The organism is Hansschlegelia plantiphila (assembly GCF_027922265.1).
Classification (GTDB): domain Bacteria; phylum Pseudomonadota; class Alphaproteobacteria; order Rhizobiales; family Methylopilaceae; genus Methylopila; species Methylopila plantiphila.
The window spans coordinates 309,655-362,586 of the sequence record NZ_BSFI01000008.1 but is presented as its reverse complement, the minus strand read 5'-3'; the positions used below and the strand labels follow the sequence as shown (position 1 = coordinate 362,586).

Genomic DNA, 52,932 nt, shown 5'->3' with positions numbered 1-52,932 from the left:
ATCCGGACATGGAAATAGGCGTCGTGGCTGGGGGGCAGTTGATCCAAGGTGACGCCTTACGCTCCGAGTCGCTTCCCCCGATCTTGCCAATCCGCCGCCGTCCGGTCAAAACCCGCGCGTCTCATTCGCTTCCGCATGATCGACGAGGACACCATGGCGACGAACAAGCTCCTTCTCCTGCCCGGCGACGGAATCGGCGTCGAGGTTCTGGCCGAGGTGCGTCGCCTGCTCGCGCTGATCGAGCAGAAGGGCATCCTTTCCTTCGAGATCGACGAGGATCTCGTCGGCGGCGCCGCCTATGACGCCCACGGCGTTGCGATCACGGACGCGGCGATGGCGAAGGCGAAGGCGGCCGACGCCATCCTGTTCGGGGCGGTCGGCGGTCCGAAGTGGGACGGCGTCGCTTACGACGCGCGCCCCGAGGCCGGGCTGCTTCGTCTCCGCAAGGACCTTGAGCTGTTCGCGAACCTGCGGCCCGCGATCTGCTATCCGGCGCTCGCCGACGCCTCTGCGCTCAAGCGCGAACTGGTCGACGGACTCGACATCGTCATCGTCCGCGAGCTCACCGGCGGCGTCTATTTCGGTTCGCCGAAGGAGATCACGGACCTTGGAAACGGCCAGAAGCGCGCCGTCGACACGCAGGTCTACGAAACCTACGAGATCGAGCGGATCGCCAAGGTCGCCTTCGAACTGGCTCGCGTCCGCTCGGGCCGCGTGACCTCCGCCGAGAAGCGCAACGTGATGAAGTCGGGCCTGCTGTGGAACCAGGTCGTCACCGCGACCCACAAGCAGGGCTACGAGGACGTCAAGCTCGACCACATGCTGGCCGACGCGCTCGGCATGCAGCTGGTGCGCGCGCCGAAGCAGTTCGACGTCATCGTCACGGACAATTTGTTCGGCGACATCCTGTCAGACGTCGCCTCGATGCTGACAGGCTCGCTCGGCATGCTGCCGTCGGCCTCGCTCGGCGCCGAGGATGCCGCGACGGGCAAGCGGAAGGCGCTCTACGAGCCCGTCCATGGCTCGGCGCCGGATATCGCCGGCAAGGGCCTCGCGAACCCGATCGCGATGATCGCAAGCCTTGCGATGGCGCTGAAATATTCGTTCGGGAAGCCCGAAGTCGCAGCCGTGCTGGACAGGGCGATCGCCGCGGTGCTGGACGACGGCCTGCGCACCGGCGACATCTGGACCGATGGCATGACCCGGGTCGGCACGTCCGAGATGGGCGACGCGGTGCTGAAGAAGTTCGAAGGGCTGCTTGCGGCCTGAGACGGCGGACCAGAGGCGTCTTGAACGTCCGGCAGGACGTTCCTGCGTTTGGCCTCAGAAGCCCGGCACCTCGAAGTTGCCGGGCAGCCCGCCGCGATAGAAGCTGATCGAGTTCGGCTGCTGCTGGAACGGCTGGTAGATCGCCGAAGTGCGGTAGCTCGCCTGGGTGGTCGGGCCGAGCGGCGTGGCGCGGGTGTTGAGATAGCTCGGCTGCTTGGTGATCGTGATCGAGACGCCGTCGTTGCGGGCCCGGGGGTCGAAGGGCTCGGCCAACGCCGGAAGCGCGACGGACGCCGACACGGCGAGCGCCGCCGCGAGCGCGAAAGAACGGGACACGGACACGGTCATCGAGAAGCCTCCGGGCGCCTGATCGCCATATTCGGTCAAACGTGCGGCAAGTCGAAACGGTTGCATAGCGGCCAACACGCCGCGGGCGTTGAAATCGCCTCGGTTTCAGGTCATTGGAACGGCGCGGCCGCATGCCGCAGATCTTGACGAGGCCGGCGGGAAGACCACGCCGGCCGATGGAGTTTGAAATGGGCTATCGGATCGCAGTCGTCGGCGCCACGGGCAATGTTGGCCGCGAGATGCTGACCATCCTCGAGGAGCGGGAGTTCCCGGTCGACGAGATCGTCGCGCTCGCCTCGCGCCGCAGCCAGGGAACGGAAGTCTCCTTCGGCGACCGCGTGCTGAAGTGCCAGACGCTCGAGATGTTCGACTTCTCGAAGACCGATATCTGCCTGATGTCGGCCGGCGGCTCGGTGTCCAAGGAGTGGTCGCCGAAGATCGCGGCCCAGGGCGCGATCGTGATCGACAACTCCTCGGTCTGGCGGATGGACCCCGACGTTCCCCTGGTGGTGCCGGAGGTGAACGCCGACGCGGTCGCCGGTTACGCCAAGAAGGGCATCATCGCGAACCCCAACTGCTCGACCGCGCAGCTCGTGGTGGCGCTGAAGCCGCTCCATGACGCCGCGAAGATCACGCGCGTCGTCGTGTCGACCTACCAGTCGGTCTCCGGCGCCGGCAAGGACGCTATGGACGAGCTCTGGAACCAGACGAAGGGCATCTACGTCAATCAGGCCCCGGAGGGCGACGACAACCGCAAGTTCCCGAAGCAGATCGCGTTCAACGTCATTCCTCAGATCGACGTCTTCATGGAGGACGGCTACACGAAGGAGGAATGGAAGATGGTCGCGGAGACCAAGAAGATCCTCGACCCGAAGATCAAGCTGACGGCGACCGCGGTGCGCGTGCCGGTGTTCGTCGGCCATTCGGAGGCCGTGAACATCGAGTTCGAGCGTCCGCTCTCGGCCGACGAGGCGCGCGACATCCTGCGCGAGGCGCCGGGGATCCTCGTCGTCGACAAGCGCGAGCCCGGCGGCTACGTGACGCCGGTCGAATGCGTCGGCGATTTCGCGACCTTCGTCAGCCGCATCCGCGAGGATCCGACGGTCGACAGCGGCCTTGCGATGTGGATCGTCTCCGACAACCTGCGCAAGGGCGCTGCGCTGAACGCGGTCCAGATCGCCGAGTGCCTCGTCAACCGCGGACTGCTCAAGCAGGCGGCGTGAGACGATGAAGCTCTATCGCTTCCTCACCGGGCCTGACGACGCGGCGTTCTGCAAGCGCGTCTCGGCCGCGCTGAACGCGGGCTGGGCGCTGCACGGACAGCCGTCGCTGACCTTCGATTCCGCCAAGGGCACCGTGATCTGCGGGCAGGCGGTCGTGAAAGAGGTCGCCGGCGCGGAATGGTCGGACGAGATCAAGCTGTCCGACTGGTGACCAGCGAAAGCTGAGGCGCGCGCGGCGCCGTGGTGGGCCCCGCCGCTGCGCCGCCTTCGATCGCGACGAGCTTCGGTCGCGACCGTTTCGCCGGCGGCCCGCGCAGGACGGCCTCGACGCGCATCAGCAACTCCCGCGCCTCGTCCTCGGCGCCGACGGCGTCGAGCGTCGTCGCGAGCCGCAGGCAGCTCTGGGCGAGTTCTCCTGCGAGCGAGGCGAGCGAGGGCGCCGTCAGCGCGACGAGATCGAACGCCACGGTGGCCGCGGCGCCCGCCGCGGACACCTGCCGCGGGTCGCCCGTCACGGGAGGCGCCTCTCCCGCCTCCAGCGCATCGCGCGCCGCGCGCGTCCAGCCCTCGCCGAACGCCCTCAGGATGCAGCGTTGCTCGCAGGCGCGGGCGATCAGCAGCAGCCGCGCGACGTCGTCGGCGCTCCCCGCGACGTCGATGGTGAGAATCGCGACGCCGCGCACCAGCGCCTCCTCGGCTTCGCGCAGCGAGCCTTCGCAGCCGTCGGCGGTCCAGCCGAACGCGAAGCGCAGATAGCTCGCGGCGAGCGGCGCGTTCCAGTCGGAGCGCGACGGATGGGCCGCGCGCAGCTCCTCCCACGCCGTCCAGGCTTCGCGGAAGCGGCCGGCCCGTTCGTGCGCGAGCGCCCGCCTTGCGGCGTCCGCCACAAGAGCGCCCCCGGACGCCGTCTCCAGTGCCAGTTCCGCTGCGTCGCCGAGCGCCATGTGAATTCCCCATTCTCTGCCGCGGCAGGGTGACCAGCCGCGACCGGACACTGGCATGCCGCGTTTGAAGGTCGGGTGAAGCCAGAACGCGGCAATCGTCCGATCCTCTTCACCTTCCGGAAAGGCAGTCCGGCGACGAACGTCGAGGTCGCCGCGCGCGTCGCGCCATGCAAAATACGGCGCCGCACAAAAGGCGAAGGAGCGTGGGAATGGCGGGAGCCGGGCGGTTTTTCGAGGATTTCGTCGTCGGCGACGTGATCAGGCACGCGACGCCGCGTACGGTGACGGTCGGTGACCTCGCGCTCAACCAGGCGCTCTACGGCAACCGCTTCGTCGTGCAGTCCTCCGACGCCTTCGCGCGGCGCATCGGCTACCCGGCGAGCCCGGTCGACGACCTCGTCACCTTCCATGTGGTGTTCGGCAAGACGGTGCCGGACGTCTCGCTCAACGCCTTCGCCAATCTCGGCTATGCGGATGGCCGCTTCCTCAGGGCGGTCTATCCCGGCGACACGCTGGTTTCGACCTCGGAAGTCATCGGCGTGCGGCCGACCTCGAAGGGCGACGCGGGCGTGGTCTGGGTCCGCACCCGCGGCGTCCGGTCCGACGGCGCGCCGGTGCTCGAATATGTCCGCTGGGTGCTGGTCCGCGTGCAGGGCGGAAGGCCGGTTCCGGACGCTGTCGTGCCGGAGCTTCCGTCGGCCGTGGATCCCTCGCAGCTGGGCGCGGCCTGTCCGCGGATCCAACCCTCAGCCTGGGACGACGCCGAGGCTGGCGGCGCGCGGCGCTTCGACGACTACGCGGTCGGCGAGAAGATCGACCACGTCGACGGCATGACGGTTGAGGAGGCCGAGCATCAGCTCGCCACCCGGCTCTGGCAGAACACCGCGCGCGTCCATTTCGACGGCTATGCGCAGAAGTCGAGCAAGATCGGACGCCGGCTGGTCTATGGCGGCCACGTCATCAGCCTCGCCCGCGGCCTCACCTTCAATGGGCTGGAGAACGCGTTCCACATCGCCGGCATCAACGCCGGCCGGCATGTCGCGCCGATTTTCGCCGGAGACACGCTCTATGCATGGTCCGAGATCGTGGACAAACAGGCGTTGCCAGGTCGCGACGACGTCGGCGCGCTGCGCGTCCGGATCACCGGGCTGAAGGATTTTTCGGCTGCGGACTTCCCGCGCCTCGGAGAGGACGGCAAGGATCATCCGGCGGTCGTGCTGGATCTTGATCTCTGGCTGCTGGTCCCGCGCTAGGTTACGCGCATTCGGCGAAGATCAGGCGGCGGCTTCCTGGACCTCGCCGGCGAAGGCGATCCGACCGGCGCTCGCCTGCCCGGCGTGCAGTCGCCTCAGCACCGCGCGGATTCCCGCGTCGTAGGTTTCCGCGACCTGCGCGATGTCGTCGGCGTCGTCCAGCGTACGGGGGGTATGGAAAATGTATTCGCGGACGCGGATCGTGACCATGGCGTGGTGCAGGGCGAGCATCAGCGTGCGTTCGCCTTCCATCAGAGGTTTGCCGGCGAGGGGCGGCAGGCCCTCTTCGCAGCGCCAGTTCTCAAGCATCGCCGTCCAGACCGGCCAGTTGCGCATCGAGCCGTGGTAGATCGGCTCGGAATAGGAATCGAGGCCGGCGCGGAAGAACAACCGCGTCGCCGTGCAGCTCATTTGCGGCAACATCCGCGCATACACGGAGGCGACGCGCTCGGCCATCGGCTCGCCGGCGGAAGCCCGAAACCCTTCAAGCGCCCCGACGCTCCAATGATTGCGGAAGACCTCGGCGAACACCGCTTCGATGAGCGCGGTCTTGCTGTCGAAATAGCGATAGAGCAGCGCCTGGGTCACGCCGATCGAGGCGGCGAGGTCGCGCGTCGGGCCGCTGAAACCGTTGTCGGCGAAGAAGCGACAAGCCGCCTGAACGATCTGCTGGCGGCGGGCGTCGCCTGCGAGGCGCGGCGCCCTCCGGCGAGCCGCCACGTCAATCGGCTCAACGATCGATGGCATGGCGCCTGTTCTCCCCAAGGGTCCCGCGCCAAGAAGGTGAACAGGACAGGGCACGATCGCAGCAAACCCGAACGACGGAACAGTTAGGGAGGATGCGTAGCGACGAAATGTCGCATATGCGGTCCGCCGACCGCGCGCTGTCCGAATGGACGATCGTCTCCATGCAGCCGGACGCGTTCGAAGCTGCTACCAAAGACGGGCGGCGGCTCTGCGGCCCGCGGCGTTGCGCGGCGCCGCACCATCCGCTAGTTCCTGTCGCGAACTTCGAAAAGGTCCAAACCATGGACTCCCCGAAAGCCGCCTCGTCAGCCCGGCCGCTCTCTCCTCATCTGCAGATCTACCGGCCGATGCTGTCGATGATGATGTCGATCGTGCATCGCATCACGGGGGCTGGGCTCTATTTCGGCACGGCGCTGGTCGCCATCTGGCTCGTCGCCGCCGCCTCGGGCCCTTCGGCGTTCGCCTCGGCGCAGGCGGTCTACGGCTCGCTCATCGGTCAGGTCGTGCTGTTCCTCTACACCTGGACGCTGATCCACCATGCCCTCGGAGGGGTGCGCCACCTGATGTGGGACACCGGTCGGGGTTTCGAGCCCCGCGAGCGCGAGCTCCTCTATCGGGCGACGCTCGGCGGATCGGTCGTGCTGACCGTGCTGGTCTGGATCGTCGGCTATCTGCTGCGCGGCGCGGCCTGAGGGAGAGAACAAGCGATGCGGACCCCTCTCGGCCAGGTGCGCGGACTGGGCGCGGCGAAGGCCGGCACCGAACATTTCTGGCTTCAGCGCATGACGGCGGTCGCGAACCTGCCGCTGACGATCTTCTTCGTCGGCGTGGTCGCGGCGCTGGCGGGCTCGAGCCACGCCGGCGCGACCGCCATGCTCGGCGCGCCGTGGATCGCGATCCCGATGCTGCTGCTGACGGTTTCGGTCGTCGTCCACATGCGGATCGGCATGCAGGTCATCATCGAAGACTATGTCCATGACGAACTGCTGAAGCTGCTCGCGCTGATGGCGAACACCTTCTTCGCGGTCGTGGTCGGCCTGTCCTGCGCCTTCGCGCTCCTCAAGATCAGCTTCGGAGTCTGAACGGCATGCCACCGGCCGCAAAGCCCAATGGCGGCGCAGGTCCGGCCGTGAACGGCCGGGCCTATCCGTTCGAGGACCACACCTTCGACGTCGTCGTGGTCGGCGCAGGCGGCGCCGGCCTGCGCGCCGTCGTCGGCTGCTCGGAGGCGGGCCTCAAGACCGCCTGCATCACCAAGGTGTTCCCGACACGCTCGCACACCGTCGCGGCGCAGGGCGGGATATCGGCCGCGCTCGGCAACATGGGCGAGGACGACTGGCGCTTCCATATGTACGACACCGTCAAGGGCTCCGACTGGCTCGGCGACCAGGACGCGATCGAGTACCTCGTGCGCAACGCGCCGGCCGCGGTTTACGAGCTCGAGCACTGGGGCGTGCCTTTCTCCCGCACCGAGGAAGGAAAAATCTACCAGCGCCCCTTCGGCGGCATGACGACCCATTACGGCAAGGGCACCGCCCAGCGCACCTGCGCGGCGGCCGACCGCACGGGTCACGCGATCCTGCACACGCTCTACGGCGCGGCCCTGAAGGCCAAGGCGCAGTTCTTCATCGAGTATTTCGCGATCGACCTGATGATGGACGAGGAGGGCGCCTGCGTCGGCGTCATCGCCCTCAAGATGGACGACGGCACGCTGCACCGCTTCCGCAGCCACAAGACCATCCTCGCCACCGGCGGCTACGGCCGGGCCTATTTCTCCGCGACCTCCGCCCACACCTGCACCGGCGACGGCAACGCGATGGTTCTCCGGGCCGGCCTGCCGCTGCAGGACATGGAGTTCGTGCAGTTCCACCCGACGGGGATCTATGGCGCGGGTTGCCTGATCACCGAGGGCGCGCGCGGCGAGGGCGGCTACCTCACCAATTCCGAGGGCGAGCGCTTCATGGAGCGCTATGCGCCGTCGGCGAAGGACCTCGCCTCACGCGACGTCGTCTCTCGCTCCATGACGGTCGAGATCCGCGAAGGCCGCGGCGTCGGCAAGAACAAGGACCACATCTACCTGCACCTCGATCATCTGGACCCGAAGATCCTGCATGAGCGCCTGCCGGGCATCTCCGAGAGCGCGCACATCTTCGCGGGCGTCGACCTGACCAAGGAGCCGATCCCGGTGCTGCCGACCGTGCACTACAACATGGGCGGCATACCCACGAACTTTCACGGCGAGGTTCTGACCAAGATCGACGGCGATCCAGACGCGGTCGTGCGGGGTCTGATGGCGCTGGGCGAAGCGGCCTGCGTCTCGGTCCACGGCGCGAACCGGCTGGGCTCGAACTCGCTGATCGACCTCGTGGTGTTCGGCCGCGCGGCCGCCGACCGCTGCGCCGCGACGATGGAGCCGAACGCCAGCCACCGCGAGCTGCCGAAGGGCGCGGCCGATCTGGCGATCGGCCGTCTCGACCACTTCCGCAACGCCGCCGGAGCCACGCCGACAGCGGAGCTCCGGCTCTCCATGCAGAAGGTGATGCAGTCGAACTGCGCGGTGTTCCGCACCGGCGAGGTGCTGGACGAGGGCAAGGGCCTGATCCACGAGGTCTGGTCCGGCTCGGACGATGTCGGCATCAGCGACCGCTCGCTGGTCTGGAACTCCGACCTGATCGAGACGATGGAGTTCGACAACCTGATCTCACAGGCCGTCGTCACCATGGAGAGCGCGGTCAACCGCCAGGAAAGCCGCGGCGCCCACGCCCGCGAAGACTTCCCGGACCGCAACGACAGGGAGTGGATGAAGCACACCCTCTCCTGGGCCGACACCGACAACCGCCGGGTCTCTATCGATTACCGCCCGGTGCACGCCTACACGTTGACCAACGACATCCAGTATATCGAGCCTAAGGCGCGGGTGTATTGAGGGTATCATGGCCGACGAACCCGACAGCCTCGTTCTCCGCTTTCTCCGCCAGATCGACCAGAAGATCGACCGGCTGGACGATCGCGTGTCGGATCTTACCGCGCGGGTCGCCTCGCTGGAAGATCAGATGATCGGAACGCGAAGTGAAAACGCCGGCCTCAGGGCGGACATCGTCCGGCTCGAGCACAAGCTCGACCGTTTCGACGCTCGCCTGCAACGCATCGAGAAGCGCCTCGATCTGATCGAGGCCTGAGGGTCATGGTCCAGCTCACGCTCCCCAAAAATTCGCGGCTCGTCGAGGGCAAGACCTGGCCGAAGCCGCAGGCCAAAAACGTCACGCCGTTCAAGGTCTATCGCTGGAACCCGGACGACGGGATCAACCCGCGCGTCGACACCTTCTATGTCGACCGCGACGATTGCGGGCCGATGGTCCTCGACGGCCTGATCTGGATCAAGTCGAAGGTCGATTCCACGCTGACCTTCCGCCGCTCCTGCCGAGAGGGCATCTGCGGCTCCTGCGCGATGAACATCGACGGGACGAACACGCTGGCCTGCACCAAGGGCATGGACGCCTGCGCGTCGGGCGGCACGGTGAAGATCTACCCGCTGCCCCACATGCCGGTGATCAAGGACCTCGTCCCCGACCTCACGCAGTTCTACGCCCAGCACGCCTCGGTCGAGCCCTGGCTCAAGACCGACACGCGCGCGCCGGGGACGGAGTGGAAGCAGAGCCGCGACGACCGCGAGAAGCTCGACGGGCTCTACGAGTGCATCCTGTGCGCCTGCTGCTCGACCTCGTGTCCGAGCTACTGGTGGAACGGCGACCGCTATCTCGGCCCGGCCGCCCTGCTGCAGGCCTATCGCTGGCTGATCGACAGCCGCGACGAGGCGACGGGCCACAGGCTCGACGAGCTCGAAGATCCCTTCAAGCTCTATCGATGTCACACCATCATGAATTGCGCCAAGGCCTGCCCGAAGGGGCTGAACCCGGCGAAGGCGATCGCCGAGATCAAGGCGATGATGGTCGCACGCCAGTTCTGATGAGCGGAGGCTGCCGCCAATTTGGGCGTGCCTAACGCTCGACGGCGCAGCCGGCCGGTCCCAACTTCCCTGACGGTCACCAGATCGAGGGAGATCGACCCCAATGAACGAGACCGTCGAACCGGACCGGCCTTGGGCGCTCGAAACCGTCCAGGAGCTCAAGGAGCTCGCCCGCGAAAAAGCGCCGGCCAGCCTGATCGCCCTCAGGCTTCGCCGCTCGCAAGCGGACGTCCGCGCCAAGGCGTCCGAACTTGGGCTGTCGCTCGCGGCCGAATAAGTCTCAGGCGGGCGGTCCGCCCGCCCAGAGCGACGAGGTGAAGATCGCGACGCAGACGAGAAACCCGATCGACCAGATCGTCGAGCGGAGCGTCGGTCTGTTCGCGACATAGGCCCAGAGATAAGCGAGCCGCACGACGACGAAGACGATGGCGAGGCGGTCGATCCATTCCTGGGGGCCGCCCTGCGTCCACGCGACCAGCACGGCCGCGGCGAAGAACGGGAAGGCTTCGAAGGCGTTCTGCTGTGCGGCGACGGCGCGCTTGCGCCAGTCCTCGGCGGTCTGCGCCCATTCGCGCGGCTTGCTATTGTCGAAGCTCCGGTCGCCGCGCTTGGCGAGGCCGGAGGTGAGGATCGGAAGCACGCCGGCGAACAGCACGCACCACATCGAGATCGGCATTCAGGCGTCCTTGGTTGCGACCGCGGCGAGCACGCGCTGGTAGATCCGCGTCAGCGTTTCGAGGTCGGCGACCGAAACCCGCTCGTCGACCTGATGCATCGTACGTCCGACCAGGCCGAACTCGACCACCGGGCAATAGGATTTGATGAAGCGGGCGTCCGAGGTGCCGCCGCCTGTCGTGAGCGCGGGACGGCGGCCGGTCTCGGCCTCGATCGCTGCGGCGACCAGATCGACGAAGGGGCCGGGCGGCGTGAGGAAGGCGTCGCCGGTGTTCTGCTCGAAGGCGAGTTCGTAGGTCCCGGCGCCGAGCGCGGCGTCGAGCCGGCCGCGGATCAGGGCCTCCAGGCCGCGCGCGTCGTGGCGATCGTTGTAGCGCACGTTGAAACGCGCCGTCGCGTCGCCGGGAATGACGTTGAACGCGCCGGCCCCGCTCTCGACGCCGACCACTTCGAGGTTCGACGGCTGAAAATGCTCCGTCCCCTGATCGAGCGGCTCGTCCATCAGCGCCGCGAGCGCCGGACCGAGCCTTCGGATCGGATTGTCCGCGCGGTCGGGATAGGCGACATGGCCCTGGACGCCGCGGATGACGAGCGTGCCGGAATGGCTGCCCCGGCGGCCAACCTTGATCTCGTCGCCAAGCGCGTCGGGATTGGTCGGCTCGCCCAGCAGACAGGCCGAAAAGCGCTCGCCGCGCTTGCTCGCCCAGTCCAGCAGCTTCGCCGTGCCGTTGACCGCCGGGCCCTCTTCATCGCCTGTGATCAGAAACGCCACCGGCGTTTCGGCGTCGCTTCGGGCGACTCCCGCGATCATGCAGGCGATTGCGCCCTTCATATCGACCGCGCCGCGGCCGAACACCTGGCCGTCGACCACCGCGCCGGAGAACGGACCCTGCGTCCAGCGCGCGACGTCGCCGACCGGCACGACGTCCGTGTGGCCGGCGAACACGAAAGCCGCGCCAGAGCCCCGGCGCGCGTACAGATTTTCGACGTCCGGCGTGCCCTCCGCGGAGAAAACCGGACGGTCGACGACGAAGCCGAGCGGCGTCAGAAGCGCCTCGATCAGCGCCAGAGCGCCGCCCTCGGCGGGCGTGACGCTCTCGCAGGCGATCAGGCCTTGCGCGACGGCGACGGGATCGCGGGGGTCGATGGTCATCGCCGCCGTCTCCGCGTCAGTCCCGCAGGAGTTCGTTGATGCCTGTCTTGGACCGCGTCTGCTCGTCGACGCGCTTCACGATCACGGCGCAGGCGAGCGACGGGCCGGGCGCGCCGTTCGGCAGCGGCTTGCCGGGTGTCGCGCCGGGCACGACGACCGAATATTCCGGCACCTCGCCGATGAAGACCTCGCCGGTCGCCCGGTCGACGATCTTGGTCGAGGCGCCGAGGAACACGCCCATCGAGAGCACCGCGCCCTTGCGGACGATCACCCCTTCGGCGACTTCCGAGCGCGCGCCGATGAAGCAGTTGTCCTCGATGATCACCGGGCCGGCCTGCAGCGGCTCCAGCACGCCGCCGATGCCGACGCCGCCGGAGATGTGGCAGTCCTTGCCGATCTGCGCGCAGGAGCCGATCGTCACCCAGGTGTCGACCATCGTGCCGCTGTCGACATAGGCGCCGACGTTCACGAAGGACGGCATCAGCACCACGTTCGGCGCGATGTAGGCCGAGCGCCGGACGATGGCGCCGGGCACGGCGCGGAAGCCCGCCTGCTTGAAGCGCGCGTCGTCCCAGCCGTCGAACTTCGAGGCGACCTTGTCCCACCATGAGGCGCCGCCCGGCGCGCCGGGAATACGCTCCATGTCGTTCAGCCGGAACGACAGCAGAACCGCCTTCTTGACCCACTGGTAGACGGTCCAGTTTCCGCCCTCGGGCACGGCGATGCGCAGCTCGCCCTTGTCCATCGCAGCCAACGCGTTCTCGACCGCCTCACGCACCGGCCCTGTCGTCGACGGTCCGATCTCGGCGCGACGCTCCCAGGCGTCGTCGATCACGGCGGCGATGTCGGCATGGCTCATTGCGAAGGACTCCGGCGGAGATTTAAGCGCGCGACGTTTGCGGCCGATGCGGAGGGGTTGTCAATTCCGGGCGACGACCGGACGCTCTCATTTCAGAACAAACCTCGTCGTCCTCCGGCTCGACCGCAGGACCTATGTTCGAGCGTAGCTCGACGCCAGAGGCAGGTGGTCCGGTCAAGCCGGACCACGACGGGCTTTGGCGTATTTGCGATCTACAGGATGAACCGGCTCAGATCCGCGTTCTTCGCAAGATCGCCGACGAACCTGCGGACATAGTCGCCGTCGACCGTCACCGTTTGGCCGCCCATGTCGGCGGCGGTGAAGCTGACCTCGTCGAGCACGCGCTCCATAACCGTCTGCAGCCGCCGCGCGCCGATGTTTTCGACGGTGGAGTTGACCTCGACGGCGATGTCGGCGAGCGCGGCGATCCCATCCTCGGTGATCTCGAGCGTCACGCCCTCGGTCGCCATCAGCGCCACGTACTGCTTCACGAGGCTCGCCTCGGTGTCGGTCAGGATGCGGACGAAGTCCTCGCGGGTGAGCGCGGAGAGCTCGACGCGGATCGGCAGGCGGCCCTGAAGCTCCGGCAGCAGGTCGGAGGGCTTCGCGACATGGAAGGCGCCGGAGGCGATGAACAGGATGTGGTCGGTCTTGACCGGCCCATGCTTGGTCGCGACCGTGGTGCCCTCGATCAGCGGCAGCAGGTCGCGCTGCACGCCTTCGCGGCTGACGTCGCCGGAGCGGCCGTCGCGGGCGCAGATCTTGTCGATCTCGTCGAGGAACACGATGCCGGCGTTCTCGACCACGTGGATCGCCTCCGCCGTCAGCTGCTCCTGGTCGAGCAGCTTGTCCGATTCGTCAGCGATCAGCTGGTCTCGAGCGTCCCTGACGGGCGCGCGCCGGGTCTTCTTCTGGCCGCCCTGAAGCCTGCCCATGATGTCGCCAAGCGAGATCATGCCGACCTGGCCGGGCATGCCGGGGATCTCCATCATGCCGGGGCCGGACGAGGCGACCTCGATTTCGATCTCCTTGTCCTCCATCTCGCCCGACATCAGCTTCTTGCGGAACGAGTCGCGCGTCGCGGGGCTCGCGGTCGCGCCGACAAGCGCGACGAGGATCCGTTCCTCGGCCGCAAGCTCGGCCTTGGCGCGGACGTCCTTGCGCCTGGTCTCGCGCACCAGCCCGATGCCGACCTCGACGAGGTCGCGCACGATCTGCTCGACGTCGCGGCCGACATAGCCGACCTCGGTGAACTTGGTGGCCTCGACCTTGAGGAACGGCGCGTTGGCGAGCCGCGCGAGGCGACGCGAGATCTCGGTCTTGCCGACGCCGGTCGGCCCGATCATCAGGATGTTCTTCGGCAGCACCTCTTCGCGCAGATGACCCGTGAGCTGCAGCCGCCGCCAGCGGTTGCGCAGCGCGATCGCGACCGCGCGCTTGGCGTCGCGCTGGCCAACGATGTGACGGTCGAGCTCGGAGACGATTTCGCGGGGGGAGAGGTCGGTCATGTCGGATCTTTCAGCGGCGCCGCTCGATGCGGCCCAGTGGGTGAGCCGGCCCGAAGCGCCGGCTGAAGGCGAGGAACGTCATCCCGGCCGCAGCGAAGCGAAGAGCCGGGACCGTCGTCAGGACCGGCGCTTTATTCGGCGCACGATACCGGCTCTCCGCGGCTTCGCCGCTTCGGCCGGACGCCGGGCCGCTCACTCCGCCGTCTCGAGGCTCTCGATGGTCAGATTGCCGTTGGTGTAGACGCAGATCTCGGCTGAGATCTTCATCGCCTTGCGGACGATCGTCTCCGCGTCAGCGTCGGTGTCGATCAGAGCGCGGGCGGCGGAGAGCGCGTAGTTGCCGCCGGAGCCGATGGCGGCGACGCCGTTCTCCGGCTCCAGCACGTCGCCATTGCCGGTGATGACGAGCGCCGTGGTCTTGTCGGCGACCAGCATCATCGCTTCGAGGTGGCGAAGATAGCGGTCGGTGCGCCAGTCCTTGGCGAGTTCGACGGCGGCGCGCAGGAGCTGGCCGGGATGCTGCTCCAGCTTGGCTTCGAGCCGCTCGAACAGCGTGAAGGCGTCCGCTGTGGCGCCGGCGAAACCGGCGATGACGTCGCCCTTCGAGATCGGGCGGACCTTCCGGGCGGTCGCCTTCATCACGGTCTGGCCAAGCGTCACCTGGCCGTCGCCGCCGATGACCACGCGGCCGCCCTTACGCACGAGCAGGATCGTCGTGCCATGCATCGTAATTTCGGACATTGAGGCTCTCAAGGCGTGTACGGAGCCTCAGGTAAGTACTGCTCGCGCCTGCGCAATGGGCGCGGAGCGCTACGCTGACGCAGGGTCCTCCGGGCAGGCCGGAGGACGACGATGCGTTCGGCTTCCCCTCGCAGGCGAGGGAGCGCCGCTGCTGCTTACGAGCTGCGCGCGGTTTCGAACAGGAACCAGGCGCGGCGTTCGGTCTCGTCGATCCAGTTCTCGATCAGGCTCGCGGTCGCGACGTCCTCGTGCTCGTCGCAGAGGTCGTGCACCTCGCGCAGGCTCTTCACGAAATCCAGATTGTCCTGCCGAAGCTCCGCCAGCATGTCCTGTGGGGTGACGAAGTCGGCGTCATTGTCCTCGACGCGCTGCAGGCGCGCGATGTGGCCGATCGAGCGGATCGTGGTGCCGCCGATCTTCCGGACCCGCTCGGCCATGTCGTCGGTGGTGGCGAGAATCTGCGCGGACTGTTCGTCGAGCATCAGATGATAGTCGCGGAAATGCGGGCCGCTCATGTGCCAGTGGAAGTTCTTGGTCTTGAGATAGAGCGCGAAGGTGTCGGCCAGCAGGGCGTTCATGGCGCCCTGGATGTCGGTGGTCGCGTTCGAGCCGAGGTCGGTCGGCGTCGCGAGAGCCGCCTTACGACGGGTCTTCGCCTCGGTCATCTTCGCGCTCGTCTTGGTCGTCTTCGCCATCTCGATACCTCCTGGAATGTCGCGCCGCGCTCTTTTACGGTGAAAGCGTCAGCCCGCCCTGCAACGTCACGTGCCGAGATATGCCTCGCGCCCTGATTTTCGAGGGCCGGGCCGTCGCGAACATCGTCATATTCGATGAAGCGGGGCGGCTTTGCGCTCATGCGGGGACTAGGCGCTCCGGCGCGATTGGCGCGGCGACGCCCAGCGTGGTAGTCACGCGCCGTTTCCTCACCAGACTTCCCCAGCAAGACTTGCGACCAAGACTTGCGCCAAAGCCTTCAGCGCCGGAGACGCCCATGCGACGGGGCGACGTCACCCGAAAGACCGCCGAAACCGAGATCGCCCTCAGCGTCGATCTCGATGGGACCGGCGCGTCCTCGATCTCGACCGGGGTCGGCTTTCTCGATCACATGCTCGAACTGCTGTCGCGCCACTCGATGATCGACATCGAGGTGAAGGCGACCGGCGACACCCATGTCGACTTCCACCACGTCACCGAGGACGTCGGCATCGCGCTCGGCCAGGCCATGCGGCAGGCGCTGGGCGACATGAAGGGGCTCACCCGCTACGCCGACGTCGCGATGCCGATGGACGAGACGCTGACCCGCGTGGCGCTCGACGTGTCGGGCCGGCCGTTCCTGGTGTGGCGCACGACGTTCCCGGCGCCGAAGATCGGCGAATTCGACAGCGAACTGGTCCGCGAGTTCTTCCAGGGGTTCTCTACGCATGCTGCGGTCACGCTGCACGTCGAGACGCTTTATGGCGCGAACGCGCACCACATCGCGGAGTCGTGCTTCAAGGGGCTGGCGCGCTGCCTGAAGAGCGCGTTCGCGATCGACCCACGCGCCGGAGACCGGCTGCCATCCACCAAGGGCCGGATCGGCGACTGACGACTTTAGGGCTGAAGAACTTATGCGGAACTGGCTGATCTACGAACCGCCGGGCGGCGCGCTCCCGACGCTCGATGGCGCGGAACGCTTCGTCACCCTGCGGGAGGGCTTCTCCAAGCTCGCCTTCATCGTCCCGTTGATCTGGCTCGCATGGCGGCGGTGCTGGCTGGCGCTCGGCGTCTATGTCGTCGTCGAGATCGTGCTGAGCCTCGCCGTCCGCGGTCTCGGACTGTCGAGCGGCGCGGCGCTCGTGCTCGCTTTTCTGCCCAACCTCGCCGTCGGCCTCGAAGCCGCGTGGCTGCGCGCGAGGGCGCTGGAGCGCCGCGGCTTCACGCTCGTTGGAGCGATGCCGGCGCGGACCCGCGAAGAGGCCGAGGCCGTCTTTTTCCAGGACTGGGTCCGTCAGCCCGCCCCCGAGCGCGCGCCGGCGGCTCAGAGCGCGCCCTACCGCCCGACGGGCGGCGGCGTGCTCGGCCTGTTTCCCGAGCCCGGAGCGGCGCGGTGACGATCGCGGTCGTCGATTACGGCGCGGGCAACCTGCGCTCGGTCGAGAAGGCGCTGGCGCGCGCCGGCGGCCAGCGCATCTCGGTCACCAGCGACCCAGACGAGATCGCGAAGGCCGACCGCGTCGTCCTGCCCGGCGACGGCGCGTTCCCGGATTGCCGGGCGGCGCTCGGCCATGTCTCCGGTCTCGGCGACGCGCTCGACGAAGCGATCCGCCGACGCGGACAGCCGTTCCTCGGCATCTGCATCGGCATGCAGATGCTGGCGACCGAAGGCGAGGAATACGAGCCGACGGCCGGGCTCGGGTGGATTCCGGGCAAGGTGGTGCGCATCGAGCCCGGCGACGCCCGGCTGAAGGTGCCGCACATGGGCTGGAACACGCTGCGCACGCACCGGCCCCACCATCTGCTGGACGACCTGCACCTCGGACCGGATGGCCTGCACGCCTATTTCCTGCACGCTTTCCACCTCGTGCCCGACGATCCGGATGACGTCGTCGCCGCCGCCTTCTACGGCGGGGAGGTGACGGCGGTGGTCGCGCGCGGCAACGTGGCGGGCGTCCAGTTCCACCCGGAAAAAAGCCAGAAGCTCGGCCTCGCTCTGCTTGCCAACTTCGTGGGGTGGCGACCATGATCCTTTATCCCGCGATCGACCTGAAGGGCGGCTCCGTCGTGCGCCTCAAGGAAGGCGACATGGACCGCGCGACGGTCTACGGCCGCAACCCCGGCGCGCAGGCGCGCAGCTTCGCCGAGATCGGCTTCGAGTGGATCCACGTGGTCGACCTCGACGGCGCCTTCGCCGGCGCGAGCGTCAATGCGGCCGCGGTCGACGACATCCTCGATGCGGCCGGCGCGCCGGTTCAGCTCGGCGGCGGCATCCGCGACATGAAGGCGGTCGAGGCGTGGCTCGCGCGCGGCGTGACGCGGGTGATCCTCGGGACAGCGGCCGTGCGCAATCCCGACTTCGTAAAGGCGGCGGCGCGCGCGCATCCGGGCCGGGTCGCGGTCGGCATCGACGCGCGCGACGGCCACGTGGCGGTGCAGGGCTGGGCCGAGGTCTCCGACATGACCTCGCTCGAGCTCGCCCGCCGTTTCGAGGACGTGGGGGTCGCCGCCATCATCTTCACCGACATCTCGCGCGACGGCCTGTTGAAGGGCCTCAACCTGGAGAGCACGCGCGAACTCGCCGCGGCCGTGTCGATCCCGGTGATCGCATCCGGCGGTCTCGCCGACATCGAGGACGTCCGCCGGCTGCTGCAGCCGGAGAACGCCGCGATCGCCGGCGCCATCACCGGCCGCGCGCTCTATGACGGCCGCCTCGACGGCCGCGAGGCGCTCGCCTTCGTGCGCGCGGCGAAGGCGGCGTGAGATGCTGAAGATCCGCGTCATCCCCTGCCTCGACGTCAAGGACGGTCGCGTCGTGAAGGGCGTCCGCTTCGTAGACCTGCGCGACGCCGGCGATCCCGTGGAAGCGGCGATCGCCTATGACGCCGCGGGCGCCGACGAGCTCTGCTTTCTCGACATCACCGCAAGCCACGAGGAGCGCGCCATCCTGCTCGACGTGGTCGCGCGCACCGCGGAGAACTGCTTCATGCCGGTGACGGTCGGCGGCGGGGTGCGTTCGGTCGAGGACGTGCGCGCGCTGATGCTGGCCGGCGCCGACAAGGTCTCGATCATGTCGGCTGCCGTAAACGACCGCTCGGTCGTCGCCCGCGCCGCTGAGAAATTCGGCGCGCAGGCGATCGTGGTCGCGGTCGACGCCAAGAAGGTCTCGAAGCCCGGCGAAACGGACCGCTGGGAGGTCTTCACCCATGGCGGCCGGCGGCCGACCGGGCTCGACGCGGTGGGCTATGCGGTCGAGGTCGCGAGCCTCGGCGCGGGCGAGATCCTGCTCACCTCCATGGATCGCGACGGCACCAAGGACGGCTACGATCTGGCCCTCACCCGCGCGGTCGCCGACGCCGTTCCCGTGCCCGTGGTGGCGTCCGGCGGCGTGGGAACGCTGGAGCACATGGTCGACGGCGTGAAGATCGGCGGCGCCAGCGCGGTGCTGGCGGCCTCGATCTTTCACTTCGGCGAGTTCACGATAGGCGAGGCGAAGGCGCGGATGGCCAAGGCGGGCCTCCCCGTCCGACTCGATCCGGGAGCGTGAGGACCATGGCTTTCACCCTCGACGACCTCGATCGCATCATTTCCGAACGAGCGTCGGCCGACGCGAAGGAGTCCTACACCCGGGCGCTGCTCGACGCCGGCTCCGTCCGCTGCGCCAAGAAGCTCGGCGAGGAGGGCGTGGAGGCGGCGCTCGCGACCGCCTCGGGCACGAAGGTCGAACTCGCCGCGGAGGCCGCGGACGTGCTTTATCATCTGCTGGTGGCCCTGAAGGCGCGCGACGTGCCGCTTTCCGACGTCATGGAGCTGCTCCAGCGGCGCACCGGCCAGTCGGGGCACGCCGAAAAGGCGTCACGGATAAATCATTGATGGACGACCGGCCGCGGATCTCCAGTCCCTCGCCCTACGCGACGTTCTCGCGAGGCGACTGGGCGGCTCTCCGCGCCGACACCCCGATGACCCTGAACGACGCCGACCTCGAGCGGCTGTCGTCGGTCGACGATCCGATCGATATGGACGAGGTCGAGCAGATCTATCTGCCGATCTCGCGGCTGCTCGCGTTCTACGTCGCTGCGCGTCATCAGCTGTTTCGCGCGACGCAGCGCTTTCTGGGGCATAGCGAGACGCGCGTGCCCTACATCGTGGCGGTCGCGGGCTCGGTCGCCGTCGGCAAGTCCACCACGGCCCGCGTGCTCCGCGCGCTGCTCGCCCGCTGGCCGAACATGCCGAAGGTGGACCTGGTGACCACCGACGGTTTTCTGCTTCCCAACGCCGTGCTCGCGCGCGACGGCCTGATGGGCCGCAAGGGGTTCCCGGAGAGCTACGACGTTCAGAGCCTGCTGCGCTTCGTCTCCGACATCAAGGCGGGCAAGGGCCGCCTCACCGCGCCGGTGTACAGCCACCTCGTCTACGACGTGGTGCCGGGCGAGCGCATGACGATCGAGACGCCGGACATCGTCATCCTCGAAGGGCTGAACGTGCTGCAGACCGGCGAGCGTCCGAAGAACGGGCGCGTGACGCCGTTCGTCTCCGATTTCATCGACTTCGGCATCTATCTCGACGCCGACGAGCCGATGCTCCGCCGCTGGTATGTCGAGCGCTTCCTGCGACTGCGGGAGACCGCGTTCCGAGACCCGAAATCCTATTTCCGGAAATACGCACAGGTCTCGAAGCAGGAGGCGCTCGCCGCCGCCGAAACGCTGTGGAGCGAGATCAATCTGCCCAATCTGCGCGAGAACATCCGCCCCACGCGCCCGCGCGCCGACCTGATCCTGAAAAAGGGCGAGAGCCACAGGATCGAAGAGGTTCGGCTCCGAAAGATATGAGCCGGCATTAGCCGGCTCATGGTCTTTACAGGCCTTCGAGCTCCTGCGCGGCGCGCTCGAGGATCTGGCGAGCCTTCGCGGCCTGCTCGGCGTTGAGCGAGCCGCCGCGGAGCTTTCGGAACAGCGCCTTTCGCAGGCCATGCACCGCCTCGCCGAGCGCGGCCTCGCCGAGCGCGCCCGAGGCTTCGTCCAGCTGCGCGTTGATCTTGTCGATCTCCGCGCGGTTCTCCTCGAGATAGGCCCGGCCCTGGTCGGTGATCGAATAAAGCCGCTTCGCTCCCTGCGTGGTCGAGGTCGCGAGGTCCGCTTCCTCCATCATCTGCAGCATCGGGTAGATCGAGCCGGGGCTGGGGGAATAAGCGCCCTGGAAGCGGGCCTCCAGCGCCTTGATGACGTCGTAGCCGTGGCGAGGGCCCTCCGCGAGGAGTCCCAGCACCACAAGGCGGAGCGCCCCGGCGTCGAACAGGCGCGAGCCTCTCCCGCCGAACGGGCCGCCGCGATGGCGGCCGAACGGGCCGCCGCGCCCGCCGCGCGGACCGCACTCACGATCGCGATTTTCAGAACCGGCGAACCAGGGCCTCTGACCCTGGCGGCCGAAGAAATGTCCGTGACCAAACATGTATCGTTCCTCAGATAGGTTTTTCATAAAACATATCTGAGGAACGATATATCGTTTGTCAACGGCGCGGGTCTCTTTTCATGCGGCCGCGTCCGATGGCGTCGCCAAGCTGGTCCATCGCCTGCTACCCTTGGAAGCGCGTCCGGCCTCATCGCCGCCCCGCTAAAGTCACGAGCGGCGTGACTTCGACTGCATTTCTTCGGTCATGGTTAATGAAAGCTTTCCGATCCGGCCTCCCACGGAGTCGTTTCCAGAACGAATCATGAATCGATGATTCGTGCGCGATTCGTTCTACTGGAACGAAACAGGACTCGACTCGCGGCGACTCCGGCTCGACTCCGCGAGCCCATTGAAAGTGAGCTTTTGCTTAGTCAATACCGGACGGGAGCGGGGCTAGACTCTCAGGTTCGAAGCGTCGCGCCGCTCGCCTTTGCGACCTGCGCCACGATCTTCTCCGCGACCGCCTCGATTTCGGCGTCGGTCAGCGTCTTCTCGCGCGGCTGCAGCGTGACCGCGAGGCCGAGCGAGACCCGGCCCTCCGGCACGCCCGGTCCTTCGTAGCGGTCGAACAAAGTGACGTCGGTCACGAGCTTGCGGTCGGCCGCTTGCGCGGCGCGGATCAGTTCGGCCGCCGGCACGTCGCGATCGACCAGGAAAGCGAAGTCGCGGGTGAGCGGCTGCAGCGCCGATCCCCCGAACGGCGGTCGGGCCTTGGTCGCCTTGGCCTTGGGCTGAGGAGCGGCGTCGAGGATCAGCTCGAAGCCGACGAGCGGACCTGAAACGCCGAGCGCTTGAAGGGTGCGCGGATGCAGTTCGCCGAACGCGCCCAGCACGAGCTTCGGCCCGAGCTGCAGCGCGGCCGAACGGCCGGGATGGAACCAGTCCGGCGCGGCGCCTTGCGCGACCTGAACGGCGCCGGCCGACAGGCCGATCGCAGAAAGCGCCGCGAGCGCGTCGCCCTTGGCGTCGAAGGCGTCGACGGGAAGCGCGGTTTCGCCCCAGTGACGGCCCGCGCCGCGCGCCTTGGCGGTTCCGCGGCGGACGCCGGCGGCGGCCATGCGCTGGTCTTCGGGACGGTCGCCGAGGAAGGTCTGCCCGACCTCGAACATCGCGACGTCGGCGACGCCCCGATCGGCGTTGCGCTGCGCGGCCGCGATCAGGCTCGGCAGCAGGCTCGGCCGCATGTCGGAGAGATCGGCGGAGATCGGGTTCGCAAGAGCGAGCTCAGGCTTCGCGCCGCCGAAGCTCTCGGCCTGCGGCTTCGAAACGAAGGACCACGTCACGGCCTCGACCAGCCCGCGGGCTGCGAGCGTGCGGCGGACGTTGCGGGCGCGGCGCTGGACGAGGCTGAGCCTGGCGTCGCCGACAGTCGCGACAGCCGGCAGCGGCGTCGAGACGATCCGGTCGAGGCCGATGATGCGCACGACCTCCTCGACGATGTCGGCCTTGCCCTCGACGTCGGGCCGCCAGCTCGGAACGGCGACCTTGAGCTGCTCGCCCTGGCCCGACACCCGGAAGCCGAGCCTCATCAGCGGCGCCTTCACCTCGGCCGGCGTCAGCGCGAGCCCCGCAAGCCTGCGGACTTCGGCGACGGGAAAGTCGATGATCAGGTCGCGATAGGGAACCTCGCCCGCGCTCGCGACTTCAGAGGCTTCGCCGCCGCAGGCGTCGACCACCATCTGCGTCGCGAGTTCGAGTCCCGGCAGCGCAAAGGCCGGGTCGACGCCGCGCTCGAAGCGGTGGCGGGCGTCGGAGTTCAGGTTCAGCGCGCGGCCCGTGCGGGCGATGTTCAGCGGATCCCAGAGCGCGCTCTCGATCAGCACGTCGGTCGTGGTCTCGTCGCAGCCGGTCGCGGCGCCGCCCATAACGCCGGCGAGCGACTGCACGCCGTTGTCGTCGGCGATCACGCACATCGTGTCGTCGAGCGCATAGGTCTTGCCGTCGAGCGCAAGGAAACTCTCGCCGGCGCGCGCCCGGCGGACGACGAGGTCGCCCTTCACCTTGGCGGCGTCGAACACGTGCAGCGGTCGGCCGCGGTCGAAGGTCAGGTAATTGGTGACGTCGACCAGCGCGTTGATGGGCTTGGACCCGATCGACTGAAGCCGGCGGCGCAGCCATTCCGGCGACACGCTGTTCCTGACGCCGCGCACGAGACGGACCGCGAAGAAAGGCGACCGCGGCGCCTCGTCGCCGAAGTCGAAGCGCACCGCGGTCGGGCAGGGGAAGCCGCCGCGCGCGATCTGGACCGCGGGCTCGCGCAGCTCGCCGATCTCGGCGGCGGCCAGATCGCGCGCGACTCCGTGCACCCCGAGGCAGTCCGGCCGGTTCGGCGTCACCGCGATCTCGATCACCGGGTCGTCGAGGCCGACCAGCGGCGCGAACGGGCGGCCGACAGGCGCGTTCTCCGGCAGCTCGATGATGCCGTCGTGGTCGTCGCCGAGCCCGAGCTCCCGCGAGGAGCACAGCATACCGCCCGACGCGACGCCGCGGATCTCCGAGGCGCCGAGCTTCACGCCGCTCGACGGGATCACCGTGCCGGGGGCCGCGAACACGACCTTCAGGCCTTGCCGCGCGTTCGGCGCGCCGCAGACGACCTGGAGCGGCGCGCCCTTGCCGACGTCGACCGAGCAGACCTGGAGCTTGTCGGCGTTCGGGTGCCGCTTCGCTTCGAGAATGTGCCCGACGACGAAGGCGGCGAGATCGCCCGCCTTGTCCTCGACGTGCTCGACCTCGAGGCCGACGCGCGTCAGCGTTTCCGTGACCGTCTGGAGGTCGGCGGGCCCGGAGAGGTGTTCTTTCAGCCAGGAGAGGGAGAATTTCACTGTGAAAGCCCGCCCGCGAGCGTGGGAAAGTCCAGCGGCCGGAAGCCGTAATGGCTGAGCCAGCGCGCGTCGGCGCCGAACAGGTCGCGCAGATCCGGCATGCCGTATTTCAGCATGGCGATGCGGTCGATGCCGATGCCCCAGGCGAAGCCGGTCCAGACGTCGGGGTCCAGGCCGCAGTTCCGCAGCACGTTGGGATGCACCATCCCGCAGCCGAGGATCTCCAGCCAATCGTCGCCCTCGCCGATGCGGATCTCGTTCGGCAGCTTGCGGCAGCGGACGTCAACCTCCATCGACGGCTCGGTGAAGGGGAAGAACGACGGCCGGAAGCGCAGCTCGACCGAGGGCACCTCGAAGAAGGTCTTGAGGAACTCCTCCAAAACCCATTTGAGCTGGCCGAGATTGGCGTCGCGGTCGATCACCAGGCCCTCGACCTGGTGGAACATCGGCGTGTGCGTCTGGTCCATGTCGAAGCGATAGGTGCGGCCGGGGCAGATCACCCGGATCGGCGGCTCCTTCGCCTGCATGGCGCGGATCTGCACCGGGCTGGTGTGCGTCCTGAGCAGCAGACGCTCGCCGTTCTCCTTGGCGGGAAGGAAGAACGTGTCGTGCATCTCGCGCGCGGGGTGGCCGACAGGGAAGTTCAGCTTGGTGAAGTTGAGGTCGTCGGTCTCGATGTCCGGACCTTCGGCGACCGAGAACCCCATCGCCGAGAAGATCGCGATCAGCTCGTCCGTGACCTGGGAGACCGGGTGGATGCGCCCCGTCTCAAGGCCGCTCTCGCGGACTGGCAGCGAGACGTCGAGCCGCTCGGCTGCGAGCCTGGCGTCCAGGGCCGCGTCCGCCAGCACCGTCTTGCGCTCCGAAAGCGCCGCGGCGACCCGGTCGCGCAACGCGTTCAGCGCGGGACCGAACGTCTTGCGCTCATCGGGCGTCATGCCGCCGAGCGTTTTCAGCTTCTCGGAGACCGAGCCCTTCTTGCCGAGCGCGGAAACGCGCACGGCTTCGAGCGCGGCCTCGTCGGCTGCGGCGGAGACGGCCGCGAGCACATCGGCTTCGAGGGTGGAGAGGCTGTCGAGGTCGGTCATCGCAGGGTGATACGCCCGAGCGCCGAAACGAAAAAGGGCGCGAGCGCGCCCCCTGCCGTCATTCCGGGCTTGTCCCGGAATCCATTTCCTCAGCGGTCAGTCCAGTCCGGCGTCGACTGCGGAAATGGGTCCCGGCACTTCGGCCGGGACGACGTCGCGGATTGTCGAGAGCGCGTCAGGCGCGCCCGAACAAGGTCACGCCTGGAGCGCGGCCTTGGCCTTCTCGGCGATCACGGCGAAGGCCGCGGGCTCGGCGATCGCGAGTTCCGACATCATCCGGCGGTCGACTTCGATGCCGGCGAGCGACAGGCCCGCGATGAAGCGCGAATAGGTCAGGCCGTGCTCGCGCACGGCGGCGTTGATGCGCTGGATCCAGAGCGCCCGGAACGTCCGCTTCTTGTTCTTGCGGTCGCGGTAGGCGTACTGCATCGAACGATCGACGGCGGCCTTCGCCGCGCGGATCGTGTTCTTGCGACGGCCGTAGAAGCCCTTCGCGGCGTCCAGTGTCTTCTTGTGCTTTGCGTGGGACGTTACGCCCCGTTTCACGCGAGCCATGGTCTATCTCTCAAGCGTCTGGTGTGTCTGGGAAAAGCGCTGTCAGGTCCGCGCGTCAGCCGTAGGGCAGGAACGTCCTGACGATCCGCGCGTCCTGCGGCGTCAGAATGGTCGTGCCCCGCTGGTTGCGGATCTGCTTGTTGGTGCGCTTGATCATGCCATGGCGCTTGCCGGCCTGAGCCGAGATGACCTTGCCGGTCCCGGTGAAGCGGAAGCGTTTCTTCGCCGCCGACTTCGACTTGATCTTGGGCATTTCGCTCTCCGAAAAGATGAGGCGGCCTCACAGGCGAGACGGCGCCAACCCTGAGGGGCTGGACCGAACGCTCGCGAGACCTGAGCATTGGGCGCGCCACGGCAGCCCATAACGGCCGGGCCCGCGCGAAGGCGCCGCTTATAGGCGGACGGCGGAGTATTTGCAACGGCCGTCGGCTATTTCGCGGGCGGCGTCAGCGCGATCCCGATGCTGGTGGCGGGCGCGTTGCTGATCTGCAGCAGAGCAGGCCCGGCGCCGAGCTCGAAGCGCAGCGTCTTATGGGCGCCGTCGCAGTCCTTCACCCCGGAGAACCCTGCCGGCTTCACCGGCTTGCCGTCCTGCACGAGGTCCGCCCATGCGGCGTCCGACAGCGTGACCTGGGTGACGCCCGCGCGCGCCTCGAAGCCGAGCGTTCCAGCCGGCGCGCTGAGCGCGGGTTTCCGCTCGGGCGCGATCGCGAAGCCCGCCTTGTCGGCGTCGACCAGCTTCACCCGGACGCCGACCGGCCCGGAAAGATCGACCGTCGCGCCGCTGTCGACCCAGTCGGGTTTCGCCAGCAGAGCGATGTCGGCCTCGACCGGCCATTTGAAAGCGCCGCAGCCGCCGGTCTCAGCCGCGAAGGCCGGGGCTCCGACGCCCAGCAGCGCAAAGGACAGTGCGGCGGCGATACTGGCTCTGTTCATAGGGCGTGCTCTTCGGAGTCAGGAGTGCGAGGCAAGCGTCGCGCGGATCGCCGCCCCGATAGGATGGCTGGAATCCAGCATGAGCCGAAGCGCCAGCGCAACAGCGACGACGACCAGCAGCGGCCTAACGATCCGCACGCCGTGCTTGAGGGCGAGCCCGGAGCCAATGCGCGCGCCGACGAGGGCGCCGGCGGCCATGGCGAGGCCCGCAGGCCAGACGATCGTGCCGGCGAGGATGAAGACGATGAGGCTCGCGACGTTGGAGGAGAAGTTCAGCAGCTTGGTCCGCGCCACAGCGCGCACGGCGCCCAGTCCGGCGAGGCCTACGATCGCGATCATGTAGAACGAGCCGGCGCCCGGGCCGAACAGGCCGTCGTAGAAGCCGATGGGCAGGGCCGCGGCGAATGCGAAGGTCGTAGGGCGCAGCCGCGCGGCGAGGTCGATGTCGGACATGCGGGGGCCGAAGGCGAAATAGAGCGCGACCGCGATCAGCAGGAAAGGAAGGCCGACCCTCATCAGCCCGACCGGCGCGTAGGCGACGCACGCCGCGCCGACGATCGAGCCGACGAAGGCGAAGGCCGCGAGCATCCAGGTCTCGCGCGACCTGAAGTCGAGCATTCCGGCCTGTGCGAAGCGCGTGGTCGCGACGGCTGTCCCGAGCGTCCCCTGCAGCTTGTTGGTCGCGACGGCCGCGACTGGGTCGAGCCCGCCGAGGATCAGGACGGGCAGCGCGATCAGCCCGCCGCCGCCCGCAATGGCGTCGACCGTGCCGGAAACGACGCCGGACAGCGCGAACAGCAGCAGCGTCTCGGGCGAAATCGGCATGGGAGGGAACTGACGTCGGAGGGGCGGGCGCCGCCGCTCATAGCATCGCGCGGACGTCGGCGTCAGTTGCCGAAACGGTCGCGCCAGATCTGCTCCCCGGCGAGGCAGTCCGTGGCCGGCTCCGAAGCGGTCGGCGTCGGCCGTGCGCCGAGATCGGAGGGAAAGCCCTGCTCCTCCGGCTCCAGTCCCGCGATCTCCATGACGAGCTTGGTGCGGACCGCCTCCGGGAACTGATCGGCCCCGCGGACCGGCACCATGAAGGCGCCGGGGCCGCCGATCACGCAGTCGCGGTAATAGGCGTCGAGATCGCCCAGGTCGACGATCCCGTAGGCCGAACGCTTCAGCATCAGCGGCAGGCCATTGATCACCACGCCGCGTTCCAGCACTTCGTCGCGGGCGGCGGCCACCGTGGGGCCCTGGTTGTTCGGGCCGTCGCCCGAAACGTCGATCACCTGACGCGCGCCGCGGACGCCGCTGCTGGCGAACAGCTTCGCCCCGAAGATCAGCGCGCTCGAGATCGACGTTCGGTAGGCGCGGCGAAACGGGGCGTCCGCCAGTCGCCCTGCGAAGGCGGCGGCCGTCTCCGGGCCATCGACCAGCGTCCAGGGAACCACGACGCGCTGTTCGTCGGCGCCCGCCCATTCCACATAGGCGATTGCGATGCGGCCGATCATGCCCTGCCGGATCGCGTCCAGCACGGGCTTGGAGGTCATCGCTTCGATATAGCCGTCGCGCTGGACCTTCTGCTCCTCCGCGTCCATCGAATAGGACACGTCGACGGCGAGCAGCAGTTCGAGATCGACGGAGGGGCCGCCATCGTCGGCGTAGGCGGCCGAAGCGAGAAAGACCACCGCCGCGAGCGCGAGGCGCCGCAGGCCGATCCCGTCGAAGCGCGCCGTGATCGCGCTCATCGCCGTTTCCCTCCGCGCTCGCAGCAGGTCGGGAAGTCACATCCCGACGATGGCGCCGAAGCATCGGAGCCGCCATCAGTTTCCGATGTTCCCCACAGAAGCTGCCTTCCGCCGCGCCACGCGCTATCCTGCGTCGCCGGCGGCGTTTCGCGCGCCGCCGAAGGATTGGGAATGATCGACGAGGAAACCGTGGCCGCCCTGTTCGCCGCCGGCTCAGCCGTCCGCGAAAACGCCTACGCGCCCTATTCTGGCTTCCGCGTCGGCGCGGCGCTCGTGACCTCCGACGGAGCGATCCACGCCGGCTGCAACGTCGAGAACGCCGCCTATCCCGTGGGATCCTGCGCCGAGGCCGGGGCGCTCTCTGCGATGGCGGGGTCGGGCGCGCGGCGGCTCGCCGCGATTCTGGTGCTGGGAGAGGGCGACGCGCTTTGCACGCCGTGCGGCGCCTGCCGGCAGCGCATCCGCGAATTCGCGGCGGGCGACGCCGTCGTGCTGGTCGCGGGACCTGAGGGCGTGCGCCGCCGGTTCACGGTCGACGATCTGCTGCCTGAGAGCTTCGGACCCGACAATCTTGGCCGCTGAGCAAGGACAAAGAGCCCCATGGCCAAGGTGACCGTCTGCGATCATCCGCTCGTCCAGCACAAGCTGACGCTGCTTCGCGACAAGACATGCTCCACCGCGGATTTCCGGTTGCTGCTGCGCGAGGTCTCGCTGCTGCTCGCCTACGAAGTCACGCGCGACCTGCCGGTCGAACTCGTCGAGATCGAGACGCCGATCCAGCGGATGAGCGCGCCGCGTCTGTCCGGCAAGAAGCTGGTGTTCGCGTCGATCCTGCGAGCCGGCAACGGCCTGATAGACGGCATGCTCGATCTCGTGCCGTCGGCCCGCGTCGCCCATGTCGGCATCTATCGCGACCACGAGACGCTCGCGGCCAAGCGCTACTTCTTCAAGGCTCCGGCCGGTCTGTCCGAGCGGCTCGTCATCGTCGTCGATCCGATGCTCGCGACCGGCAACTCGGCGACCGACGCCGTTTCGACGCTGAAGGCGGAGGGCGCGCGCGACATTCGCTTTCTGTGCCTTCTTGCAGCGCCCGAAGGGATCGCCCGCTTCGCCGCCGCCCATCCCGACGTGCCGGTCTTCACGGCTGCGATCGACACGCGCCTCAACGAGAACGGCTATATCGAGCCCGGCCTTGGCGACGCCGGCGACAGGCTCTACGGCACGAAGTGAGCGGCGCGCCGCATGATCAGCGCCGCATGCCGCCCTTGCGGATTCGAACATAGAGCGCGCCCGCGCCGCCATGGACGACGTCGGCCTGCTCGAATCCGACGATGATCTGGCGCGCGGCGGGCGAGCCGAGCCACATCGGCACCGAGCGCCTGAGCACGCCGCGCTCCGAGCCGTAAGGCTCGTCGCCCGCCGACGGCCGTCCCTTGCCGGTGATGACGAGCACCACCTTGCACCCGCTCGCCTGCGCGCCGATCAGGAAGGACGCGAGCCGGCGGTGCGCCTCGTCCTGCCTCAGCCCATGGAGGTCGATGCGGGCGTCGATCGATACGACGCCCCGCGCCAGCCGCCGGCGCAGACGGTGCTCGAGCGGGGCGAGCGGCGGCGGCGCGGGCGGAGCGTATGGCGCGGGCTGCGAGGAAGTCCGCGCAGGCTGTGGGCTCGGTTTCTTGGGTTCGGCCGTCTCTGGCGCAAATGGCGCGGAGGGCGTTATCGGCTGAAGTTCGCGTCCCGGAAGCGGCCGGACCGATTCGACCACCCGCGTCCACAGCGCGAGCTCGGCCTCGGAGACGACCCGTCGACGCCGTCCGCCGCTCATCGCGCCGCGTCCTTTGTCGGCTTCGGCAGCAAAACGAAGAAATCGGCGTCGTCGCGCATCGAGCCGGCGAGCGCGCCGGCCGCGTCGCCGGAGCCGGCGAAGAAGTCGCCGCGGGCGGTTCCGACGATCGCGGAGCCGGTGTCCTGGGCGATCGTGAGGCGGCGCAGCGGCGCGCCGTCGGGCGTCACGCCGTCGACGTACATCGGCAGCCCGTATGGCCACACCGTGCGATCGACCGCGAGGCTGCGCCCGGCCGTGAGCGGCGTCCCCTGTCCGCCGCGGGGGCCGTCAGCGGGAGCAAGCGATTTGTCGATCTGAAAGAAGATGTAGCTGTCGTTACGCCGCATCAGCGCGCGCCCGTCTTCGGGATGGGCGGCGAGCCAGGCGCGGATCGAGGCCATGGTCGCGGTCTGCGGCGTCATCTCGCCTCGCTGGACCAACAGCCGTCCGATCGCGGTGAACGGCCGCCCGTTCCGCCCGGCATAGGCGATCCGGAGCGCTGACCCGTCGGGAAGCCGCACCCTGGACGAGCCCTGCACGTGGACGAAGAAGGCGTCGACGCGATCGAGATAGACGAGCTCCAGCCCGCGGCCCGCGAGAGCGCCGTCCTCTATCGCGGCGCGCGTGGGATAGGGCTTCAGCCCGGCGCTCGTGCGTCGCGCCGCCTGCAAGCCCGTCGGGAGGCCCGGCGCCGTCTCACCCTGCGCCAGCGACACGAGGTCGGAGGGACGCGCGAGCAGGGGCGTGTCGCGCCGCCGCGTGGGCTTGAGCGAGCCCGATATCTCCGGCTCGTAATAGCCGGTGAGTTGGCCGCGCCCCACGCGAAACGGCGAAAACACCCGTTCGAAGAAGGATCGGGCCCCGGCCGGATCGGCCTTCGCGGCCTGGGCGCATGCAGCCGCAAGCGCCGCGCCGCCGGGAACTCCCGGTCGGAGCGGGGCCGCCGAAGCGTCGATCGCCTGACAGGATTTTCTGAACGTCACGAGCGCTGCGGCGTGATCGTCCTCAGCCCAGCCCGGGATAGCCGAGAAGGCGACAGGCGACAGGCTCGCCGCGTCCGCCTTTGCGCCCGCCGCCGCCAGCATCGCAAGGAGCGTCACCAGCGCGACCCTCCGACCGCTCAAGGCCGGCCGCTCACACAGCCGCGGTCGAGATAACCCGCCAGTTCGGATCGCGGGCGTTGAGCTCGCGCGAGAACGTCCAGACGTCCACGAGGTCGGCGATCTCGGTCGGGCTGCCGTCGATCACGACGCCGGCCTTGTCGCGCGTCGCCGATATCAGCTTGGAGACGAAGCGCATGGTGATCTGAGCGTTGCGTCCGACCACCTCGGCGCCGACGAGATCGGCCTTGTCGATCGAGATGAAGCTCGATTCCACCGTCTCGCCGCGGCTCTCGCGGTCCGCGATCGCGGCGGAGAAGCTGTCGAACACCTCGCGGGCGAGGAGCGGCTTCAGGGTCTTGCGGTCGCCGGAGGCGAAAGCGTTCACGATCATCTCATAGGCGCTGCGGGCGCCGGCGACGAATCCGCGGGCGTCGAAATCGCGCTCGGCCGCCACGATCTGGTCGAGGCCGCGAGCGGCTGCGCTGTCGGCTTCGACCAGGCCCGCCCAGCGGTCGACCGCGGGCTCCGGCGCCTCGGTCACGGGCGTCGGCCGCTGCGGCTCGGAGGCGCGCTGCGGCAGCGGCACGACCTTGTCGCTGACGGTCTTCGGCTTGGGGCGGCCGATGAACGGGTCGCTCGGGCGACGCTCCTGGCCAGTGCGGGTGCCGAGCACCGAGCGCAGCCGGATGAAGATGAACACCGCCAGCACGAGGATGATGATCGTGTAGATGTCGAAGCCGTCGCTCATCTCGTCTCGCAGTCGTCTCTGAGGCCTGCTCCGGCCGGGGCGCATCTCGCAGGCGCTTCCTATATGTGATGAAGACGACGTGCGATTCCAGACGCCGCGTGTCGCATCGGCTTGAATCCGACGCGGGATCGTCCCCACATGACGGCTGTTCACGGTCCAACAGGCGCTTCACGGATACGTCATGCCCCGAATTCTCGGCCTAATACTGATTCTGCCGGTGCTCGAGCTGCTCGCTTTCGTGGGCGTCGCCAGCGCCATCGGCCTTGGTAAGGCGGTCCTGCTGCAGCTTGCGATCTCGCTGATCGGCGTCGCCATGATCAGCTCCCTCCTCACCGAGGCGAAGACGCGGGTCCGCGGCGGCGGCGTGATGTCCTTCGCGCTCGACAAGTCCCACTCGATGCGCGGGCTCGCCGGACTTCTGTTCGCGGTGCCCGGCTTTCTGACCGACGCGCTCGGGGTGCTCGCGCTGGTGCCCGAGTTCCGGACGCGTCTCCGGCGACTGCTCGGCGGCCAGCCGGTCACGGCGCGGACGCCCGGCAGGCGGGCCGCGCCCGCCGACCTGATCGAGCTCGACCGTCGGGAGTGGCGCGAGGCGCCGCCGGGCGGCGAGGCCTGACCCGTCTTACCCCGAGCGTCGCCTTGCGGCTTCGCCGAGCCCCGTGCTACGCCGCGCGCGATCGCGGCCGCCCATGGCGGACCGGCCGATAGCCCAGCCGACGCCCGAGGATAAAGACGAATGGCCAGCAACAATAACGGCGCGCCCACCGCCGAGAACGCGGCTCCCGCCATCAATGTCCTCGCCCAGTACGCCAAGGACCTGTCGTTCGAAAACCCCAACGCGCCGCGCTCGCTCGCGCCCCGCACCAGCGCGCCGAACATCGAGATCAAGGTCAACGTCAACGCCCGCAAGGTCGGCGAGACCGACTTCGAGGTCGAGCTCGCGATCGAAGGTCAGGCGAAGGACGGCGAGCAGCTCATCTTCCGCGTCGACCTGACCTATGGCGGCGTCTTCCGGGTCATCAACATTCCGGAGGAGCAGATCCATCCGGTGGTGATGATCGAGTGCCCGCGCCTGCTGTTTCCGTTCGCCCGGCAGATCGTGGCCGACAGCGTCCGCAACGGCGGCTTCCCGCCGCTGATGATCGACCCGGTCGATTTCGCGGCGCTCTACCGCGCCCGCGCCGAGGAGGCCGAAGGCACGGCGTGAGGCTTTCCCGTCCCTCCCCGCGTCTGCGGGGAGGAGCCCGGGCTTAGACGTTGAGCAGCAGGAACTCGCGTTCCCATGGGCTGATCACGCGCATGAAGGTCTCGAACTCCGCGCGCTTGATCGAGGCGTAGGTCGCGACGAAGGTGCGGCCGAACACGTCCTGCAGCCCGGCGCAGTCCTCGAAGGCGGAGACCGCCTCGAGCAGCCCGCGCGGCAGATCGTAGTCGAGGCCATAGGCCGAGCCGTCGATCGGCTCCGAGGGCGTCAGGCCCTCCATCATCCCGAGATAGCCGCAGGCGAGCGACGCCGCGATCGCGAGGTAGGGATTGGCGTCGGACGACGGCACCCGGTTCTCGACGCGCCGCGCCTCCGGCCCCGAAGGCGGCACGCGGATGCCGGTGGTGCGGTTGTCGTAGCCCCACTGAACGTTGATCGGCGCGGAGGAATGGCGCGTCAGCCGGCGATACGAGTTCACGTAAGGGGCGAGCACGCTCATCACCGCCGGCAGGTACTTCTGCGTGCCGGCGAGGAAGCCGAAAAACTCGGTCGAGGGCTTGCCCTGGGCGTCCGAGAAGATGTTCCGGCCGGTCTTCACGTCACGCACCGACTGGTGGATGTGCATCGCCGAGCCCGGCTGGTTCGCGATCGGCTTCGCCATGAAGGTCGCGTACATGTTGTGCTTGAGCGCGGCCTCGCGGATCGTGCGCTTGAACAGGAAGACCTGGTCGGCGAGCGCGAGCGGCGCGCCGTGGCGGAGGTTGATCTCCATCTGCGCCGCGCCCTCTTCGTGGATGAGGGTGTCGATCTCGAGCCCCTGGGCCTCCGAGTAGTCGTAGATGTCCTCGAACAGCTCGTCGAACTCGTTGACCGCCGAGATCGAGTAGGACTGCCGGCCGGTTTCCGGCCGTCCCGAGCGGCCGATGGGGGGCTCCAGAGGATAGTCCGGATCGGTGTTCGGCTTCACGAGGTAGAACTCGATCTCGGGGGCCACGATCGGCGCCCAGCCCTTGTTGTCGAACAGATCGACGACGCGCCGCAGCAGCGCCCGCGGCGACACCTCGACCGGCCGCCCGTCGCGGTGGTACGCGTCGTGGATGATCTGCGCTGTCGGGTCCGAGGCCCACGGCACGGTCGAGAGCGTGGAGAAGTCCGGCTCCAGGACGAGGTCGCTGTCGGCGGGATCGCCGCCGCCGATCTCGTCGTCATCGGCGTAGCCGCCCGCGATCGTCTGGTGGAAGATCGACGACGGCATGTTCATCGTCGGCGACTGGAAGAACTTCTGGGCCGGCATGATCTTGCCGCGCGCCACGCCCGCCTGGTCGGGCAGCAGGCACTCGATCTCCTCGATATCGCGGTCGGCCACCCACTGGCGGCCTTCCTCGGCGTTCGCGACGCCGCGCCGATCGGCGATCGACTCCTTGAGCTCCGAACGCTTTTTCTTTCCCATTTTCAATACCCGACTGGCGTCACCCTCCGCTGTCCGGCGGAGACGGACCCGAGCCGGCGAAGGCGACGCTGCGCTCGTGGAGAGCGCGGTCGCTGCAGGCGGGCCGCTCCCGGATCGGGCCGAGGAGAGGAGGTGTGAGGCGGCCCCGCGGCGGAACGATGCCGCCGGATGCGCGGAAAGCTCCGCGCATCCGGCGGCAAGCCTGCCCGAGCCGGCGCCCCAAATCAATCCGGCCCGGAAAGATCGCAGCGATGGCGCGGAAATGGGCTGGCAAATCTGTTGTGCGGTTCGATCGGCGGAGCTAGCCTTCGGGTTGGTCGGCCTCCCGCGCAGGGTCGAGGGGGTCAGGGGATTTCGCGCATGTCGTTAAAACGGTTCGTGAGCGCGTGGACAGTCGCGCTCGGGCTGGTCTTCGGCGTCTCGGGCGCCGCGATCGCCCAGCAGAAGGAAGTCCGCGTCTACAACTGGTCGGACTATATCGACGACCAGATCCTCAAGGACTTCGAGGCCGAGACCGGCATCAAGGTCGTCTACGACGTCTTCGACTCCAACGAAATCCTCGAGACCAAGCTGCTCACCGGCAAGACCGGCTACGACGTGGTGGTCCCGAGCGCGACCTTCCTGTCGCGCCAGATCAAGGCCGGGGTGTTCCAGAAGCTGGACAAGTCGAAGCTTCCGAACCTGGTGAACGCCTGGCCGGAGATCTACAAGCGGGTCGCCCAATACGATCCGGACAATTCCTATTCGATCAACTACATGTGGGGCACGACCGGCATCGGCTACAATGTCGACAAGGTCAAGAAGGCCTTCCCCGACGCGCCGCTCGACAGCTGGGCGTTGGTCTACGATCCCGACAACCTGAAGAAGCTGAAGGGCTGCGGCGTCATGCTGCTCGACAGCCCGGAGGACCTTCTGCCGTCGGTGATGACCTATCTCGGCCTGTCCCCGGACTGGTCGAACGTCGAGAACGTGAAGAAAGCGGCCGAGCATCTCGCCAAGCTGAAGCCGTACATCACCAAGTTCCATTCCTCCGAATACATCAACGCCCTCGCCAACGGGAACATCTGCGTCGCTGTCGGCTATTCCGGCGACATCTTCCAGGCCAAGACCCGCGCCGAAGAGGCGAAGAAAGGCGTCAACATCGACTACTCGCTGCCCAAGGAGGGCGCGCAGCTCTGGTTCGACGAGATGGCGATCCCGGCCGACGCGCCGCACCCGGAAGAGGCGCTGATCTTCCTCAACTACATGCTGAAGCCCGAAGTCGCGGCCAAGGCGTCGAACTTCGTGCAATACGCCAACGGCAACCTGAAATCGCAGGAGTTCCTCGACGAAGGCGTCAAGGGCAACCCCTCGATCTACCCGACGCCGGAAGTGTTCGCGCGGCTCTACACCGTGCCGACGATCGAGGACTCCAAGACCCAGCGCGCCCTGACCCGCGCCTGGACGAAGGCGAAGAGCGGGCGGTGATCTGACGCTCGCCAAACGTCGAAACCAACCGCGTCGTCGTCCTCCGGCTTGACCGGAGGACCCATGCCGGACGTCGAGCGTGACGCCGTCATGGTCCGGTCAAGCCGGACCATGACGGCGGAACGATCCGGCTCGCCGCTCCGGCCGGCATGACGACCTTTTCGATAGCCTCCCCTCCACGCTCCGGATCCTCCATGGCCAAAGCCGCTCAGAAAGCCCTCGGCCCGATCCGCCGCTCCTTCGCGCCGTGGCTCGATCCCTCGGCGGTCCCGCTGATCCGCTTCGAGAACGTGGTGAAGCGCTTCGGGGATTTCGTCGCGGTCGACAACGTCTCGATCGACATCCACCAGCGGGAGTTCTTCGCGCTGCTCGGGCCGTCCGGCTGCGGCAAGACCACCCTGATGCGGATGCTGGCGGGCTTCGAGGCGCCAACCTCCGGCCGCATCACGCTCGCCGGCAAGGATCTCGCCGGCGTGCCGCCCTACCGGCGGCCTGTGAACATGATGTTCCAGTCCTATGCGCTGTTCCCGCACATGACGGTGGCGCAGAACATCGCCTTCGGCCTGAAGCAGGACAACATCGGCAAGGCCGAGATCGAGACGCGCGTGAAGGAGATGCTCCGCCTCGTGAAGCTCGAGGCGTTCGGCGCGCGCAAACCTCACCAGCTCTCCGGCGGCCAGCGCCAGCGCGTCGCGCTCGCCCGATCGCTCGCCAAGCGCCCGAAGGTGCTGCTGCTCGACGAGCCGCTCGGCGCGCTCGACAAGAAGCTCCGTGAGGAGACCCAGTTCGAGCTGATGGATCTGCAGCAGGAGCTCGGTCTCACCTTCATGATCGTGACCCACGATCAGGAGGAGGCGATGGTCGTCGCCGATCGCATCGCGGTGATGAATCACGGCAAGCTGGTGCAGGTCGCGACGCCGGGCGAAATCTACGAGCAGCCGAATTGCCGCTACGTCGCGGACTTCATCGGCGACATCAACATCTTCGACGCGACGGTGACCGGCGCCGAGGTCGGCGGGACCAGGCTCAAATCCGCCGAGGTCGGCGCCGATTTCGTCGCGGCGGGCGACGCCTCGGCTGTCGCGGGCACGGAGGTCGCCCTCGCGATCCGCCCTGAGAAGATGCGGATCTCCACCGAGCCGCCGCCCGCCGACGCGACCAACGTGCTGAAGGGCGAAGTCTGGGACATCGCCTATCTCGGCGACTGGACCACGCTGCTGGTGAAGGTCGAGGGCAGCGAGAAGATCGTCCGCGTCAGCCGCGCCAACATGACCCGCAGCGAAGCCCGGCCGATCGGCTGGGACGACAAAGTCTTCGTCTGGTTCGCGCCGGACGCCGGCATCCTGCTGGCGGCGTGAGGGATCATGACGGACGCCGCAGCGCCTGACGCCTCGCCCCCTGCGCGCGCAGCCGCGGCTCCCGGCCGCTGGAAGCGATGGCTGCTGATCGCGATCCCGTATTGCTGGCTGCTGGCGTTGTTTCTCGCGCCGTTCTTCATCGTGCTGAAGATCTCGGTGTCCGACACGGTCATCGCGCAGCCGCCCTACGAGCCGGTGCTCGACCTCTCCCAGGGATGGCAGGGGATCAAGGACTGGTGGAGCGCGCTCGACCTCGAGAACTACTCCGCGCTGTTCGACGACGAGCTCTACCTCGCCTCCTACCTCTCGAGCCTCAAGATCGCGACGATCTCTACGCTGCTGACGCTTGCGATCGCCTATCCCATGGCCTACGGCATGGCGCGGGCGCCGAAGAGCATACGGCCGACGCTGCTGATGGCGGTGATCCTGCCGTTCTGGACCTCGCTGCTGATCCGCGTCTACGCCTGGATCGGCATCCTCAATCCGGACGGGCTGCTCAACGCCTTCCTGCTGTGGGCGCGCGTGATCAACGAGCCGCTCTACATCATGAACACCGAGACGGCCGTCTATATCGGCATCGTCTATTCCTACCTGCCGTTCATGGTGCTGCCGCTCTACGCCAGCCTCGAGAAGCTCGACGAGACGCTGCTGGAGGCCGCGGCCGACCTCGGCTGCCCGCCGTGGAAGGCGTTCTGGAAGATCACCGTGCCGCTGTCGCTGCCGGGCGTGATCGCCGGCTGCTTCCTCGTGTTCATCCCCGCAGTCGGGGAGTTCGTCATACCGGACCTGCTCGGCGGCTCCGAGACGCTGATGATCGGCAAGACGCTCTATAACGAATTCTTCCTCAACCGCGACTGGCCGGTGTCGTCGGCGATCGCCGTCCTGCTGCTGCTCGTGCTCGTCGTTCCGATCGCGATCTACAACAACATCCAGGCCCGCGAGATCGGGGACAAGGCATGAGAAAGGGCCTTTCCGGCGTCAACATCGTCGCGCTCACCTTTGGCTTCGCGTTCCTGTACCTGCCGATCCTGCTGCTGGTGATCTATTCGTTCAACGCTTCGCAACTCGTCACGGTCTGGGGCGGGTTCTCGACGCGGTGGTACGTCTCTCTGTTCCACAACGAGCAGCTTCTCGAGGCCGCCTGGGTCACGATCCGCGTCGGCCTGCTCTCCGCGACGGTCGCGACCGTGCTCGGCACGCTCGCCGCCATCACGCTGGTGCGGATGGGCCGCTTTCCCGGCCGCACCCTGTTCTCCGGCATGGTCTATGCGCCGCTCGTGATGCCCGAGGTCATCACCGGCCTCTCGATGCTGCTGCTGTTCGTGGCGATCGGGCTCGACCGCGGCTTCATCACGCTCGCCCTCGCGCACATCACGTTTTCGATGTGCTTCGTCGCGGTCGTTGTGCAGTCGCGGCTGATCTCGTTCGACAGGAGCCTGGAGGAGGCCGCGCTCGACCTCGGGTGCACGCCGTTCAAGACCTTCTTCGTCATCACGCTGCCGATCATCCTGCCGGCGATCGTCTCCGGCTGGATGCTGGCTTTCACGCTGTCGATCGACGATCTCGTGATCTCGCAGTTCACCACGGGGCCGGGCGCCACGACGCTGCCGATGCGGATCTATTCGTCGGTCCGGCTCGGCGTGAAGCCCGAGATCAACGCGGTCTGCACCATCCTGATCGCCATCGTCACGACCGGCGTCATCATCGCCTCGATCGCGACCAAGCGCGCCGAGAACGAACGCATGAAAGCCGAACGCGCCGCGGCCGCCGGGCGGTAAGCCGGACCATTCGGCGCGAATTGCCCGCGTCTGCGGCTATCCGCCGGGTGTCGCCGAATGGCGCCGGTCGGCCTCGGCGTGCGGATCTGTCGCCGAAGACAGATACGGCCGTAATTTCGGCGATGACAGCGGGCCGTCGACTCGGACCGGCAGCGTCCAGGCCCCCTCCTTCGGCTTTACGAAACCCTGCAGCCGAAGGTCGCGGTCCACCAGCCGCGCCTCCCCCGACAGGGTGAACGTGGCGTCCGAGCCCATGATCGCGAAGTCGCTGGTCCGCGCGACGCCGTGATCGATCCTGAGCGTCGCCTCGGCCGACGCGATGTCCATGCCGCCGCGCAGACCGGCCAGCGAAAGCGTCCGGCTACGGCCGATGCCCTCCAGGGAGCCTCCTGTGACGCGGGCCTCGCCTTCGCCCTTGAGCGTCGCGATCACGTCGGCCGCGGAGACCCCGACTCCTTCGACGGAGATGTTCGCGGTCAGCGCGCCCGTCAGCGGGGGCTGCGTCACGAAGCGTCTGAGCGCTTCGTCGAGATCGATCCCGGTCAGCTCCGTCTGAAGCCGGACCCGAGCGCCGGCGGCGCCCTCGGGAGAAACCGACAGATGGCCGCCGACCGTGCCGTCGTATGCGGAGGCCTCGCCGACCGCGAGGTCGAAGGCGCCGCCGGCGATCACGACGGTCGCCGCGATCGGTCCCAGCCTCAGCGCGCCGGACCGCACCTCGCCAGCCGAGAGCCTGAGGTCGAGGTCGTAGCCGGCGAGCAGCTTCAGATCGACCGGCCGGGGGTTCCAGCCATGCTCCTCCTGGAGCGCAGGCGCGATTCCGTTGACATAGGGATCGAGATCGAGACGTCCCGTGTCGAGCGTCGCCTCGATGCTCGGTTGTCCGGAGACCACGGCGATCCGCCCGGCGCCCAGAAAGCTTCCGCCTTCGAGGTTGAGTTCGGCGTCCGCGATCGAGAGGCCCGATTTGTCGGCGGTCGCGCGGCCGACGAGGGAAAAGCCGGTGAGGGGTGAAGATCTGCGCGGCGCCGGCGCGCCGATCCAGCGCAGCGTCTCGCGGAGCGAGGCCGCGCGCGCGCTGAGATCGCCCGTGAAGCGCACGCCGCCGTCGTCGATCGCCGTGCCGTCGAATGTCACGCGGGCGCCGCCGCCCTCGATGCGCACGCGGAACGGCGCCTGCTCGTGGCGGGCGAGCGCCTCGGGGTCCGTCAGCGCGAAGGTCGCCTCGACCGGCCGGTCCGCGAACGTTCCGTAGCCGGAGGCCGAGAGCGGGCGACCGGCGCCCGCCCAGACGAGACCGGCCTCCACCTTCTCCACGGCCTGCCCGCCCCAGGCCAGCCGGCCGTCGACGATTCGGATCGAGGGCGCGGTCCAGGCCCGGGCGGGCGTCACGCCTGTGCTGAACAGCGCGCCGACCGGGATCCGGTCGAGCGCGATCTGGGCGCCGTCCAGCGTGACGTCGCTGAGCTCGAGCCGGCCGAACAGCAAAGCCGACATCCGCGGGGAGCCGATAAGTTCGCGCGCGATGGCGAAGGGCTCCTGGTCGCCCTGGGCGAAGCTGACGCCGGCCATCCGCACCTGCGGCGTCGGGAACATCGACAGTTTCGTGCGGCCGTTGACCTCGACGCGCAGGCCCGAGCCATCGCGCAGCGCGTCCAGCATGGCGACGCCGGCGTCGTCGAGCGGCGCCCGCGCCAGAAGCGTCACAAAGACCGCGACGGCCGCGGTCGCCAGGATGGCGATGCCGAGAACGATGCGGCGCATGAGGCTGGAAGTCCTTTCGGGGCGCGCTGGTGAACGCCCGACTATCGACCGGCGGCGCTTATACCGCGGCGCGATCCGCGCTCCAAACCGTCTGCGTCCTGCGACGCATTCCGGCGTTCGCCGAGAGAGCTTATAAGGCGATCTCGTAGTCTGCGTTCAAGCGGAGCCGCCCGATGATGACCGACGCCAAAGCGCCGCTCTGGACCCCGCCAGCCTCCCGGGCGGCGGCGAGCGCGATGGCCGCCTTCGCGGATCTGGCGTCCGCCCGCGCGCACAGAAAGCTGAAGACTTTCCGCGAGCTGCACGCGTGGTCGATCGAGGATCGCGCGAGCTTCTGGGACCTTGTCTGGAGCTTCTGCGGCATCGTCGGGGACAAGGGCGAGCGGCTGCTGGTCGACGGCGACAGGATGCCGGGCGCCCGCTTCTTTCCCGACGCGCGATTGAACTTCGCGGAGAACCTGCTGCGCCGCATCGGCTCGGGCGAGGCCATCGTGTTTCGCGGCGAGGACAAGGCCGAGGCGCGACTCACCTGGGACGAACTGCGCGCGATGGTCTCGCGCATCCAGCAGGGTCTCGCCGCCGCCGGCGTGGGGGAGGGAGACCGGGTCGCGGCGATGATGCCGAACCGGCCCGAGACCGTCGCCTTCATGCTGGCGACCGCCTCGCTCGGCGCGATCTGGTCGTCCTGCTCCCCCGACTTCGGCGAACGCGGCGTGCTCGACCGCTTCGGTCAGATCGAGCCCAAGGTGTTCGTGACCGTCGACGGCTACTGGTACGCCGGCAAGCGCATCGAGATTCTGTCGAAGCTCAAGCCGATCGTCGAGGCGCTGACCACCGTCCGCCAGACCGTGATCGTGCCCTATCTCGGCGTGCATGACATGGTGGCCGAAGCCCTGCCGCGGGCGGTCACGCTCAATGAGTTCGCGGGAGGCTTCGAGGCGAAAGAGCCGACCTTCGCGCGGCTGCCGTTCGACCACCCGCTGTTCATCCTGTTCTCCTCCGGCACCACGGGCGTGCCGAAATGCATCGTGCATTGCGCGGGCGGCGTGCTGCTGCAGCTCGTCAAGGAGCACGTGCTGCACTCCGACAACCGGCCGGGAGACCGGGTGTTCTACTTCACGACCTGCGGCTGGATGATGTGGAACTGGCTGGTGGTCGGTCTCGCCGCCGAAGCGACGTTGCTGCTCTATGACGGATCGCCGTTCCACCCCGGTCCGAACGTTCTGTTCGACTTCGCGCAGCAGGAGCGGATGACGTTCTTCGGAACGTCCGCCAAGTGGATCGACAGCGCGAAGAAGCTCGGCCTGCGCCCCTGCGAGACCCACGACCTTTCAAGCGTCCGCACCATGGCGTCGACTGGTTCGCCGCTTGCGGACGCGAGCTTCGACTGGGTCTACCAGTCAGTGAAGCGCGACATGCAGCTCGCCTCGATCTCGGGAGGCACCGACATCGTCTCCTGCTTCATGATCGGCAATCCCCTGGAGCCGGTGTGGCGCGGCGAGATCCAGGGTCCGGGTCTTGGCTACGACATGGCGACGCTCGACGACGACGGCCGGCGCATGGCGTCCGGCAAGGGCGAACTCGCCTGCATGCAGGCCTTTCCGACCATGCCCATCGGCTTCTGGAACGACCCGGACGGAGTCAAATACCACGACGCCTATTTCGATCGCTTCCCCAATGTCTGGGTGCATGGCGACTTCGCGGAGTGGACCGTCCATGGCGGGATGATCATCCACGGCCGCTCGGACGCGACGCTCAACCCCGGCGGCGTGCGCATCGGCACGGCCGAGATCTACGCCCAGGTCGAGAAGATGGAGGAGGTCGTCGAGGCGATCTGCATCGGGCAGGACTTCGATGGCGACGTCCGCGTGGTGCTGTTCGTCCGGCTGAAGAACGGAGCGGCCCTCGATGACGATCTGACGAAGCGCATCAAGACCCGCATCCGCGAGGGCGCCTCGCCGCGCCATGTGCCGGCGAAGATCGTCGCCGTGACCGACATTCCGCGCACCAAGTCCGGCAAGATCGTCGAGCTCGCAGTGCGCGAGGTGGTGCACGGACGTCCGGTGAAGAACAAGGAGGCGCTGGCGAACCCCGAGGCGCTCGACCTGTTCGAAAAGCTGGCGGCGCTGCAGGATTGAAACGCTTCCCGTGTCCCGGTCGGGACACGGGCGGCGATTCTCCCGGCTCACCCCAGCTTCAGGAACTCCCGTCCGGCCTTCACGAGGTCGAACGTCTTCCACCCGCCCGCGCCGTCCGGCAGCTCGTAGCGGACGATGTCGGCGGTGGCGTAGGTCCGCGACAAGCGGGACGGCAGGAACGAACCGGTGCCCACCACGTCGACCGGGACCGCGAGATTGCCAAACACGCGGCACTTCACGGTGTCGAAGCCGGACGAGACGACGATCCGCGGCTGCGGGAAGCCGGCGTCGTCGAGCGCCTTGCGGAAGAAGATGGCGGCTGCGGCCGTCACGCCGGTGCCGAACAGGAACTTGTCGCGCAGCTCGTCGGCCGACATGCCGCCGAGCTCGTCGAAATCGAATCCGGTGAGCGCGAGCTTCGCGACCTCGCCTGGCGTGTGCCGGTGGGTCCACTTCAGAAGCGTGCGGACGCTGCGCTCCCAGTCGAGCCCTTCGAGCTGCCTTCCGCCATGGGTGTCGAGCCGGAACGACAGCCGCTTGCCGGCCTCTCCGGGTCCGCCGGCGCCGTAGAACCAGCGGCAAACCGCGAGCGCGTCCGTCACCTCTCGTCCGTCATAGTCGTTGAGCACGGTGTAGCCGGGCTCGTCGGGAAACTGCGCGGCATAGAGCTTGGCGGCCTCCAGCGTCGGGCTCTCGGAGGCGGGATCGCGCCCCTCGCTCAGCATCCGCGCCTTCGCGTAGCCGATCAGCGAATGCGGCATGGTGCCCAGCCCATGGGGCGTGTCGAACAACGGGGCGGCGATGTCGGTCGAGGTCCCGATGAAGCCCTTCGCCCCCATCAGCTTGGCCGTGCGGGAGCCGACCGCTGCGCCGTAGGAGCAGGCGAGGTGCATGTCGTCGCCGGTGGTGTGGCGCGCCTCCATCGCGAGGAATTCCGCGCCCGGCAGCGCGAGGCACATCGAGAAGGCGTTGAACGCGGAGATGCAGGAGAAGCCGATGCGCTGAAGCAGCAGCGTCTCGATCGGCGACAGCGCGACCAGCGAGCCGGTGACATAGAGCATCGGCTTGCCGGACGTCAGCACCGTGCCTTCGGGCACGGCGCGCGTCAGCGAGAGCGGGATCTCGGCTCCGGGGGGGTAGATCTGATCGAGGAACTCGATCGCCCGGTCGATCGCGACCACGGCGTCGCTGCGCAGGAAGACGGCGTAAGTGACCCGCGCGTCGCCATGCGCCGCGACGATCTCCGCGGTCTTCGCGAAGTAGGCGTCGGTGCGCCGGGCGATGAAGTCTGCGTCGTCGGAACCTCGCACCCCGCCAGCCCTCACCCGTCCGCTTTGGACTCCGCGGCGTCGATGCGCTTCAGACCGTCGGGGCTTGGCATCGAGATGATGTTGTAGCCGGAATCCACGAAGTGGATCTCGCCGGTGACGCCCGACGACAGGTCCGACAGCAGGTAGAGCGCGGCGCCCCCGACGTCCTCGATGGTGATCGGACGGCGCAGCGGCGAGTGCTTGCGCTGGAAATCGTACATCAGCCGGGCGTCGGCAATGCCCGCGCCCGCGAGCGTCCGGACCGGCCCCGCCGAGATCGCGTTCACGCGGATGCCGGCGGGGCCGTAATCCGCCGCGAGGTAACGCACGCTGGCCTCGAGCGCCGCCTTGGCGACCCCCATGACGTTGTAATTCGGCATGACGCGCGTGGCGCCGCCATAGGTCAGCGTCAGCATCGCGCCGCCGGCCGGCATCATCTCGGCGGCGCGCTTCGCGAGTTCGGTGAAGGAGAAGGCCGAAATCACCATGGTGCGCGAGAAGTTCTCGCGGGTGGTGTCGGCGTAGCGCCCCTTCAGTTCGTTCTTGTTGGAGAACCCGATGCAGTGGACGAGGATGTCGAGCCCGCCCCAGCGTTCCCTCAGGGCGGCGAACATCGAATCCACCGAGGCGAGGTCCTCGACGTCGCAGGGGATGACGATGTCGGAGCCCAGCGTCTCCGCGAGCGGCCGCACGCGCTTTCCCAGCGCCTCGCCCTGATAGGTGAAGGCGATCTCCGCGCCCGCCTGGCTGAGGGCTTTGGCGACGCCCCAGGCGATCGAATGATCGTTCGCGACGCCCATGACGAGGGCGCGGCGCCCTGAAAGAAGTCCGGCGACCATGGGCTGCTCCTTAAGCCCCGGCCATCATCCCGGATGGCGCGAAGCGAAGATCCGGGATCGTCGTCCGGATGGCGATTGTCTTGAGAACGGTCCCGGATCGGCCTGACGGCCCTCCGGGGCGCCGTGTCGGATCAGACCCGCTCGAACACCAGCGTCGCGTTGGTGCCGCCGAAGCCGAAGGAGTTCGACATCACGGCGTTCAGCGTGACGTCGTCCTTTCGCTCGCGCAGGATCGGCATGTCGGCGAAGGCGGGGTCGAGCTCCTCGATGTTGGCGCTCTCGGCCATGAAGCCGTTCTGCATCATCAGCAGCGAGTAGATCGCCTCCTGCACGCCGGCGGCGCCGAGGGAGTGGCCGGTGAGGGACTTGGTCGCCGAAATCGGCGGGCATCTGTCACCGAACACCGCCCGCAGCGCCTCGATCTCCTTGAGGTCGCCAACCGGCGTCGAGGTCGCGTGCGGATTGACGTAGTCGATCGGGCCGCGCGCCGTCTTGAGCGCCATCTTCATGCAGCGCGCTGCGCCTTCGCCGGAAGGCGCCACCATGTCGTAGCCATCCGAGGTCGCGCCGTAACCGGTGAGCTCGGCGTAGATCTTGGCGCCGCGCGCCTTGGCGTGCTCGAGCTCCTCCAGCACCACGACGCCGGCGCCGCCGGCGATCACAAAGCCGTCGCGGTTCTTGTCATAGGCGCGCGAGGCGGTCGCCGGCGTGTCGTTGAAGTGGCTCGACATCGCGCCCATCGCGTCGAACAGCACGGAAAGCGTCCAGTCCAGCTCCTCGCAGCCGCCGGCGAACATCACGTCCTGCTTACCGAGCTGGATGATCTCGGCTGCGTTGCCGATGCAATGCGCCGAGGTCGAGCAGGCCGAGGAGATGGAGTAGTTCACGCCCTTGATCTTGAACCAGGTGGCGAGCGTCGCCGACGCGGTCGACGACATCGCCTTGGGCACCGCGAACGGGCCGACGCGCTTCGGCCCCTTCTCGCGGGTGATGTCGGCGGCCTCCACGACGGTCTTCGTCGAGGGCCCGCCGGAGCCCATGATGATGCCGGTCCGCTCGTTCGAAATGTCGCTGTCGTCGAGTCCGCTGTCGCGGATCGCCTGATCCATCGCCACATGGTTCCACGCGGTGCCGCCTGCGTGGAAACGCATGGCGCGGCGGTCGACGATCTGGGAGGCGTCGAGCGTCGGCGCCGCCTCAACCTGACAGCGGAAGCCGAGCCTTGCGTATTCCTCCGCCCGGACCACGCCCGAACGCGCCTCCCGCAGAGAGGCCAGAACCTCCTGCGTCGAGTTTCCGATCGACGACACGATTCCCATGCCGGTGACGACGACGCGCTTCACGTGAAGCCTCCCAATCCCGCCCTTGCGGCCGCGCATCTGAGGCGACCGGCGGTCCTTTTGCGTTTAATGGTCCCGTCAGGCGGGCGTGGGGTCCGACTTGAACAGCCCGACCTTCAGGTCCTTCGCCTGATAGATGGTCTCCCCGTCAGCCTTCAGCCAGCCGTCTGCGACGCCGAGGACGAGCCTGCCGCGCACGACCCGCTTGAAGTCGACCCCGTATTCGACCTGCTTCACAGTCGGCAGCACCTGCCCGGTGAACTTGATTTCGCCGGTTCCCAGAGCCCGGCCGCGGCCGGGCGAGCCAAGCCAGCCCAGGAAGAAACCGGTCATCTGCCACAAGGCGTCAAGACCGAGGCAGCCCGGCATCACGGGATCGCCCTTGAAGTGGCAGTCGAAGAACCAGAGGTCGGGCTTCACGTCGAGCTCGGCGCGGATGAATCCCTTGTCGGAGGGGCCGCCGGTTTCAGAGATCTCGGTGATCCGGTCGAACATCAGCATCGGCGGCAGCGGCAGCTGCGCGTTGCCCTGTCCGAACAGCTCGCCGCGGCCGCAGGCCAGCAGATCTCCGTAATCGTAGCTCGATCGACGTTCTGTCATATGCCCTTCGACGTCCCCGGAAACCAGTGACGATCGCCGCCGTCCCAGAATGGCGCCCCCGTCGCGGCGCCTCCCTAGCACACATGCCGGAGACGCGGGAAGCGCTTCGGGAGACAGGCAGTTGCCGGAACGATCGGGAAATTGTATCGTCGCGCCGAGGTTCGGTTGACGTCCGGGCCAAGATCATCGCGCCTGTGCGGCCCCTCGCGGGCGGCCGGCAGCCTCTTCTAGGGAAAGACCGAGACCGACGATGGCCGACATTGCGACCACCGCCGCACCTTCCGCCTCCGTCACGGCAGATCGCGCCATTGACTGCGGATTGCGCCCAGCCCTCTGCGTCGCCCGCGACGTCGGCGGCCTCCTGCGTGATTCGGGCCTGCGTCCCACGCGGCAACGCATTGCGCTCGGCCGGCTGCTCTACGCCAAGGGCGATCGCCACGTGACGGCTGAAATCCTGCACGAGGAGGCGATGCGCGCCCGCGTGCCGGTGTCGCTTGCGACCGTATACAACACGCTGCACCAGTTCACCGAGGTCGGGCTGCTCCGGGAGCTCGCGGTCGACGGCTCTAAGACGTGGTTCGACACCAACGTCACCGAGCATCACCATTTCCTCGTCGAGGACGACAACCGGCTGTTCGACATTCCCGGCTCGAGCGTCTCGGTGGACCGCATCCCGGAGATCCCCGAAGGAATGGAGATCGCGCGCGTCGACGTCGTGGTGCGCCTCCGCCGCAAGACGACGGTCTGACCGCCGCCGTTTGATCCCATGGAATTTTGAAACGGCCGTCGCAGCGATGCGGCGGCCGTTTTCGTTCCGGGGGCTTTCTAGCCGATCACTCGAACCGCTCGCCGGGATAGACGCCCCACAGTCTGTCCTGCTCGATGAAGCCGTCGAAACCGTCGCCCTCGACCCGGCACCAGGAGCCGTCGCAGCGGCGGACCTCCACCAGCACCTTCGGCTCCAGCCGCGCGCTCAGGCGCTCATCGCCGCCTGCGCGGACCCGGATCGGCAGCGCGGCCTCCTTCGACCACGGCGCGATCAGCGCGGTGCGGCGACCGGCGAGCAGGCTGTGCCAGACCCAGCCCTCTGAGCCCTCGGAGTCCCGTATCCGGCGCCAGTTGTCGTATTCCGCGGTGATCTCCACCGGCTCGCCGGCGCGGCGGTAGATGTAGGTCACCGGATGGTCCTTGGTCGGCCCGGCGCGGACGTTGACCTTGCCCGCCTTGAGGCTGACGAAGCGCGGCACAGGCAGGCCGGAGACCGGCCCGATCATCATGCCGGCCGCGCCCTCGCGCGCCGCCTGTCCGAAGGCGGGCGCGGTCCCGCACGCGATCGCGGCGGCCACGAGCAGGCCGGCGAGCCTTCCGGCGATCGATCCTTTCATGGCGCAGAACGCTCCATCTTCACGTCGCGATATTGCGTTCCGGGCGTCGTCTGCTAGAGACGGCCTTCCGGGCGTGAAGCCCGGCCGGTCGCTTGGAGCTTGAGCATCCACCGTCGACATTGACGATGGATTAACCGTAGAGCCCGAGCTGTGAGAAAGGTCTCCGGCCCATGAAGAAGCGCCCGCTCGTCGTCGTCACCCGGCGCCTGCCGGACGTGATCGAGACGCGGATGCGCGAGCTGTTCGACGCTCGCCTCAACCATGACGACGCGCCGCTTTCTCAGGAGGCTTTGGTCGCGGCCGTGCGCGAGGCCGACGTGCTGGTGCCGACGGTGACCGACCGCATCGACGCCGCGCTGCTCGGCCAGGCCAGCGAAAATCTGAGGCTGATCGCAAATTTCGGCAACGGCGTCGACAACATCGACGTGCAGACCGCGATGAACCGCGGCATCACCGTCACCAACACGCCGGGCGTGCTGACGGAAGATACGGCCGACATGACGATGGGGCTGATCCTCGCCGGCCCCCGCCGCCTCGCCGAGGGCGCCCGCGTGGTGCCGGACGATCTGGAGTGGCACGGCTGGTCTCCGACCTGGATGCTCGGCCGCCGGATCTGGGGCAAGCGCCTCGGCATCGTCGGCATGGGCCGCATCGGCCAGGCGGTCGCCCGCCGCGCCCGGGCCTTCGGCCTGTCGATCCACTACCACAACCGCAAGCGGTTGCCGGCGACCGTCGAGGATCAGCTCGAGGCGACCTATTGGGAAAGCCTCGACCAGATGCTCGCCCGCATGGACATCATCTCGGTCAACTGCCCGCACACGCCGGCGACCTATCACCTGCTCTCGGCGCGCCGCCTCAAGCTGCTGAAGCGCGACGCCTATGTCGTAAACACCGCGCGCGGCGAAGTGGTGGACGAGATGGCCCTGGCGCGCATGCTCGAGGCGAACGAGCTCGCGGGCGCGGCGCTCGACGTGTTCGAGAACGAGCCGGCGGTGAACCCCAAACTCGTCAAGCTCGCGCGCCAGAACAAGGTCGTGCTGCTGCCGCATCTGGGCTCGGCCACCATCGAGGGCCGCGTCGACATGGGCGAGAAGGTCATCGTCAACATCAAGACCTTCATCGACGGCCACCGCCCGCCGGACCGCGTCCTCCCTGCGATGCTGTAAGCGGACCAACCGCCTATCCTCGTCCCGTTCGCCTCTGACACGGCGGCGCCGGACCATCCATCGCTGGCGTCCGACGCCGCCTCGGGGGCAGGTCCGAGGGTCAAGCCGGACGACGGGCTTGTCCCCGATCCTCCTCTCCATCCACGCTCACGCGCCCTGTTGACTCCTTTTTGTATTCCTGTTTTGTTCTGGAACAATCAGGGAACGTGGAGGCGTATGATGCGTGGTTGGTTCGCCATTCCTCTCCTTCTCGCCTTCGCGGCGGCGCCGGCCGCGGCGGCCGAGCTGATCGGCCCGAAGGAGCTTCAGGCCGGCTGGTTCGACGGCAAGACGATCTCCACGGCGGGTCCGCGCGGCGGAAAATCCGATTTCACCTTCTCACGCGACGGCAAGGTGATCCGCACCGGCGGCCGGGCGGGCTCGGCCGGAGACGGAACCTGGCGGCTCGACGACGACGGCTTCTGCATGACGCTGGGGCAGGCGAAGCGCGAGAGCTGCTACCTCGCGGTCAAGTCGGCCGACGGCTCGCTCCGGGTCATGCGCCGCTCCGGCGGCGCCTTCGTCTGGACGCGGTGAGAGGCGTCAGCCTGCAGCGTGGATCGACAGGTCGCGGATCGTCGGGTTTTCGCCGGTGATCGGGTTCGCGGGGTCCCACGCATAGGTCAGCGTCTCGAAGCGCATCGATAGCGCGTCGACCACCAGCAGGCGGCCGACGAGGCCTTCGCCGAAGCCGACGATCTCGCGGATAACCTCGATCGCCATCAGCGAGCCCATCAGGCCGGCGAGCGCGCCGAGCACGCCGGCCTGCGCGCAGGACGGGATTGTCCCGGCCGGAGGGGGCTCCGGGAACAGGCAGCGCCATGTCGGATTCGGCGCCCCGTCGGCGCGGCGCTCATGAGCCCGGATCGTGGTGATCGCGCCGTCGAACACGCCGAGCGACGCGGTGACCAGCGGCTTGCCCGCCAGCGCGCAGGCGTCGGCCACGAGATAGCGGGCCGCGAAGGAATCCGAACCGTCGGCGATGATGTCATAGGCGCCGATCAGCGCCATGGCGTTGGTGGCGTCGAGCCGGAACGGGTGGCTCTCCACCACGACGTGCGGGTTCACGCGCCCGAGCGCGTCGGTCGCCGAATCCGTCTTCAGGCGGCCGATATCGGGCGTGCCGTGCAGCACCTGGCGCTGAAGGTTCGAGAGCGAAACCGTGTCGTCGTCGACGACGCCGATGGCGCCGACGCCTGCGGCCGCGAGATAAAGCATCAGCGGGCTGCCGAGGCCGCCGGCGCCGACCACAAGCACGCGCGCGCCCTTCAGCTTCTGCTGGCCCGGGCCGCCCACTTCCCGCAGGACGATGTGGCGGGCGTAGCGTTCGACTTCCTCGGAGCTGAGCGGCATGGCGGCACCATATGCGGCGTTCCGCACCGCGCAAGTCCGGGAAGCGCGACCCAAGGCCCATGCCCGGCTTTCGGCGGCTCGATTAACTCGGCCGGCGCCATTTCGGTGCTTGTCTGGCGCCCCGCGTATCCGGACCGCCACGATGTTCCTCCGCCACGCCGCCGCCCTCGCCATCGGTCTTCTCGCCGCCTCCTCCGCGTTTGCGGCCGAGAGCGCGCCGGCGCCGTGCAAGGGCGTCGACCTGATCGAGAAGGTGAAAGCGGAGAGCCCGGAGAAATACGCGGCGTTCGAGCGGGCGGGACAAGCGGTCCCGAACGCCGAAGGGCTGCTCTGGAAGATCGAGGGCAAGGGGCCGTCGGCCTCCTACCTGTTCGGCACCATGCACACGACCGAGGCCGACCTCGTCGCGCTGAGCGATCCGCTCAGAGCTGCGATCAAGGAGTCGGGAACCGTCGCCGTCGAGCTCGCCAACGCCAACGGCGCGGCCTCACAGGCCGAAATGATCGCCTATGTCACGACGAACGGCATCGATCTGACGGGCGCCGCCCTCAACGGCTTCACGGCGGAACAGGTCACGGAGGTGAAGCGCCGCCTCTCCGAGGCCGGCATGCCGGCCTCGGTCGCCGGCGTGCTCAAGCCCTGGTTCCTGGCGCTGACGCTGGAAGTCTCGTCATGCGAGCTCAAGCAGATGAGCGCGGGCCTGCCGACGATCGACGCCAGGGTCGAGAGCGAGGGCCGCGCCAACGGCGCCGAGATCGTGGGACTGGAGACCGTCGGCGAACAGCTCGACGCGGTGTCGAAGATCTCCGAGGAGACGGCCCGCCGGATGATCGTCGACGCGGTGTCGCGGCCCGACGCCGGCGACGATCTGCAGGCGACGACGCTCGCGCTCTACCGCGCGCGGAAGGTCGGCTGGTACTTCGCCATGAAGGGCGACCTGTTCGGCGCGATGATGGACGTCTCGTCCTATTCGGATTTTCTCGAGTGCATCGTCGATCGGCGAAACAGGCTGATGGCGGACCGCGCCCAGCCGCTGATCGACAAGGGGGGCGTGCTGATCGCCGTCGGCGCGCTGCATCTTCCGGGAGCCAACGGCTTGGTCGAACTGCTCCGCGCCAAGGGCTACACGCTCACCAGGGTGTGGTGAGCCTCCGCGCTTCAGGATGTCTCCGCCAGCCCCCAGGCCGCGGCGAGATTGCGCTCCAGCGCCTCCGCCGTCGCGCGGAACGTCGGCAGGCGCGCAGTCACCGCGGCGCCGAGTTCGTCGGCCCCTTCGGAGCCGAGCGCCTTGGTGAGGCTTTCCCAGTAGGTCGGGACGCGCCGCCAATCCTCGACGGTCTGACCGACGACCTCAGGGTGGAACTGGAAGCCGTAGGCGTGGCGCCCGCAGCGCATCGCCTGCACGGGGCAGGCGGCGTTGGAGGCGAGCACGGCGGCGTCCGCGGGCGGCGTCAGGACGGCCGCTCCGTGCCACTGGAACACGTCGAGGCTGGCGCCGAAGCCCTGGAACAAGGGATCGCGCAGTCCGTCCTCGGTGAGCGCGACACGCGCCAGGCCGACCTCCGGACCGGCCATAAGCCCGACCTCTCCGCCGAGCGCGGCGCCGAGCAACTGGTGACCGAGACAGACGCCGAGATAGGGACGCCCGAGTTCGTTCACCCAGCGGCGGATCGCCTGCTTCTCGGTCTTCAGCCAGGGGTGGAGATCCTCCTCCCAGACGTCCATCGGGCCGCCCATCACTGCGAGCAGGTCGAAATCCTCGAGCGGCGGAATAGCCTCGCCCTCGTCCAGCTCCACCGTGGTGCGCTCATGGCCCTGCGCGTCCCAGATCTCGCCGAAGGAGCCCGGCCCCTCGACGTCGAGATGCTGCAGAACGAGAATGCGCATCGCGTCGTCTCCTGTGACCGTGACCGATCTGTCCGCCTCCCTCGAACCTACCCCGGCCTCGCCCGTTGAGCGAAGACTTCGACGTCCCGAACCCGAGACCTTTCGTCGTAGGGGCGAAGAGCGTCCGGCTGCGCGTCCGGGTCACGCCTCGGGCGTCGCGCGACGCTTTGGGCGGGGTTTTCACAGGACCCGACGGGCGTCTCGCGCTTCAGG

The 52,932-nt window shown here is 68.2% G+C and carries 61 protein-coding genes (2 of these 61 cut by a window edge); 31 read left to right on the top strand and 30 right to left on the bottom strand.

All coding sequences use genetic code 11. The features are described from left to right. Nucleotides 1-47 carry the 5' end (the start) of a hypothetical protein gene (locus PKE75_RS11525; RefSeq protein ID WP_271168872.1) on the bottom strand. It extends 541 nt beyond the left edge of the window, so the window shows 47 of its 588 coding nt (coding positions 1-47); the start codon lies at nt 45-47; the stop codon falls past the left edge of the window. Between the two features lie 106 nt (nt 48-153). Here PKE75_RS11525 and leuB point away from each other — a divergent pair, with 106 nt between their 5' ends. After that, entirely contained in the window at nt 154-1,269 is a 1,116-nt protein-coding gene (gene leuB, locus PKE75_RS11520) for a 3-isopropylmalate dehydrogenase (RefSeq protein ID WP_271168871.1), read from the top strand. A 54-nt stretch (nt 1,270-1,323) separates the two neighbouring features. Here the strand turns inward: leuB and PKE75_RS11515 are convergent, their stop codons facing one another. Then, entirely contained in the window at nt 1,324-1,617 is a 294-nt protein-coding gene (locus PKE75_RS11515) for a hypothetical protein (RefSeq protein ID WP_271168870.1), read from the bottom strand. A 188-nt stretch (nt 1,618-1,805) separates the two neighbouring features. Between PKE75_RS11515 and PKE75_RS11510 the strand changes: the two genes are divergently transcribed. Further along, a complete protein-coding gene (locus PKE75_RS11510) occupies nt 1,806-2,840 on the top strand; it encodes an aspartate-semialdehyde dehydrogenase (protein WP_271168869.1) in 1,035 nt (344 codons plus the stop codon). A 4-nt stretch (nt 2,841-2,844) separates the two neighbouring features. Further along, on the top strand, nt 2,845-3,051 hold the full coding sequence (locus PKE75_RS11505) for a DUF1737 domain-containing protein (protein WP_271168868.1): 207 nt from the start codon (nt 2,845-2,847) through the stop codon (nt 3,049-3,051). On the opposite strand, the gene PKE75_RS11500 is transcribed toward PKE75_RS11505, so the two are convergent. Continuing rightward, entirely contained in the window at nt 3,032-3,784 is a 753-nt protein-coding gene (locus tag PKE75_RS11500; RefSeq protein ID WP_271168867.1) for a hypothetical protein, read from the bottom strand. The two genes, PKE75_RS11505 and PKE75_RS11500, sit on opposite strands and share 20 nt — an antisense overlap. A gap of 209 nt (nt 3,785-3,993) precedes the next feature. Here PKE75_RS11500 and PKE75_RS11495 point away from each other — a divergent pair, with 209 nt between their 5' ends. After that, nucleotides 3,994-5,037 carry a MaoC family dehydratase gene (locus PKE75_RS11495; protein ID WP_271168866.1) on the top strand — a complete coding sequence of 348 codons (1,044 nt, stop codon included), beginning with the start codon at nt 3,994-3,996 and terminating at the stop codon, nt 5,035-5,037. 21 nt (nt 5,038-5,058) lie between these two features. Here PKE75_RS11495 and PKE75_RS11490 read toward each other — a convergent pair whose 3' ends face one another. Further along, nucleotides 5,059-5,784 carry a TetR/AcrR family transcriptional regulator gene (locus PKE75_RS11490; protein WP_271168865.1) on the bottom strand — a complete coding sequence of 242 codons (726 nt, stop codon included), beginning with the start codon at nt 5,782-5,784 and terminating at the stop codon, nt 5,059-5,061. Nucleotides 5,785-6,065: 281 nt separating this feature from the next. Between PKE75_RS11490 and sdhC the strand changes: the two genes are divergently transcribed. The 6 genes from sdhC to PKE75_RS11460 all read left to right on the top strand — a co-directional run bounded on the left by sdhC (nt 6,066) and on the right by PKE75_RS11460 (nt 10,028). After that, complete coding sequence (gene sdhC / locus PKE75_RS11485) at nt 6,066-6,476, top strand: succinate dehydrogenase, cytochrome b556 subunit (RefSeq protein WP_271168864.1); 411 nt, start codon at nt 6,066-6,068, stop codon at nt 6,474-6,476. 15 nt (nt 6,477-6,491) lie between these two features. After that, entirely contained in the window at nt 6,492-6,866 is a 375-nt protein-coding gene (sdhD, locus tag PKE75_RS11480) for a succinate dehydrogenase, hydrophobic membrane anchor protein (protein ID WP_271168863.1), read from the top strand. 5 nt (nt 6,867-6,871) lie between these two features. After that, entirely contained in the window at nt 6,872-8,710 is a 1,839-nt protein-coding gene (gene sdhA / locus PKE75_RS11475) for a succinate dehydrogenase flavoprotein subunit (RefSeq protein ID WP_271168862.1), read from the top strand. A 7-nt stretch (nt 8,711-8,717) separates the two neighbouring features. Then, nucleotides 8,718-8,963: a hypothetical protein gene (locus tag PKE75_RS11470; protein ID WP_271168861.1), complete on the top strand. Its 246-nt coding sequence runs from the start codon at nt 8,718-8,720 to the stop codon at nt 8,961-8,963. A gap of 5 nt (nt 8,964-8,968) precedes the next feature. Continuing rightward, nucleotides 8,969-9,751, top strand: coding sequence for a succinate dehydrogenase iron-sulfur subunit (locus PKE75_RS11465; protein WP_271168860.1), 783 nt, complete (start codon nt 8,969-8,971; stop codon nt 9,749-9,751). Between the two features lie 103 nt (nt 9,752-9,854). Further along, entirely contained in the window at nt 9,855-10,028 is a 174-nt protein-coding gene (locus PKE75_RS11460) for a hypothetical protein (RefSeq protein ID WP_271168859.1), read from the top strand. Nucleotides 10,029-10,031: 3 nt separating this feature from the next. Here the strand turns inward: PKE75_RS11460 and PKE75_RS11455 are convergent, their stop codons facing one another. The 6 genes from PKE75_RS11455 to PKE75_RS11430 all read right to left on the bottom strand — a co-directional run bounded on the left by PKE75_RS11455 (nt 10,032) and on the right by PKE75_RS11430 (nt 15,382). Continuing rightward, on the bottom strand, nt 10,032-10,427 hold the full coding sequence (locus PKE75_RS11455) for an MAPEG family protein (protein WP_271168858.1): 396 nt from the start codon (nt 10,425-10,427) through the stop codon (nt 10,032-10,034). Further along, nucleotides 10,428-11,579: a succinyl-diaminopimelate desuccinylase gene (dapE, locus tag PKE75_RS11450; RefSeq protein ID WP_271168857.1), complete on the bottom strand. Its 1,152-nt coding sequence runs from the start codon at nt 11,577-11,579 to the stop codon at nt 10,428-10,430. A 16-nt stretch (nt 11,580-11,595) separates the two neighbouring features. Further along, on the bottom strand, nt 11,596-12,438 hold the full coding sequence (gene dapD, locus PKE75_RS11445) for a 2,3,4,5-tetrahydropyridine-2,6-dicarboxylate N-succinyltransferase (RefSeq protein ID WP_271168856.1): 843 nt from the start codon (nt 12,436-12,438) through the stop codon (nt 11,596-11,598). 212 nt (nt 12,439-12,650) lie between these two features. After that, entirely contained in the window at nt 12,651-13,946 is a 1,296-nt protein-coding gene (gene hslU, locus PKE75_RS11440) for an ATP-dependent protease ATPase subunit HslU (protein WP_271168855.1), read from the bottom strand. Between the two features lie 192 nt (nt 13,947-14,138). Beyond that, the gene (gene hslV, locus PKE75_RS11435; RefSeq protein ID WP_271168854.1) at nt 14,139-14,687 is read right to left on the bottom strand and encodes an ATP-dependent protease subunit HslV; all 549 of its coding nucleotides are present in this window, start codon (nt 14,685-14,687) and stop codon (nt 14,139-14,141) included. Between the two features lie 155 nt (nt 14,688-14,842). Beyond that, nucleotides 14,843-15,382 carry a Dps family protein gene (locus tag PKE75_RS11430; protein ID WP_271168853.1) on the bottom strand — a complete coding sequence of 180 codons (540 nt, stop codon included), beginning with the start codon at nt 15,380-15,382 and terminating at the stop codon, nt 14,843-14,845. Nucleotides 15,383-15,678: 296 nt separating this feature from the next. On the opposite strand from PKE75_RS11430, the gene hisB reads away from it, so the two are divergent. The 7 genes from hisB to coaA are packed head-to-tail and all read left to right on the top strand — an operon-like array spanning nt 15,679 to nt 20,209. Then, a complete protein-coding gene (hisB, locus tag PKE75_RS11425; protein WP_271168852.1) occupies nt 15,679-16,272 on the top strand; it encodes an imidazoleglycerol-phosphate dehydratase HisB in 594 nt (197 codons plus the stop codon). Between the two features lie 22 nt (nt 16,273-16,294). Next, nucleotides 16,295-16,777, top strand: coding sequence for a DUF2628 domain-containing protein (locus tag PKE75_RS11420; protein WP_271168851.1), 483 nt, complete (start codon nt 16,295-16,297; stop codon nt 16,775-16,777). Continuing rightward, nucleotides 16,774-17,409, top strand: coding sequence for an imidazole glycerol phosphate synthase subunit HisH (hisH, locus tag PKE75_RS11415; RefSeq protein ID WP_271168850.1), 636 nt, complete (start codon nt 16,774-16,776; stop codon nt 17,407-17,409). The genes PKE75_RS11420 and hisH overlap by 4 nt, the downstream gene beginning before the upstream one ends. Then, a complete protein-coding gene (gene hisA, locus PKE75_RS11410; protein WP_271168849.1) occupies nt 17,406-18,143 on the top strand; it encodes a 1-(5-phosphoribosyl)-5-[(5-phosphoribosylamino)methylideneamino]imidazole-4-carboxamide isomerase in 738 nt (245 codons plus the stop codon). Before hisH ends, hisA begins: the two co-directional genes overlap by 4 nt. A gap of 1 nt (nt 18,144) precedes the next feature. Next, the gene (hisF, locus tag PKE75_RS11405; protein WP_271168848.1) at nt 18,145-18,927 is read left to right on the top strand and encodes an imidazole glycerol phosphate synthase subunit HisF; all 783 of its coding nucleotides are present in this window, start codon (nt 18,145-18,147) and stop codon (nt 18,925-18,927) included. Nucleotides 18,928-18,932: 5 nt separating this feature from the next. After that, entirely contained in the window at nt 18,933-19,253 is a 321-nt protein-coding gene (locus PKE75_RS11400) for a phosphoribosyl-ATP diphosphatase (RefSeq protein WP_271168847.1), read from the top strand. Further along, nucleotides 19,253-20,209: a type I pantothenate kinase gene (gene coaA, locus PKE75_RS11395; RefSeq protein ID WP_271168846.1), complete on the top strand. Its 957-nt coding sequence runs from the start codon at nt 19,253-19,255 to the stop codon at nt 20,207-20,209. The genes PKE75_RS11400 and coaA overlap by 1 nt, the downstream gene beginning before the upstream one ends. 25 nt (nt 20,210-20,234) lie before the next feature. Here coaA and PKE75_RS11390 read toward each other — a convergent pair whose 3' ends face one another. From PKE75_RS11390 to PKE75_RS11355, 8 genes are all read right to left on the bottom strand, one after another. Beyond that, on the bottom strand, nt 20,235-20,828 hold the full coding sequence (locus tag PKE75_RS11390; RefSeq protein ID WP_271168845.1) for a PadR family transcriptional regulator: 594 nt from the start codon (nt 20,826-20,828) through the stop codon (nt 20,235-20,237). 401 nt (nt 20,829-21,229) lie between these two features. Then, entirely contained in the window at nt 21,230-23,650 is a 2,421-nt protein-coding gene (pheT, locus tag PKE75_RS11385) for a phenylalanine--tRNA ligase subunit beta (protein WP_271168844.1), read from the bottom strand. After that, nucleotides 23,647-24,738, bottom strand: a complete 1,092-nt coding sequence (gene pheS, locus PKE75_RS11380) for a phenylalanine--tRNA ligase subunit alpha (protein ID WP_271168843.1) — start codon at nt 24,736-24,738, stop codon at nt 23,647-23,649. Before pheS ends, pheT begins: the two co-directional genes overlap by 4 nt. Before the next feature lie 195 nt (nt 24,739-24,933). Continuing rightward, entirely contained in the window at nt 24,934-25,293 is a 360-nt protein-coding gene (gene rplT / locus PKE75_RS11375) for a 50S ribosomal protein L20 (protein WP_271168842.1), read from the bottom strand. 55 nt (nt 25,294-25,348) lie between these two features. Continuing rightward, complete coding sequence (rpmI, locus tag PKE75_RS11370) at nt 25,349-25,546, bottom strand: 50S ribosomal protein L35 (RefSeq protein WP_131003061.1); 198 nt, start codon at nt 25,544-25,546, stop codon at nt 25,349-25,351. Between the two features lie 176 nt (nt 25,547-25,722). Continuing rightward, entirely contained in the window at nt 25,723-26,229 is a 507-nt protein-coding gene (locus tag PKE75_RS11365) for a hypothetical protein (RefSeq protein WP_271168841.1), read from the bottom strand. 18 nt (nt 26,230-26,247) lie between these two features. Continuing rightward, entirely contained in the window at nt 26,248-27,054 is an 807-nt protein-coding gene (locus PKE75_RS11360) for a TSUP family transporter (protein ID WP_271168840.1), read from the bottom strand. A 62-nt stretch (nt 27,055-27,116) separates the two neighbouring features. Next, complete coding sequence (locus tag PKE75_RS11355) at nt 27,117-27,965, bottom strand: DUF1194 domain-containing protein (RefSeq protein ID WP_271168839.1); 849 nt, start codon at nt 27,963-27,965, stop codon at nt 27,117-27,119. Between the two features lie 171 nt (nt 27,966-28,136). Between PKE75_RS11355 and PKE75_RS11350 the strand changes: the two genes are divergently transcribed. Together PKE75_RS11350 and upp are read left to right on the top strand one after the other, a co-directional pair. After that, nucleotides 28,137-28,547 (top strand): cytidine deaminase, encoded by a 411-nt coding sequence (locus PKE75_RS11350; protein ID WP_271168838.1) that lies wholly within the window; start codon nt 28,137-28,139, stop codon nt 28,545-28,547. Between the two features lie 18 nt (nt 28,548-28,565). Beyond that, a complete protein-coding gene (gene upp / locus PKE75_RS11345; protein WP_271168837.1) occupies nt 28,566-29,195 on the top strand; it encodes a uracil phosphoribosyltransferase in 630 nt (209 codons plus the stop codon). Nucleotides 29,196-29,211: 16 nt separating this feature from the next. Here the strand turns inward: upp and PKE75_RS11340 are convergent, their stop codons facing one another. Genes PKE75_RS11340 through PKE75_RS11330 form a run of 3 tightly spaced genes read right to left on the bottom strand, consistent with a single transcriptional unit; the run spans nt 29,212 to nt 31,641 of the window. Next, entirely contained in the window at nt 29,212-29,790 is a 579-nt protein-coding gene (locus PKE75_RS11340) for a Smr/MutS family protein (RefSeq protein WP_271168836.1), read from the bottom strand. Next, the gene (gene mltA, locus PKE75_RS11335; RefSeq protein ID WP_271168835.1) at nt 29,787-30,890 is read right to left on the bottom strand and encodes a murein transglycosylase A; all 1,104 of its coding nucleotides are present in this window, start codon (nt 30,888-30,890) and stop codon (nt 29,787-29,789) included. The genes PKE75_RS11340 and mltA overlap by 4 nt, the downstream gene beginning before the upstream one ends. 34 nt (nt 30,891-30,924) lie before the next feature. Further along, nucleotides 30,925-31,641: a Tim44/TimA family putative adaptor protein gene (locus tag PKE75_RS11330; RefSeq protein ID WP_271168834.1), complete on the bottom strand. Its 717-nt coding sequence runs from the start codon at nt 31,639-31,641 to the stop codon at nt 30,925-30,927. A 181-nt stretch (nt 31,642-31,822) separates the two neighbouring features. On the opposite strand from PKE75_RS11330, the gene PKE75_RS11325 reads away from it, so the two are divergent. Continuing rightward, nucleotides 31,823-32,257: an FxsA family protein gene (locus PKE75_RS11325; protein WP_271168833.1), complete on the top strand. Its 435-nt coding sequence runs from the start codon at nt 31,823-31,825 to the stop codon at nt 32,255-32,257. A gap of 120 nt (nt 32,258-32,377) precedes the next feature. Beyond that, nucleotides 32,378-32,848 carry a protein-export chaperone SecB gene (secB, locus tag PKE75_RS11320; protein WP_271168832.1) on the top strand — a complete coding sequence of 157 codons (471 nt, stop codon included), beginning with the start codon at nt 32,378-32,380 and terminating at the stop codon, nt 32,846-32,848. A 43-nt stretch (nt 32,849-32,891) separates the two neighbouring features. Here secB and PKE75_RS11315 read toward each other — a convergent pair whose 3' ends face one another. Continuing rightward, on the bottom strand, nt 32,892-34,295 hold the full coding sequence (locus PKE75_RS11315; protein WP_271168831.1) for a glutamine synthetase family protein: 1,404 nt from the start codon (nt 34,293-34,295) through the stop codon (nt 32,892-32,894). A gap of 360 nt (nt 34,296-34,655) precedes the next feature. On the opposite strand from PKE75_RS11315, the gene PKE75_RS11310 reads away from it, so the two are divergent. The 4 genes from PKE75_RS11310 to PKE75_RS11295 all read left to right on the top strand — a co-directional run bounded on the left by PKE75_RS11310 (nt 34,656) and on the right by PKE75_RS11295 (nt 38,898). Next, nucleotides 34,656-35,762 carry a polyamine ABC transporter substrate-binding protein gene (locus PKE75_RS11310; RefSeq protein WP_271168830.1) on the top strand — a complete coding sequence of 369 codons (1,107 nt, stop codon included), beginning with the start codon at nt 34,656-34,658 and terminating at the stop codon, nt 35,760-35,762. Nucleotides 35,763-35,956: 194 nt separating this feature from the next. Then, nucleotides 35,957-37,120, top strand: a complete 1,164-nt coding sequence (locus PKE75_RS11305) for an ABC transporter ATP-binding protein (RefSeq protein WP_271168829.1) — start codon at nt 35,957-35,959, stop codon at nt 37,118-37,120. A gap of 6 nt (nt 37,121-37,126) precedes the next feature. Next, nucleotides 37,127-38,080, top strand: a complete 954-nt coding sequence (locus tag PKE75_RS11300; protein ID WP_271168828.1) for an ABC transporter permease — start codon at nt 37,127-37,129, stop codon at nt 38,078-38,080. Then, nucleotides 38,077-38,898, top strand: a complete 822-nt coding sequence (locus tag PKE75_RS11295) for an ABC transporter permease subunit (protein ID WP_271168827.1) — start codon at nt 38,077-38,079, stop codon at nt 38,896-38,898. Before PKE75_RS11300 ends, PKE75_RS11295 begins: the two co-directional genes overlap by 4 nt. Nucleotides 38,899-38,934: 36 nt before the next feature. Here the strand turns inward: PKE75_RS11295 and PKE75_RS11290 are convergent, their stop codons facing one another. Next, nucleotides 38,935-40,662: an AsmA family protein gene (locus tag PKE75_RS11290; protein ID WP_271168826.1), complete on the bottom strand. Its 1,728-nt coding sequence runs from the start codon at nt 40,660-40,662 to the stop codon at nt 38,935-38,937. A gap of 173 nt (nt 40,663-40,835) precedes the next feature. Here PKE75_RS11290 and PKE75_RS11285 point away from each other — a divergent pair, with 173 nt between their 5' ends. Further along, complete coding sequence (locus PKE75_RS11285; protein ID WP_271168825.1) at nt 40,836-42,800, top strand: acetoacetate--CoA ligase; 1,965 nt, start codon at nt 40,836-40,838, stop codon at nt 42,798-42,800. Nucleotides 42,801-42,847: 47 nt separating this feature from the next. On the opposite strand, the gene PKE75_RS11280 is transcribed toward PKE75_RS11285, so the two are convergent. The 4 genes from PKE75_RS11280 to fabA all read right to left on the bottom strand — a co-directional run bounded on the left by PKE75_RS11280 (nt 42,848) and on the right by fabA (nt 46,889). Beyond that, nucleotides 42,848-44,110, bottom strand: coding sequence for a nicotinate phosphoribosyltransferase (locus tag PKE75_RS11280; RefSeq protein WP_271168824.1), 1,263 nt, complete (start codon nt 44,108-44,110; stop codon nt 42,848-42,850). An 11-nt stretch (nt 44,111-44,121) separates the two neighbouring features. Next, on the bottom strand, nt 44,122-44,949 hold the full coding sequence (gene fabI, locus PKE75_RS11275; protein WP_271168823.1) for an enoyl-ACP reductase FabI: 828 nt from the start codon (nt 44,947-44,949) through the stop codon (nt 44,122-44,124). A gap of 131 nt (nt 44,950-45,080) precedes the next feature. Continuing rightward, on the bottom strand, nt 45,081-46,292 hold the full coding sequence (gene fabB, locus PKE75_RS11270; protein ID WP_271168822.1) for a beta-ketoacyl-ACP synthase I: 1,212 nt from the start codon (nt 46,290-46,292) through the stop codon (nt 45,081-45,083). Between the two features lie 75 nt (nt 46,293-46,367). Next, entirely contained in the window at nt 46,368-46,889 is a 522-nt protein-coding gene (gene fabA, locus PKE75_RS11265; protein ID WP_271168821.1) for a 3-hydroxyacyl-[acyl-carrier-protein] dehydratase FabA, read from the bottom strand. 250 nt (nt 46,890-47,139) lie between these two features. On the opposite strand from fabA, the gene irrA reads away from it, so the two are divergent. Next, nucleotides 47,140-47,637: an iron response transcriptional regulator IrrA gene (gene irrA / locus PKE75_RS11260; RefSeq protein WP_271168820.1), complete on the top strand. Its 498-nt coding sequence runs from the start codon at nt 47,140-47,142 to the stop codon at nt 47,635-47,637. An 85-nt stretch (nt 47,638-47,722) separates the two neighbouring features. Here irrA and PKE75_RS11255 read toward each other — a convergent pair whose 3' ends face one another. Beyond that, the gene (locus tag PKE75_RS11255; protein WP_271168819.1) at nt 47,723-48,274 is read right to left on the bottom strand and encodes an SH3 domain-containing protein; all 552 of its coding nucleotides are present in this window, start codon (nt 48,272-48,274) and stop codon (nt 47,723-47,725) included. A 170-nt stretch (nt 48,275-48,444) separates the two neighbouring features. On the opposite strand from PKE75_RS11255, the gene PKE75_RS11250 reads away from it, so the two are divergent. Then, nucleotides 48,445-49,440 (top strand): 2-hydroxyacid dehydrogenase, encoded by a 996-nt coding sequence (locus PKE75_RS11250; RefSeq protein WP_271168818.1) that lies wholly within the window; start codon nt 48,445-48,447, stop codon nt 49,438-49,440. Nucleotides 49,441-49,659: 219 nt separating this feature from the next. After that, nucleotides 49,660-50,016: a hypothetical protein gene (locus PKE75_RS11245; protein WP_271168817.1), complete on the top strand. Its 357-nt coding sequence runs from the start codon at nt 49,660-49,662 to the stop codon at nt 50,014-50,016. Nucleotides 50,017-50,022: 6 nt separating this feature from the next. Here PKE75_RS11245 and PKE75_RS11240 read toward each other — a convergent pair whose 3' ends face one another. Then, the gene (locus tag PKE75_RS11240) at nt 50,023-50,832 is read right to left on the bottom strand and encodes a HesA/MoeB/ThiF family protein (protein ID WP_271168816.1); all 810 of its coding nucleotides are present in this window, start codon (nt 50,830-50,832) and stop codon (nt 50,023-50,025) included. A gap of 142 nt (nt 50,833-50,974) precedes the next feature. Here PKE75_RS11240 and PKE75_RS11235 point away from each other — a divergent pair, with 142 nt between their 5' ends. Continuing rightward, nucleotides 50,975-51,979, top strand: coding sequence for a TraB/GumN family protein (locus PKE75_RS11235; RefSeq protein WP_271168815.1), 1,005 nt, complete (start codon nt 50,975-50,977; stop codon nt 51,977-51,979). Nucleotides 51,980-51,990: 11 nt separating this feature from the next. Here the strand turns inward: PKE75_RS11235 and PKE75_RS11230 are convergent, their stop codons facing one another. Then, nucleotides 51,991-52,719, bottom strand: coding sequence for a type 1 glutamine amidotransferase (locus tag PKE75_RS11230; protein WP_271168814.1), 729 nt, complete (start codon nt 52,717-52,719; stop codon nt 51,991-51,993). Nucleotides 52,720-52,784: 65 nt separating this feature from the next. Between PKE75_RS11230 and PKE75_RS11225 the strand changes: the two genes are divergently transcribed. Further along, nucleotides 52,785-52,932 carry the beginning of a DUF167 domain-containing protein gene (locus tag PKE75_RS11225; protein WP_271168813.1) on the top strand. The gene runs 191 nt beyond the window's last position, so only the first 148 of its 339 coding nucleotides appear in the window; it begins with the start codon at nt 52,785-52,787; its stop codon lies beyond the right edge, outside the window.

What these genes read in the sequence shown, in the direction of transcription:
- leuB (WP_271168871.1), top strand. Translation starts at nt 154, where the DNA reads ATGGCGACGAACAAGCTCCTTCTCCTGCCCGGCGACGGAATCGGCGTC.
- PKE75_RS11515 (WP_271168870.1), bottom strand. Translation starts at nt 1,617, where the DNA reads ATGACCGTGTCCGTGTCCCGTTCTTTCGCGCTCGCGGCGGCGCTCGCC.
- PKE75_RS11510 (WP_271168869.1), top strand. Translation starts at nt 1,806, where the DNA reads ATGGGCTATCGGATCGCAGTCGTCGGCGCCACGGGCAATGTTGGCCGC.
- PKE75_RS11505 (WP_271168868.1), top strand. Translation starts at nt 2,845, where the DNA reads ATGAAGCTCTATCGCTTCCTCACCGGGCCTGACGACGCGGCGTTCTGC.
- PKE75_RS11500 (WP_271168867.1), bottom strand. Translation starts at nt 3,784, where the DNA reads ATGGCGCTCGGCGACGCAGCGGAACTGGCACTGGAGACGGCGTCCGGG.
- PKE75_RS11495 (WP_271168866.1), top strand. Translation starts at nt 3,994, where the DNA reads ATGGCGGGAGCCGGGCGGTTTTTCGAGGATTTCGTCGTCGGCGACGTG.
- PKE75_RS11490 (WP_271168865.1), bottom strand. Translation starts at nt 5,784, where the DNA reads ATGCCATCGATCGTTGAGCCGATTGACGTGGCGGCTCGCCGGAGGGCG.
- sdhC (WP_271168864.1), top strand. Translation starts at nt 6,066, where the DNA reads ATGGACTCCCCGAAAGCCGCCTCGTCAGCCCGGCCGCTCTCTCCTCAT.
- sdhD (WP_271168863.1), top strand. Translation starts at nt 6,492, where the DNA reads ATGCGGACCCCTCTCGGCCAGGTGCGCGGACTGGGCGCGGCGAAGGCC.
- sdhA (WP_271168862.1), top strand. Translation starts at nt 6,872, where the DNA reads ATGCCACCGGCCGCAAAGCCCAATGGCGGCGCAGGTCCGGCCGTGAAC.
- PKE75_RS11470 (WP_271168861.1), top strand. Translation starts at nt 8,718, where the DNA reads ATGGCCGACGAACCCGACAGCCTCGTTCTCCGCTTTCTCCGCCAGATC.
- PKE75_RS11465 (WP_271168860.1), top strand. Translation starts at nt 8,969, where the DNA reads ATGGTCCAGCTCACGCTCCCCAAAAATTCGCGGCTCGTCGAGGGCAAG.
- PKE75_RS11460 (WP_271168859.1), top strand. Translation starts at nt 9,855, where the DNA reads ATGAACGAGACCGTCGAACCGGACCGGCCTTGGGCGCTCGAAACCGTC.
- PKE75_RS11455 (WP_271168858.1), bottom strand. Translation starts at nt 10,427, where the DNA reads ATGCCGATCTCGATGTGGTGCGTGCTGTTCGCCGGCGTGCTTCCGATC.
- dapE (WP_271168857.1), bottom strand. Translation starts at nt 11,579, where the DNA reads ATGACCATCGACCCCCGCGATCCCGTCGCCGTCGCGCAAGGCCTGATC.
- dapD (WP_271168856.1), bottom strand. Translation starts at nt 12,438, where the DNA reads ATGAGCCATGCCGACATCGCCGCCGTGATCGACGACGCCTGGGAGCGT.
- hslU (WP_271168855.1), bottom strand. Translation starts at nt 13,946, where the DNA reads ATGACCGACCTCTCCCCCCGCGAAATCGTCTCCGAGCTCGACCGTCAC.
- hslV (WP_271168854.1), bottom strand. Translation starts at nt 14,687, where the DNA reads ATGTCCGAAATTACGATGCATGGCACGACGATCCTGCTCGTGCGTAAG.
- PKE75_RS11430 (WP_271168853.1), bottom strand. Translation starts at nt 15,382, where the DNA reads ATGGCGAAGACGACCAAGACGAGCGCGAAGATGACCGAGGCGAAGACC.
- hisB (WP_271168852.1), top strand. Translation starts at nt 15,679, where the DNA reads ATGCGACGGGGCGACGTCACCCGAAAGACCGCCGAAACCGAGATCGCC.
- PKE75_RS11420 (WP_271168851.1), top strand. Translation starts at nt 16,295, where the DNA reads ATGCGGAACTGGCTGATCTACGAACCGCCGGGCGGCGCGCTCCCGACG.
- hisA (WP_271168849.1), top strand. Translation starts at nt 17,406, where the DNA reads ATGATCCTTTATCCCGCGATCGACCTGAAGGGCGGCTCCGTCGTGCGC.
- hisF (WP_271168848.1), top strand. Translation starts at nt 18,145, where the DNA reads ATGCTGAAGATCCGCGTCATCCCCTGCCTCGACGTCAAGGACGGTCGC.
- PKE75_RS11400 (WP_271168847.1), top strand. Translation starts at nt 18,933, where the DNA reads ATGGCTTTCACCCTCGACGACCTCGATCGCATCATTTCCGAACGAGCG.
- coaA (WP_271168846.1), top strand. Translation starts at nt 19,253, where the DNA reads ATGGACGACCGGCCGCGGATCTCCAGTCCCTCGCCCTACGCGACGTTC.
- PKE75_RS11390 (WP_271168845.1), bottom strand. Translation starts at nt 20,828, where the DNA reads ATGTTTGGTCACGGACATTTCTTCGGCCGCCAGGGTCAGAGGCCCTGG.
- pheS (WP_271168843.1), bottom strand. Translation starts at nt 24,738, where the DNA reads ATGACCGACCTCGACAGCCTCTCCACCCTCGAAGCCGATGTGCTCGCG.
- rplT (WP_271168842.1), bottom strand. Translation starts at nt 25,293, where the DNA reads ATGGCTCGCGTGAAACGGGGCGTAACGTCCCACGCAAAGCACAAGAAG.
- rpmI (WP_131003061.1), bottom strand. Translation starts at nt 25,546, where the DNA reads ATGCCCAAGATCAAGTCGAAGTCGGCGGCGAAGAAACGCTTCCGCTTC.
- PKE75_RS11365 (WP_271168841.1), bottom strand. Translation starts at nt 26,229, where the DNA reads ATGAACAGAGCCAGTATCGCCGCCGCACTGTCCTTTGCGCTGCTGGGC.
- PKE75_RS11360 (WP_271168840.1), bottom strand. Translation starts at nt 27,054, where the DNA reads ATGCCGATTTCGCCCGAGACGCTGCTGCTGTTCGCGCTGTCCGGCGTC.
- PKE75_RS11355 (WP_271168839.1), bottom strand. Translation starts at nt 27,965, where the DNA reads ATGAGCGCGATCACGGCGCGCTTCGACGGGATCGGCCTGCGGCGCCTC.
- PKE75_RS11350 (WP_271168838.1), top strand. Translation starts at nt 28,137, where the DNA reads ATGATCGACGAGGAAACCGTGGCCGCCCTGTTCGCCGCCGGCTCAGCC.
- upp (WP_271168837.1), top strand. Translation starts at nt 28,566, where the DNA reads ATGGCCAAGGTGACCGTCTGCGATCATCCGCTCGTCCAGCACAAGCTG.
- PKE75_RS11340 (WP_271168836.1), bottom strand. Translation starts at nt 29,790, where the DNA reads ATGAGCGGCGGACGGCGTCGACGGGTCGTCTCCGAGGCCGAGCTCGCG.
- PKE75_RS11330 (WP_271168834.1), bottom strand. Translation starts at nt 31,641, where the DNA reads ATGAGCGACGGCTTCGACATCTACACGATCATCATCCTCGTGCTGGCG.
- PKE75_RS11325 (WP_271168833.1), top strand. Translation starts at nt 31,823, where the DNA reads ATGCCCCGAATTCTCGGCCTAATACTGATTCTGCCGGTGCTCGAGCTG.
- secB (WP_271168832.1), top strand. Translation starts at nt 32,378, where the DNA reads ATGGCCAGCAACAATAACGGCGCGCCCACCGCCGAGAACGCGGCTCCC.
- PKE75_RS11315 (WP_271168831.1), bottom strand. Translation starts at nt 34,295, where the DNA reads ATGGGAAAGAAAAAGCGTTCGGAGCTCAAGGAGTCGATCGCCGATCGG.
- PKE75_RS11310 (WP_271168830.1), top strand. Translation starts at nt 34,656, where the DNA reads ATGTCGTTAAAACGGTTCGTGAGCGCGTGGACAGTCGCGCTCGGGCTG.
- PKE75_RS11305 (WP_271168829.1), top strand. Translation starts at nt 35,957, where the DNA reads ATGGCCAAAGCCGCTCAGAAAGCCCTCGGCCCGATCCGCCGCTCCTTC.
- PKE75_RS11300 (WP_271168828.1), top strand. Translation starts at nt 37,127, where the DNA reads ATGACGGACGCCGCAGCGCCTGACGCCTCGCCCCCTGCGCGCGCAGCC.
- PKE75_RS11295 (WP_271168827.1), top strand. Translation starts at nt 38,077, where the DNA reads ATGAGAAAGGGCCTTTCCGGCGTCAACATCGTCGCGCTCACCTTTGGC.
- PKE75_RS11290 (WP_271168826.1), bottom strand. Translation starts at nt 40,662, where the DNA reads ATGCGCCGCATCGTTCTCGGCATCGCCATCCTGGCGACCGCGGCCGTC.
- PKE75_RS11285 (WP_271168825.1), top strand. Translation starts at nt 40,836, where the DNA reads ATGATGACCGACGCCAAAGCGCCGCTCTGGACCCCGCCAGCCTCCCGG.
- fabI (WP_271168823.1), bottom strand. Translation starts at nt 44,949, where the DNA reads ATGGTCGCCGGACTTCTTTCAGGGCGCCGCGCCCTCGTCATGGGCGTC.
- fabA (WP_271168821.1), bottom strand. Translation starts at nt 46,889, where the DNA reads ATGACAGAACGTCGATCGAGCTACGATTACGGAGATCTGCTGGCCTGC.
- irrA (WP_271168820.1), top strand. Translation starts at nt 47,140, where the DNA reads ATGGCCGACATTGCGACCACCGCCGCACCTTCCGCCTCCGTCACGGCA.
- PKE75_RS11255 (WP_271168819.1), bottom strand. Translation starts at nt 48,274, where the DNA reads ATGAAAGGATCGATCGCCGGAAGGCTCGCCGGCCTGCTCGTGGCCGCC.
- PKE75_RS11250 (WP_271168818.1), top strand. Translation starts at nt 48,445, where the DNA reads ATGAAGAAGCGCCCGCTCGTCGTCGTCACCCGGCGCCTGCCGGACGTG.
- PKE75_RS11245 (WP_271168817.1), top strand. Translation starts at nt 49,660, where the DNA reads ATGCGTGGTTGGTTCGCCATTCCTCTCCTTCTCGCCTTCGCGGCGGCG.
- PKE75_RS11240 (WP_271168816.1), bottom strand. Translation starts at nt 50,832, where the DNA reads ATGCCGCTCAGCTCCGAGGAAGTCGAACGCTACGCCCGCCACATCGTC.
- PKE75_RS11235 (WP_271168815.1), top strand. Translation starts at nt 50,975, where the DNA reads ATGTTCCTCCGCCACGCCGCCGCCCTCGCCATCGGTCTTCTCGCCGCC.
- PKE75_RS11230 (WP_271168814.1), bottom strand. Translation starts at nt 52,719, where the DNA reads ATGCGCATTCTCGTTCTGCAGCATCTCGACGTCGAGGGGCCGGGCTCC.